Below are 57078 nucleotides of genomic sequence, written 5' to 3' on the forward strand. Positions count from 1 at the left end.
ACTTGGTTCGACCGCACCAAGCTTTAGGTCAGAAGCCGCCTTCCTCTCGCTACGCAGCCAGCGCAAGACCGTATCCCGAACAACTGCCCGCTATTGAATACGACACAGGTGACGAAGTCAGAAAGGTTCTTGGCAGCGGATGCATCAGCTTTTCGGGACGGCAGTTGTTCGTTGGCGAAGGTCTGGTGGGGGAACCCGTCGCTGTCCGGCCGAGCGACACCGATGGGATCTTCCACGTCATCTTCTGTAACCGGAAAATTAGCGAAATCGATCTACGAATCGAGCTGTAAAATGACTAGACATGTGTCACCTATGTCTCTAGACATGTGTCACCCATGTCTCTGTGCCATACAGGGCCGCCCACCCTACGGCCTACCCGTCCGTCTCCGGCTTGCGCGCCATGTAGATGAAGTGCGAGCGCAGCGGCGGCAGCATGGTCGCCAGCGCCTCCGGGATCAGCCAGGGCAGGGCGGCCAGCGTCCGGCCCAGCGGCGGGACGAGCACCAGCGTGCGGTAGTGGCGGCTGGCGGCGGGCCAGAAGCGCAGCAATTCGACGTCCGTCACCTTGCGCACGTGGGCGTTGCGCGGGCTGCCGTAGCGGAAGTCGAAGATCATCGTCCAGCCGCCGGGGCGCAGCACGCGCCACATCTCGGCGGCGAGACCGCGCCGCAGGTCGTCGTCGAGGATCGAGGAAAACACGGTGTGCGCGCTCACGAGGTCCATGCTGGCGTCGGCAAACGCGTCGAGCGGCCCCAAGTGCCAGCGCACGCCGGGCGCCGTGCGGGCCCGGGCGTGGTCCAGGCGGTCCTGCTGGAGCTCCGTGCCGGCCAGGTGGCCGGGGGTGGCGCCCCAGTCGATCAGCTGGCGCAGGAAGCCGCCGCCGCCGCAGCCGATGTCGAGCGCGCGCACGGCCGACAGGTCGCGCCCCACCGTGAGCGGCAGCAGCTCGGCCAGCACGCGCGACCGCGCCGCCGTCTGGCGGATGATGTCGGGCCGGTGCCAGGCATACTTCGCGAGCGCGGCACCGCCATGCCATTGGCGATAGACCTGGTTGATGCGTTCCTGTTCGGCTCGGTCGCTCATCGTGTCCTCCTGGGACGCATCTTCCCAAGCGGGTCGGAGGCGCGTTTGAGGGTTCGCAAATGCGGCTTGAATAGATGACTTTTTGCCAACGGGAAGCTGCCCCGGTAACTCGACCGGCGGCCGCGGCCGCCTTTCCGCGAACATCCGCGTTTCCGGCTAAAATCGTGCCATTGCCTTCATTGGGACCATCATGAAAATCGCTTTTCTCGCCGATCCGCTGTCCGGATTCAAAATCTACAAGGACTCGACCTTCGCGATGATGCGCGAAGCCGTGCGGCGCGGTCACCGGATTCATGTCTTCGAACAGCGCCATCTCGTGCTGGACGAGGGCGTCGTGACGGCCGAGGCCACCGAGATCCGGCTGACGGGCGACGCGGACGATTGGTACGAGGAGGGCGATACCGATATCGTGCCGCTGTCCGCATTCGACGCCGTCCTCCAGCGCAAGGATCCGCCGTTCGACATGGAATACGTGTACGGCACCTATCTGCTGGAACTGGCCGAACGCCAGGGCGCGCGCGTGATCAACAAGCCGTCGGCCATCCGCGACCACAACGAAAAACTGACCATCGCCGAGTTCAGCCAGTTCACGTCGCCGACGCTCGTGTCGTCCTCGGGCACGCGGCTGCGCGCCTTCCACGCCGAGCACGGCGACGTGATCTTCAAGCCGCTGGACGGCATGGGCGGCGCCGGGATCTTCCGCGTCAAGGATGATGGGCTCAATCTCGGTTCCATCATCGAGACGCTGACGGAAAACGGCGCGCGCACGATCATGGCCCAGAAATACATTCCCGCCATCGTCAAGGGCGACAAGCGCGTGCTCGTCATCGACGGCAAGCCCGTCCCGTTTTCGCTGGCGCGCATTCCGCAGGCCGGCGAGGTGCGCGGCAACCTGGCGGCCGGCGGCACGGGCGTCGCGCAGCCGCTGTCCGAGCGCGACCGCGAGATCGCGGAAAGTCTCGGCCCCGCGCTGGCGGCGCGTGGCCTGTTGCTGGTAGGATTGGATGTGATCGGCGATTTCCTGACCGAGGTGAATGTCACCAGCCCCACCTGTTTCCAGGAGATCACCGACCAGACCGGTTTCGACGTCGCGGCGATGTTCATCGACGCCGTCGAGAAACGGGTAACGGGAAACTGAAAAATGGTAGGTATTCTGCTGATGACCCATGCTCCGCTGGGTCAGGCATTCATCGCGGCGGTCGCGCACGTGTTCCGCGGCCCCACCGAGCGCTTCGAGGCGATCGACGTCACGGCGGACCAGGACACGAACGAAATCCATGCATTGGCCAAGAGTGCGATCGCGCGCCTGGACGAGGGCGACGGCGTGCTGGTCATCACCGACATCAAGGGCGGCACGCCGTCGAATTGCTGCAATTCGCTGGCCGAGGCCGGCCGCGTGGAAGTCATCGCGGGGATCAGCCTGCCGATGCTGCTGCGTGCGATCACGTACCGGCGCGACACGCTGGACGTCGTGGTCGAGATGGCTCTGGCCGGCGCCCAGAACGGCGCCGTCCGGGTCGACAACAGGATCCGGGTCGGCACCTGACCGGGTCGATGAACGAGAGAAACGACAACTAGAATATGATTCAACAAGAACTCGAGATCATCAACAAGCTGGGCCTGCATGCCCGCGCTTCCGCCAAATTCACCCAATTGGCCGCCAAGTTCCAGAGCGACGTCTGGCTCACCCGCAACGGTCGCCGCATCAACGCCAAGTCGATCATGGGCGTCATGATGCTGGCCGCCGGCAAGGGCGCCAAGGTGACCTTGGAGGCGGAGGGGCCCGACGAACAGGACTGCATCGCCGCGCTGACCGGCCTCATCAACGATAAATTCGGCGAAGGCGAGTAATGCCGGATAGCCGATCTGGCCGTCACCCGGGACCCTCCATGGCATCATTCACACTGCACGGCATTCCGGTCTCGCGCGGGATCTCGATCGGGCGCGCGCACCTGCTCACGCCGGCCGCGCTCGACGTCAAGCACTACCTCGTGCCGGAAGAGCAGGTCGAGGCGGAAGTGAAACGCCTGCAGGATGCGATCGCCGAAGTGCACCGCAACCTGCAGGAACTGTGGACCGAGCTGCCCCGGGAAGCCCCGACGGAACTGGGCGCGTTCATCGACGTGCACGTGCTGATCCTGTCCGACCCGATGATCTCGGAGGCGCCGCTCGACATCATCCGCAGCCGCCACTACAACGCGGAATGGGCGCTCGTCACGCAGATCGACGAGCTGTCGGCGCAGTTCGACGAGATCGAGGACGCGTACCTGCGCGAGCGCAAGCAGGACATCCAGCAGGTGGCCGAGCGCGTGCTCAAGGTGCTGATGGGGACCGCGCTGTCGGTGCCGCCCGTGCCCGGCGAGGACCACTTCAAGCCGCAGATGATCGTCGTCGCCCACGACATCTCGCCGGCCGACATGCTCGCCTTCCGCGACCGTTCGTTCGTCGGCTTCGTGACGGACGTCGGCGGCCAGAACTCGCACACGGCGATCGTCGCGCGCAGCCTGGACATCCCGGCCGCCGTCGGCATGAGCCAGGCGTCGCGCCTGATCGAACAGGACGACTGGGTGATCGTCGACGGCGATGCCGGCGTCGTCATCTGCAACCCGAGCGCGCTCGTGATGGAGCAATACCGCGCGCGCCAGGCCGAGCTGCTGAAGGCGCGCAAGCGCCTGCTCAAGCTCAAGAAGACGCCGGCCGTCACCAAGGACGGCACGCCGATCACGCTGCTCGCGAACATCGAGCTGCCGGACGACTGTGGCCCGGCGCTGGAGGCGGGCGCCGTCGGCGTGGGGCTGTTCCGCTCCGAATTCCTGTTCATGGGACGCGGCGTGCAGGGCCTCAAGGTGCCGGACGAGGACGAGCAGTTCGAGCAGTACCGCAAGGCGGTGCTGGCGATGAAGGGCCGTCCGGTCACGATCCGCACGCTCGACGTGGGCGCCGACAAGCCGCTCGACCAGACCGAGCACACGGCGCTGAACCCGGCGCTGGGCCTGCGCGCGATCCGCTACTGCCTGGCGGAGCCGCAGATGTTCCTCACGCAGCTGCGCGCGATCCTGCGCGCCTCGAGCTACGGCAAGGTGCGCATCCTGATTCCGATGCTGGCGCATGCGTTCGAGATCGACCAGACCCTCGCCATGATCGAGCAGGCCAAGGCCCAGCTGCGCGAGCAGAACGTCAAGTTCGACGAGGCGGTGGAAGTCGGCGCCATGATCGAGATCCCGGCCGCCGCGCTGGCGCTGCCGATGTTCGTCAAGCGCCTGGACTTCCTGTCGATCGGCACCAATGACCTGATCCAGTACACGCTGGCGATCGACCGCGTCGACTACGAGGTGGCGCACCTGTACAATCCGCTGCACCCGGCGGTATTGAACCTGATCGCGATGACGATCGAGGCCGGGCGCAAGGCCGGCATCGACGTGGCCGTGTGCGGCGAGATGGCGGGCGACGTCAAGCTCACCCGGCTGTTGCTGGGCATGGGCCTGCGCGAGTTCTCGATGCATCCGGCCCAGCTGCTGGCCGTCAAGCAGGAAATCCTGTCCAGCGATCTTGCGCGGCTCGTGCCGCGCACGAAGCGCATCCTGCGCGCGATGGAGCCGGCGGCCATCGCCGACGCCGTGGAGCAGCTGCAGTCCGTCTAGTCAGTCAATTTAACGAGTCTTCATGGGATCGATCGGAATAGTTTCCCCCCAGGCGATGCAGTTCGCCGAACCGTTGCACCTGCAAAGCGGCGCCGCGCTCGGCGATTACACGCTGATGTATGAAACGTACGGCACGCTGAACGCCGACAAATCGAACGCGGTGCTGATCTGCCACGCGCTGAACGCGTCGCACCACGTCGCGGGCCATTACGCCGACAAGCCGAAGAGCGCCGGCTGGTGGGACAACATGGTGGGCCCGGGCAAGCCGGTCGACACCGACCGCTTCTTCGTCATCGGCGTCAACAACCTCGGTTCGTGCTTCGGTTCCACGGGCCCGATGCACACGAATCCGGCCACGGGCAAGCCGTACGGCGCCGCCTTCCCCGTCGTGACGGTGGAAGACTGGGTCGCCGCGCAGGCGCGCCTGGCCGACCGCCTCGGCATCGAGCGGTTCGCGGCCGTGATGGGCGGCTCGCTGGGCGGCATGCAGGCCCTCGCGTGGAGCATCATGTTCCCCGAGCGCCTGCGCCACTGCATCGTGATCGCGTCCACGCCCAAGCTGTCGGCGCAGAACATCGCGTTCAACGACGTCGCGCGCCAGGCCATCCTCACCGATCCGGACTACCGCGGCGGCGACTTCTACGAACACGGCGTCGTGCCCAGGAACGGCCTGAAGGTGGCGCGCATGATCGGCCACATCACGTACCTGTCGAACGACGACATGGCGGAGAAATTCGGCCGCAAGCTGCGCAACGCGGCCGAGCGTAACGACTACAAATTCGACTTCGGCATCGATTTCGAGATCGAATCGTACCTGCGCTACCAGGGCGACAAATTCTCGGAATACTTCGACGCCAACACCTACCTCCTGATCACCAAGGCGCTCGATTACTTCGACCCCGCGCGCGAGCACGGCGGCAACCTGGCCAAGGCGCTGGAGAACACGCGCGCCCAATACCTGGTCGCGTCGTTCAGCACCGACTGGCGCTTCGCGCCGGACCGCAGCCGCGAGATCGTGGAAGCGCTGCTGGTCAACCGCCGCAAGGTGACGTACGCCGAGATCGACGCGCCGCACGGCCACGATGCGTTCCTGCTGGACGATGCGCGCTACATGAACATCGTGCGCGCCTACTACGAACGCATCTGGGCGGAGGAGGCCGCATGAAATTCGAAGACCTGAGCACCCTGCGCCCCGACCTGGCGTTCATCGCGCACTGGGTGAACGAGCGCGCGCACGTGCTGGACGTCGGCTGCGGCGACGGCGCCATGCTGCGCTACCTGGAACAGACCAAGCGCTGCACCGGCTACGGCGTCGAGATCGCCGACGACAAGGTCCTGGAAAGCACGCAGCGCGGCATCAGCGTGATCCAGCACGACATGGAGCAGGGCCTGGACCTGTTCGCGGACGACGCCTTCGACATGGTCCTGTGCCTGTCGTCGCTGCAGATGATGCAGCACGTGGAGGCGCGCCTGCGCGACATCGTCCGCGTGGGCAAGGAGGCGATCGTGTCGTTCCCGAACTTCGCCTACTGGCCGCACCGGGCCGCGCTGCTCAAGGGCCGCATGCCCGTGTCGCGCACGCTGCCTTACCAGTGGTTCGACACGCCGAACCTGCGCTACGCGACGATCTACGACTTCAAGGAACTCGCCGAGAAATGCGGCCTGGAGGTGCTGGAATACGTCGCGCTGGCCGAGGGCAAGCCGGTGTCGTTCCTGCCGAACCTGCGGGGCAGCCTGGCGGTGTTCCGCCTGCGCAAGCGCGATCTCGCGGGCCAGGCTTGAGCGTATCGTGTGGTATGTACGCGCGTGTCGCGGGCATCATGTCGTCACAACCCGGCAGGAGGAAACCATGAACCCAATCTTCAAGCGCAGGACGGCCGTGCTGCTGGCCTTGTGCGCCGCCGTGGCCGGCCCGGTGCGGGCCGCGCCGGGCCAGGACGACCGTCCGCGCCAGGACCAGGTCGTGCAGGACGGCATCGCCGTCAAGCCGCTCGACCGTAACCGCATCGGCAGCGTCTGGCGCGACATCGCCGCGCCCGAGGAGGCGATCAACGAACAGTCGGCCCAGCAATACCTGGCGCTGATCGGCAAGGCGAAGCAGGAAGGCGCGCTCGTGCCGGCGTCCGATCCGCAGGTCCAGCGCCTGCGCGCCATCGCCAGGCGCATCATCCCCAACACCATCCGCTGGAACCCGGCTGCGCAACAGTGGAAGTGGCAGGTCAACCTGCTGAAGTCCGGCGAGGTGAACGCGTTCTGCATGCCGGGCGGGCGCATCGCCTTCTATACCGGCATCATCGACAAGCTGCGCCTCACGGACGACGAGATCGCGGCCGTGATGGGCCACGAGATCGCGCACGCGCTGCGCGAGCACGGGCGCGACCGCCAGAGCAAGGCGACGGCGACGGGTCTCGTCAGCCAGCTGGGCGGCGCCGCGCTGTCGTCCTGGCTCGGCGTCGACGTGCGCGGCGTGGCCAATACGGTGGGCCAGCTGGCCGTGCTGAAGTTCTCGCGCGACGAGGAACGCGAGGCCGACCTCGTGGGCCTGGACATCGCAGCGCGCTCCGGCTACGACCCGCGCGCCGGCATCGCGCTGTGGAACAAGATGGCCGCCCTGAACGAAAGCGGCGCGCCGATCGAACTGCTGTCCACGCACCCGGGCGGCAGCGAGCGCATCGAGCAGATCGAGAGCCACATGAACCTGCTGCTGCCGCTGTACGCGCGCAGCAAGGGCACGACCGTCGACCGCCTGCCGCCCTACCGCGGCAACGTCGCCCAGCGCTGAGCAAGGCGCTATGGCACGTTTCGTCAGGAAGGGCCACCAGGCCGCCGCCAATGCCGTCGTCCCGCTGCCCGTGAAGGACGGCGTGGCGCCCAGCTACCTGTGGATCACGGAAACGCTGGCCGGCGGCATGCTGGCCTTCCTGGAAGCGCGCTTTCCCGACGTCGCCGGCCCGTCCTGGGCCGAGCGCCTCGCGCGCGGCGACGTCGTCGACGCCAGGGGCGAACGCCTCGGCCCCGACAGCCACGTGCGCCAGGGCATGCGCATCTGGTACTACCGCGAGCTGGAACGGGAAACGCCGATCCCGTTCGAGGAGAGCATCATCTTCCGCGACGAGCACCTGCTCGTCGTCGACAAGCCGCACTTTTTGCCGATGATCCCGACCGGGCGCTTCCTGCGCGAGACCCTGCTCGTGCGGCTGAAACAAACGTTCGACCTGCCGCACCTGACGCCGATCCACCGCCTCGACCGCGAGACGGCCGGCGTCGTCATCTTTTCGCACAACCTCGCCACGCGCGGGACGTACCAGTCGATGTTCCAGAAGCGCAGCGTGCGCAAGGTGTACGAGGCGCTGGCGCCCGTGCTGGCGGGGCGGGAATTTCCGTTCACGTACCGCAGCCGCATGGTCGACGGCGACAAGTTCTTCGTCATGCGCGAAGAGGCGGGCGAGCCGAATTCCGAGACCCTCGTCGAGCTGCTGGAGACGCGCGGCGAGGTGGCGCGCTACCGCCTGCATCCGCACACGGGGCGCAAGCACCAGCTGCGCCTGCACATGGCGTCGCTGGGCGTGCCGATCCTCAACGACGCCTTCTATCCCGTCGCGCTCCCGTGCAAGGGCGACGATTTCTCCAGGCCCCTGCAGCTGCTGGCGCGCGCCATCGCCTTCGACGATCCGCGCACGGGCGCGGCGCGCAGCTTTTCCAGCACGCGCGCGCTGGACTGGCCCGCACCGTAGTTCCCGTCAAGCCAGGCCGATCGAAAAGTCCGACGTGCCGATGACGGCGACGTTGCCCGCCACGTCCTGGATCGCGTTGCTGTTCTCCACCAGGTGGAACAATCCGGTGAGCGTGCCCAGGTTGAGTTCGAGCGTGTTCTGCACGCCCTGCGCGTCCGCCGCGATGTCCCAGTTGTACACGACGTCCCACTCGTGGTGCGATTTGCCGACGCCCAGGCTGTCGAGCACGTCGATCGAACCGTTGGTCGCGAACACGACCTGTTCGCTGAACGTCAGGCTGTGCCAGTTCGCCGAGGACTTCGCGTACGACTGGCTCACCGCGATCGTCGGCGCCGTCGTGTCGACCGTGATCGCCAGCGGCGCGGAGGCGGCGCCGCGGTTGCCGGCCGCGTCCACCTGGCGCACGGTGAGCGTGTGCACGCCGTCCGCGAACGCCTTGTCGGCGCCGAGCGTGAACGTCCAGGCGCCGTCGTTGCCGACGTCCGTGCTGCCCAGCAGCGCGTCGCCTTCGTAGACTTCGATCTGGCCGCCTGCTTCCGTCGCGGTGCCGGTGAGGGTCGGCGTCGTGACCATCGTGATGCCGTCGGAGGACGAGACGCCCGTGTCGCTGGCGGCGTCCAGCAGCGGTGCGCCGGGCGCGCCCGGCGCGTTGGCGTCGATCGTGAACGTGTAGGGCGCCGACAGCTCGCGCGGCGTCACGTTGCCGCCGGCGTCGGTCAACTCCAGCGTGATCGTATGCTGGCCGCTCGCGAGGTCCCAGCCCGGCGCGAAATGCCAGACGCCGTCGCTGCCCGCGGTGGTGGTGCCGAGCGCGGTGCTGCCGTCCCACACGGTCACCTTGGTGCCGGCGCCCACGGTGCCCGTGAATCCGGGCTTCGTGAGGTTCGTGACGTTGTCGGTGGCGGACAGGCCGTTGTCGACGCCCGCGTCCAGCCGCGTCACCGCGGCGCTCGCGCCGGAGATGGCGATCGTCAGCGGCTGCGACAGCGCGCCGGCGTTGTTCGCGTTGTCGAGCTGGACGGCCTTCACCGTGTACTGGCCGTCGAGGCCCAGCAGCACGGAATCGATGGTCCAGTTGCCGCTGCCGTCGGCCTGGCCGGAGGCGGCCAGCTTGTCGCCGACGTACAGGTCGATCTTGGCCCACGCATCGGCGCCGCTGCCCGTGATGGTGGGGGCCACGATGCTCGTGACGTCGTCGCCGACGGTGCCGGTGTCGGACACGGACGCCAGTTGCGGCGCCGGCAGCGCGTTCGGCGCGTGCGCGTCGACCTGGATCGTGTGCGAGTAGCCGCCGGCGTCCGCCAGGTAGCCGAACGCGATGTGCGTCTGGTCGAGCAGGTGGCCGGCGCCGTCGGCGAAGTGGCCGGCCAGGTCGCTCCTGTTGGCGATGTCGAGACCGGCGACGTCCTGGTCGCCGGCCGCCACCGTGTATTCGAACACGGCGCTGCGGTGATCGTCGCTCATGTTCAGGAAGACCGCCTGGCTGCCGTTGTTGAGGAGCAGGACGGGCATGCCGTCGCCGGCCACGTTGACCGGCTCGCTGAACGACACGCGGATATCGATGGTCGAACCGATGCCGTAATAGCCGCCGGTACCCGCGGTCAGGCTCGTCGCGCTGGGCGGCGTCACGTCGACGTAGGTGCCGGCCGTGTGGAAGCCGATGCCGCTGTTCGCCACGCGGTTGCCGGCGAGGTCGGTCAGGGTGTAGGGCAGGTAGAGCGTGTAGTCGTTGCCCGTGCCGAGGTGCAGTTCGTCGGGCGTGAGCGTGATGGTCTTGCGGTCGCTCGAGAAGTTGGCGTCCGTCAGGTTGACGTAGGTGCTGCCGCCGTCGTGGTCGTAGAACTGCAGGCCGCTGTAGTTGCCCTCGCCGACCGTCCAGTAGACGGCCTTGTCGAACGTGAGGACGAGGTTGCCCGCGACGTCGAACGCCGTGCTGCCGTCCGGCGACCCGGTCAGGTTCGGGGCCGTCAGGTCGAGCGTGAACTGCTTCGACTGCGTGGCGCTGGCGTGGCCGGCGTCGTCGACGATGGTCGCGGTGTACGTGTGGGCGCCCTCGGCCAGGTAGCCTTCGTTCGCGTAATACCAGTACGTCATGCCGTTGCTCGGCGTTTCCACGTACAGGCCGTACGGATCCACGGCCTGGCCGTCGAGCGTAACCTCCAGGTGCTGGTTGTCGGCCAGCGTGCCGACGAAATAACCCGCCACGAACGCCGGACCGGCGTTCGTGATGCCGTCGGTCGCGGACGGACCTTCGTCGCTGATGGCGATGCTGGACACATACGCCGCCACCGTCGTGTCGAACGTGTAGTTGCCCGAAACGGCCGTGCCGCTGCCCGCGTTGCCGAACATGTCGTGCACCCTGCTCAGGTCCACGGTGACGGCGTTGGTGTCGGCGACGATGCCGGCATCGGCCGCGGACAAGGTCGCGTACCACGTCAGGTTGTCGTCCGAATGGTGCAGGTCGGCGATCTTGGCGTGCGGCGCGGCGAGGGCGGTGGCGTCCAGTGCCGACACGGCGGCCGAAAAGTGGATCGCGACGCCGACCGTGCCGCCCGTGACCAGCGCGGTGGCGCGGTCCAGGCTGACGGTGGCCATCAGCGGATCCGTGTCCACGTCGTAGTGCGACAGCGACGAGGCCGTGCCCACGCCCGCGTTGCCGGCCGCGTCGTGCACCTGTGTCAGGTCCACGCCCAGCAGGTTGCCCGTGCTGCTCGCGGCGCCGTCCGCGGCCGTCAGGGTGCCGGTCCAGGTCTTGCCGCCGTCCAGCGTCGAAAGGACGCTCACGCTCGCGTGCGGGGCCTGCAGCGCGGCCGCCGTCAGGCCGCTCACGCTTTCCGAGAACGTGATCGTGAAGCCGACGCCGTACGCCGGACCGATCGTCGTGCCGTCGAACAGGATGTCGAGCACGGTGGGCGGCGTGGTGTCCCCCGGCGCCACGGCGCCGGCCGTGACGGTGCCGCTGCCCTGGTTGCCCAAGGCATCGTGCACCTGCGTGAGATCGAGGGTGACGGCATTGCTGCCGCCGACGACGAGCGGTGTCGACGTCGCGGTCCACGTCAGGTAGTCGGCCGAGTGCTGCAGGTTCGTGAGCGTCGCGTCCGGCGCCAGCAGGGCGGCCGCCGTCAGGTCCGTCACGGCTTCGGAAAACTGGATCGTCAGGCTGGTGCCGTCCAGCGCCGCCGTGGCGCCCGGGCCCACCGTGTCGACCGCGTACGTGCCGCTCGCGCCGAAGCCGCTGCCGGTGTTGCCGGCCAGGTCCTGCACTTTGCTGAGATCGAGGCCGACGGTGTTGCCGTCCCACGTGCCGCTGCCGTCCGCCGTCAACGTCGCCGTCCAGGTCTTGCCGCCGTCGCTCGTCGCGATACCGGAGACTTGCGCGTGCGGCGCGACGATCGCGGCCAGCGGCAGGTCCTGGAGGCTCTCCGCGAACGTGAACGTCGCGTGGATGCCGTGGGCGCTGCCCAGCGCGGCGCCGTCGAGGGCGATCGCGACCGCGTTCGGGCCTTGCGTGTCGACGCCGTAGTTGGCGGAGAACGTGCTGCCGCTGCCGGCATTGCCCGCCGCGTCGTGCACCTGCGCGAGGTCGAGGCCGACGACGTTGCTCGTGGCGGTCACGCCGTCCAGCGGGGTGAGCGTCGCCGTCCACGTGAGGTAATCGGCCGAGTGCTGCAGGTTGGTGAGCAGCGCGTTCGGGGCGCGCAGCGCGGCCGGCGTCAGGTCCGTCACGGCTTCGCTGAAATGCAGCGTGAGCCCCAGGCTGCCGCCGGTGTGCATGGCGGTGCCGTTCAGTTCCAGCGTGGCGGCCGGCCCTTGCGTGTCGACCGTGTACGGGCCGCTTTGGACCATGCCGCTGCCGGGATTGCCGGCCAGGTCCACCAGCTTGGTGAGATCGACGCCGACGGTGTTGCCGATCCACGTGCCGCTGTCGTTGGCCGTCAGCGTCGCCGTCCAGGTCTTGCCGCCGTCGCTGGTGGCGATGTCGGACACCGTCGCATGCGGCGCGGTGATCGCGGAGAACGGCAGGTCGTGCACGCTTTCCGCGAACGTGAACGTGGCGTGGACGGCCTTGCCCTTCGCGAGCGTCGCGCCGTCGAGGGCGATCGCCACCGCGGCGGGGCCCTGCGTGTCGACCGTGTACGCGGCCGACACGGCGCTGCCGCTGCCCGCGTTGCCGGCCAGGTCGTGGACCTGGGCCAGGTCGACGGCGAGCACGTTGCCGTCCGCCGTCGTGGCGGCGGTGCCGCCGAGGGTCGCGAGCCAGGTGATGCCGCCGTCCGTCGTGTGCAGGTTCGACACCGTCGCGTGGCCGGCGCTCAGCGCCGCCTCGGTCAGGCCCGTGACGGCTTCGGAAAACTGGATGGTCGCGACCGCGTCGCGGCCGGCCGCCACGGTCGTGGTGTCCAGCGTGACGGTGGCCGTGGGCGCCTGCGTGTCGACCGCGTAGCTGGCCAGGTTGCTCGTGCCGCTGCCGTGGTTGCCGGCCAGGTCGGCAATCCTGGTCATGTCGAGGGTCAGGATGTTGCCGGTGGCCGTCGTGGCGTCCGCCGGCGCCGTGAGGGTCGCGTGCCAGGTGATGCCGCCGTCGGCCGTCGTCAGGCCGGCGACGCCCGCGTGCGGCGCGGCCAGGGCATCCGCCGGCAGGTTCGCCACGGCCTCCGAGAACGTGATGGTGACGGCGATGCTGCCGCCCGCCTTGAGGACCCCGCCGTCCGTGGCGACTTCGACGAGCGTCGGACCTTGCGTGTCCGGCGCGGCCGGCGTCGTGAACGTCAGCAGCGACGTGGAGCGCACGCCGCCGAACGCCACGTGGCTGGTCGACTGCAGCACGTCCGCGCCCATCACCACGCTGTACGTGTGGCCTGCCAGCAGACCGGTGACGTTCAGCTTGACCTCGTTGCTATTGATGACGAGGCTCGACGCGGACATCGTATGGGTGTCGGTCGCCCCGACCACGCGCAGGGTGGGCTGACCCGTCGCGCGGTCGATCACCGTCTGCACGGCGCCGTCCGTGACGATGACCGTGCCGCTGCCGGCCGCCATCGTCGTATTGAAGTCCAGGGCGATGCTCATGCTGCCCGCCGTGCCGGACGGCAAGGCGGGCGATATGAGCTTCGGAGGCGTGGGGTCGGTCGTGGCGGGGGCGGTGGTCTGAGTGGACATGATTGGTCGCGGGCGTTTTTTTGATGCCGTGAGGAAAAGATTCCACACGGAAAGCATTAGCGAACGATCATATCAACAAACCACCTCCTTGTTGTCTCGAAAGTGCGTAAGTTGATGTTTTTACGACATTCTCATCGATAAATCCCCCACCGGGGAGGGGCGATTTATCAGGTTTTGTAATCGATGATCAACGGCGCATGATCCGAGAACCGCTCGTCCTTGTAGATCGAGACGGCGTGCGCCCTGGCGGCGATGCCCGGGGTGGCGACGTGGTAATCGATGCGCCACCCGACGTTCTTCGCCCACGCCTGCCCGCGGTTGCTCCACCACGTGTATTGCTCGGGGCGCTGGTCGATGCCGCGGTGGACGTCCACGAGGCCGAGTTCGTCGAAGATGCGCGTCATCCAGGCGCGCTCCTCCGGCAGGAAGCCCGAATTCTTCAGGTTGCCCTTCCAGTTTTTCAGGTCGATTTCCTTGTGCGCGATGTTCCAGTCGCCGCAGATGACGATCTCGCGGCCCTCGGCCTTCAATGCCTGCAGGTGCGGCAGGAACACGTCCATGAAGCGGAACTTGGCTTCCTGGCGTTCCGGCGAGGACGAACCGGACGGGCAGTACACGGAAATGACGGTCAGGTTGCCCACGTCGGCGCGGGTGTAGCGGCCTTCGTTGTCGAATTCGGGGCAGCCGAAGCCTGTCCTGACGGCGTCCGGCTTGGTGCGGCTGTAGACGCCGGTGCCCGAGTACCCCTTTTTCTCGGCATAGTGGAAATGGCCGTGGTAGCCGTGCGGCGCGAGGAATTCCTCGGTCATGTCGACCTGCTGGGCCTTCAGCTCCTGGACGCAGATGAAATCGGCGTTCTGGCCGGCCATCCAGTTGAAGAAGCCTTTCTTGTGGGCGGAACGGATGCCGTTCAAATTGGCGGAGATGATTCTTGGCATAATGAAAGCGGTAGGGTGGAGCGAGGCGACAGTGTAGCGCGTTTTGATTCATATCAACACCATTACGACCTGGCCGGATGTCGCCGTTTTGATGGCTAGAATGGCACTTTTGAAATATTTCTGTGCGCGACGTCAACATTATTCCGGTCGATATGACGGCGCCGCTTCCGCTCACCCACCAGGGGCCTACGTGCTGATCAAGACCGACGACCTGTTGTCCGGCAAACATGGCAAGACCGGACATTTCGTCCGTTTTTACGACGACAGCGACACGCTGCTCGACGAGGTCGCGTCCTTCCTCGAACGGGCATTGCGGGCGCGCGGCCGCGGCATCGTGATCGCCACCGGGGCGCATACGGACGCGCTGCGCCGGCGCCTGGACGAGCTGGCGCGCGCGGAAGGGCGTGCGCCGCCGCCGTCCTCGGACATCGCGTGGCTCGACGCCGAAACGACGCTGACCCGCCTGATGGCCGGCGGCTGGCCGGACCGGGCGCGTTTCGAATACGAGATCGGACGCGTTGTGGCCGAGGCGTGCGCCGGTGGCACACCCGTGCATGCGTTCGGCGAACTGGTCGCGCTGCTGTGCGCGCGCGGCCGCTACGACGCGGCCCTGCACCTGGAGCGGCTGTGGAACGAGCTGGCGCGCAAGCTCGATTTTTCGCTGTTCTGCGCCTATCCATGGACCCTGTTCCCGGCGGCCGACGCGGCGCACGCGTTCCGCCAGGTGTGCGCGGAGCACGACCACGCCTGCGCGGACGCCGCCGCGCCGCTGCCGCCCGGGCAGCCGGTCGACATCAACCTGGTCCGGCTGGAGCAGAAAGTGCATGCGCTGCAGGCGGAAGCGGCGCGGCGCCGGCAGGCGGAACGGGACTTGCACCAGCGCGAGCGCGAGTTTGCCGATTTCGTGGAGAGCGCGGCCGAGGGCCTGCACCAGGTCGGCCCCGACGGCACCATCCTGTGGGCCAACAAGGCCGAGCTGCAGATGCTCGGCTACCGCTGGGAGGAATACGTCGGGCACCACGTCGCCCGCTTTCACGCCGACGCGGCCGTCGCCGACGTCATCATGGGCAGGCTGGTGGCCGGGGAAACCGTGGTCGACCAGCCGGCGCGCCTGCGCTGCAAGGACGGCTCGATCCGCCATGTCGTCATCCGTTCCAACGCCTGTTTCGAGGACGGTCGCCTGCGCTACACCCGCTGTTTCACGCGCGACGCCACCGAGTACGTATTCCTCGCCATGCTCGGCCGGGCGCTCGATGCCGCGCTGGCGGCCGTGGGAACGCCGCGCGCCGAACGCCGGCTGCGGCGCGTGGCGCGGCTGGTGGACGGCCGGCTGCGCGGGCGCGCACGGGGCGGATTACAATACCGGTTTTTACCGTTCGAGGGTCGTGTCGTGGACAATCTGCGCCAACAGTTCATTGCGTTTTCAGTCGAAGCCGAAGTCTTGAAGTTCGGCCAATTCACCACCAAGGCGGGCCGCCAGTCGCCGTATTTCTTCAACGCCGGCCTGTTCCACGACGGCGCCACACTCGGCAAGCTGGCCGAGTTCTACGCCCAGACGCTGCTCGATTCCGGCCTCGAATTCGATATGCTGTTCGGCCCCGCCTACAAGGGCATCACGCTCGCCTCCGCGACCGCCGTGGCGCTGGCCGCCAAGGGCCGCAACACGTCGTTCGCCTACAACCGCAAGGAAGCCAAGGACCATGGCGAAGGCGGCACCATCGTCGGCGCCAGGCTGGCCGGCCGCGTCGTCATCATCGACGACGTGATCTCGGCGGGAACGTCGGTGCGCGAATCCGTCGCGATGATCCGCGCCGCCGGCGCCGAGCCGGCCGCCGTGCTGATCGCGCTCGACCGCATGGAACGCGGCGGCAAGGACGGCGTGCTGTCGCCGCTGTCGGCCGTGCAGGAAGTCAGCCAGACCTACGGCATCCCCGTGATCTCGATCGCCAGCCTGGCCGACCTGTTCGGCTACCTGGAAGCCGATCCGAAGCTGGCCCAGTACAAGGACGCCGTGGCGGCGTATCGCCGGCAATACGGCGTGGCCTGACACCGCGCGGCGGTCGTCATGCTGAACAAATTCGCACGGGGCCTTCTCACCGTCATCCTGAGCGTGATGCTGGTGGGCTTCGGCGTCTGCGGCGCCTATGGGACCTTCGGCGGCCTGGCCGGCGTGTTCGGTCCGCGGGGAGAGGGCAGTGATTTCGCTCCGATGCTGATCGGGTTCGGCCTCGTCGGACTCGGCATCGCCTGGATCTGCTGGCTGGCGGTCGCCGACCTGTGGCGCAAGCGCCCGCCGGGCGATCGATGAACGGCCCCGTGCTTCCCGCCGCGGCAGCGCAGTCGGTTCACCTCGCGTTCGAATGGCTGGCCCTGGCCGGCGGCGTGCAGCTGTATCGTTGGCAGCGCCGGCGCGCCGGCCAGCCCGCGCTGCTGCAGCCCGGCTCCTTCGCCGTCGTCGTCGGCTGCATCCTCGGCGCCGGCATCGGCAACAAGCTCGTGTTCTGGATCGAGATGCCGCACCTGTGGCGAGGCGTGGTCCCGGATTGGCGCCTGATCGCATCGGGCCAGTCCATCGTCGGCGGTCTTCTGGGCGGCCTGCTCGGCGTGGAGATCGCCAAGAAGTTCGCCGGCATCCGCGGCTCGACGGGCGACCAGTTCATCCTGCCCCTCGTCGCCGGCACGGTCGTCGGCCGCGTCGGCTGCTTCCTCGCGGGCCTGCAAGACGGCACCTACGGCGTGCCGACCGCGCTGCCGTGGGGCGTCGATTTCGGCGACGGCATCCCGCGCCATCCCACGCAGATTTACGACATGGTGTTCGTGCTGGCCGCGGGTGCCCTGTTGTGGCGCGCCCGCGCGCCGCTCGCGCGCAGTCCCGGCCTCGCATTCAAGCTGTACCTTGCGGCGTATCTCGCCTGGCGGCTCGCCGTCGACGGCATCAAGCCGGTCCCGTATGCGTATGCGCTCGGGTTGTCCGGCATCCAGTGGGTGTGCGTGGCGGCATTTGCGTGCTATCTGCCTTTCGTGTTCATTCAATGCCGAGAGGTTGTCCGCGTGCGCAAGGAGCAGCCATGACCCGCAAATCCCGCCCCTACCTGTTCTACGACACGACGACGTCCGTCTGTTCGACCTGCCTGCACCCGGTCGAAGCGAAGATCGTGTTCAAGGACGACAAGGTCTACATGGACAAGTGGTGCGGCGCGCACGGCCTTGAACGCGTGCTCGTCAGCGACGACGTCGCGTACTACCGCCTGTGCCGCGAAGTCTTCATCAAGCATCCGGAGATGCCGCGGCAATTCAACACCAAGATGGAATACGGCTGCCCCTACGACTGCGGCCTGTGTCCAGACCACATGCAGCATTCCTGCTTGTCGATCGTCGAGATCACGGACAACTGCAACCTGAACTGCCCCGTGTGTTACGCCGAGAGCGGCACGCACCGCGACCGCCATCGTCCGCTGGAAGAGGTGATCCGCATGCTCGACGCCATCGTCGCCAACGAGGGCGAGGCCGACGTGATGCAGCTGTCCGGCGGCGAACCCACGCTGCACCCGCAGTTCTGGGACATCCTCGACGCCGCCAAGGCGCGCCCGATCCGGCATGTGATGGTGAACACGAACGGCATCGTGCTCGCGCAGGACAAGGATTTCGTCGCGCGCCTGGCCGGCTATGCGCCCGGTGTCGAGGTCTACCTGCAGTTCGATTCGCTGCGCGCCGAGGTCCACCGCGAGCTGCGCGGCGCCGACCTCGCGCGCATCCGCCGCCAGGCCCTCGACCACCTGAACGAGGCCGGCCTGTCGACGACGCTCGTCGTCACGCTCAAGAAGGGCCTGAACGACGGCGAGATCGGCGCGATCATCGACTTCGCCCTGCAGCAGCCCTGCGTGCGCGGCGTGACCCTGCAGCCCATCCAGGACGCCGGCCGCGTGGAAGACTACGATCCGCGCCTGCACCGGCTGACGGTGTCCGAGATCCGCCGCCGCATTGCCGAACAGAGCCGCCTGTTCACGCTGGAAGACGTGGTGCCGGTGCCCTGCAATCCCGACACCTTGGCGATGGCCTACGCGATCAAGACGGACGAGGGCACCGTACCGCTCACGCGCTGGCTCGATCCGCAAACGCTCGTCGAGGGCAGCGGCAACACCATCGTGTTCGAGCGCGACCCGAGCCTGCACGGCGTCGTGAAGGACCGGATCTTCCAGCTGTTCTCCACCAACCACTCGCCCGAATCGCAGGCCAACTGCCTGTCGGAGCTGATGTGCTGCCTGCCCTTGATCAGCGCGCCGTCGGCGCTGCGCTACGACAATGTGTTCCGCGTGCTGATCGTGCAGTTCATGGATGCGTATTCGCTCGACGTGCGCGCGCTGAAGAAATCGTGCATCCACTTCGCGCTGCCGGACGGGCGCCTCGTGCCGTTCGAAAGCCACAACCTGCTGTACCGCGACGGCCGCCGGCTGGACGGCATCCGCGCCGCCATCGCGGCCGATTTCGCCCGCCGGAGAGAACGGCCTACGATACCGCTGGTGCCGGCGCCGGCGCCGCCATCTGCTGCTTGACGGCCATCGCCAGGAACGCGTCCAGCGCCGTGCCGCGGCCGTCGCTTGATCCCACCTGGATCGACGGCACGAGCGCCACCTGGCCCCGTTCGATCGCTTCGGCGAAGCGCAGCAGCACGGTCTGCTGGAACTGCAGTTCCGGGCCGCCGTACGCGGCCACGTTCAGCTCCGTCGCCTTGGCCTGGGCCTGGCCGACGGCTTCCAGCTGGAACGCTTCCGCCTCGGCCAGCCGGCGCTTGGCGTCGGCCGCGCCGGCCGCGTTCTGGCGCGCTTCCTCGGCCGCCTTGATGGCCTTCTGCACGGCCGCGCTGCCCTGGTTCTCGGCGATGCGCACCGCGAGTTCCGATTCCGTGATCGACGTCTGCTGCTTGGCGCGCGCCTCCGCTTCGCGCAGCACGCGTTCCTGCTGCGCCGCCGCTTCCTTGGTGCGATAGGTCTCCAGCTGCTCGCGCGACACCTGGCGTTCGCGCAGCTGGCGCAGGATCGTCTCGATCTGCGTGTCGCCTTGCTTGGCGCGCGGCGTGCCGATCAGGACTTCGTTCAGCGTCAGGTTATAGCCTTCGAAATTGCGGCGCATTTCCGCCATCGCGCGTTCCTGGATATCCGAGCGCTCCTGCAGCAGCTCGATCAGGGTCTTGCGCTGGCCGACGTTCTTGAAGTACGCGGCCACCATCGGATCGAGCGTCTGCTCGACCAGCTTGCGGATGTCGCCGAAGCGCTGGATCACGAGCGGCGCCATCTTGTAGTCGATGTTGACGACGACGGACAGCGGCAGGTCCGGCTCGAACGCGTCCTTCGTGATCAGCGACACTTCGGACAGATGCTTGTCCAGCTCGTGCGAGCCGACGGCGCCGGCCTGCCATTTCAGGATGAAGTTCGTCGTCGGCACCTCGATCACGCGTTTCGCGTACGGGTTCAGCGCGTATTTCCCCGGCAGCAGCGGCGTCGCCTGCACGCCCTTTTCGTCGGCGCCGACCAGTTCACCGTGGCGGTAATCCTCGCCCGTGAGGTCCGTGCCGGCCTTGCCCGTGTACGACACGACGACACCGACGAAGCCGACGGGCACCTCGGTCTTGGGCACGATTTCCCAGGACGCGAAGCGTGCGTTCAGGTAGTACGTGCCTTCGACGAGTACTTGCAGCTGGCGTCCCTTGTAGCCGCCGGCGTCGATGAACGTTTCCGGGTTCTGGAAATCGTGGTGGTAGCGCGCCGCGTCGGCCGGATCGGCGCCGACGACGGGCGCCACGATCGTCCCTTCCGGCAGCGACTGGCCCTCGTGCGTCGTGACGACGGCCAGCTTGTCTTCGCGGATCACGAGCGGGCGGAAGCCGCCGCGCGCGACGAGGTCGTCGTGGACCGCCGCCAGGATGCCGCCGATGCCGCCCTTGGCGTCGACGTCGGCGTCGCCCGGCAGCGGCAGCGCGTACACGCGGTCCTCGGCCAGCACGACGAATTGCGCGAGGTTGATGGCGTACGTGCCCTCGCGCAGGATCTTGCGCTGCAGGCCTTTCTGGCCGCCTTGCGCGAGGAACGCGGCGACGTCGGTGAAATCGTTGGCGGCCTTGTTGCAGCCGAGGTTCTGGCTCGGCGCCATCGGCAGGCCGTCGCGTGCGAACACGTAGGCGAGGGTGCCCTGCTGGATGGTCACCAGGTTTTCGCGGTGCACGCGGAACTGGAACGGCGCGAAGAAGTGAAAGCCGCCGCGCAGCACGTCCGGCTGGAATCCGGCTTCGCCCTGCAGCGCGATGAAGCCGGCGTGCACCGATCCGCGCCCGGACCATTTCTTTTCCACGATCCCGATCTTGTCGTTGGGGATGTAGACCACGCAGCTGCGTACGAAGACCAGGATGGCGGCGGCGCACAGCACCGCGGCCGCGACGGCGAGTATCTCGAACATATGACGTCCTTTCGACGATTGATGACGAGATCAGCGTAGCCGGGAAGCGCGTAAACGCGGTGTATAAAGATCGGGGCCGTGCGCAACGGCCCCGTAAAAACTCAGGCCGCCGTGGCTTCCTGCGCGTACTGCGCCACCTGGGCCGCCAGCGCCTTGCGGAAGGCGGGGCGGGACGTGCAGCGCTCGCGCCAGGCCGCGAGGCGTGCGAAGCGCTCGACGTAGCCCATGCCGTCGAGCAGGCGCACGACGGTCGTCATGAGGATGTCCGCCACGCTGAAATCCCCGGCCAGGTAATCGCGGCCTTCCAGCCAGGCATCCACTTGTCCCAGGCGTTTCAGCGCGATCTCTTCCAGCACGGGGCGCTGCGCGGCGGCCCAGGGCTGGTCCATGGAAAACGCGACGAGGTTGGCGAGGTTCCCCAGGTAGGGCTCGACCGAGTTCAAGGCGGCGAACACCCACATCGTGGCGTGCGCGCGCGCTGAAGGCCCGCGCGGCAGCAGGACGGGAAAGCGTTCGCCCAGGTGCAGCAGGATCGCGCCGGTCTCGAACAGCGTCAGGTCGCCGTCCCGCAGTACCGGCACCTGGGCGAACGGCTGCTCGCTGCGGTAGGCGGGCGACTCCTTCTCCTCGAAGCCGATCAGGCGCACGTCGTACGGTTGGCCGGCTTCTTCGAGGGCCCAGCGCACGCGCAGGTCGCGCACGTGGCCGACGGCGAACGGCGGAACGGAACGGAAGGTGGTCAGGGTGTACATGGTGTCGTCTCCTTGTCGTGAATGGAGACCAGAATACGCGGACACAAAATATGTTCAAGAACATAATGTGGATGCGCGCATAATGCCGTTCTCGAAAGGAGACCGAGATGCCCTACAGTAGCGAACACAAGGCCAGGACCCGCGAACGCATCGTGCACGCGGCGCGCCGGCTGTTCAACCGCCACGGCTTCGAACAGGTGTCGATCGACCGCGTGATGTCCGAGGCCGGCCTCACGCGCGGCGGCTTCTATCATCATTTCGACAGCAAGGACGAGCTGTACGCGGCGGCCGTCGCCAGCTTCAGCACGTGCAATCCGTTCCGGTCCGATTTACGCGACACGCCGCCGCCCGCGCCGCGCGAGCTGGCGCGCATGCTGGTCGATATCTACCTGAGCGACGAGGTGTTCGACGACATCGACGCGCATTGTCCGTTGTACGCGCTGCCGGGCGACGTGGCGCGCGCGGGGCTGTCGCCGCAGAAGGCGTACACGCAGCTGATCCGCAATCTCGTGCACGTGTACGCGGGCGCGCTCGCGCACGCGCCCGACGGCGACCAGCGGGCGCAGGCCATCGTGGCGCTGTGCGTGGGCGGGATGGTCCTGGCGCGCACGACGGACGACGCGGCGTTGCGCGCATCGTTGCGGGCGGCGGCGCGCGAGCAGGCGCTGGCGCTGCTCGAGCCGATGTAAACGCCGTGTATAAAGTTGGGCGTGGCGCGCAATGGCGGCGTAAACGGCGCGCGCGTCCACAGAGTGAAGACGAGGTTGGCGCGGCCGCATCCGTAGTTTGGAATGACAATTGGTGAGTTTTCAGCAGCGCAAATCCCCTAGACTACGTGGCAACTGAGCAGCAGGTGCTGCCCAGAGACAACAACTAGGGAGTCTTAACCATGGCCACGCAGGCATTTTTCGACATCGGCAACGTCATCCTCGCGCCGTCGCCCACTTTCGCACGGCTGAAGGACAAGCCGCGCCCATGGGTGCCGCTGCTGGTGACGGTGCTGCTGACGCTGGCCGTCAGCTACTGGTACGTCTCGACGATCGATTTCGCCTGGCTCCGCGAGCACATGCTGTCCACGCAAGGCGCCGTCAAGCCGGAAGTGCGGGCCGCGATGGAACACTTCCTGACCCCGAAGAGGATGATGTGGAACTCGGGCATCGGCGCCGTGCTGGGCACGCCGCTCCTGTGCGCCCTGAACGCGGTGTACTACCTGTTGGCGGGCAAGGTAATGGGTTCCGGCATCGGCTACGGCAAGTGGTTCGGCTTTGCGGTCTGGACCGGCATCCCGCGCCTGCTGACGGTGCCGCTGTCGGCCCTGCAGATCATGACGTCGGGCGGCCGTCTCGCGCCGGACGACATGAACATGGTGTCGCTCAACTATCTGGTGCTGCACCTGTCCGCGTCCAGCCCGTGGGCGACGTTCGTCAATAGTCTCGACCTCACGTCGCTGTGGAGCATCGCGCTGACCGCGATCGGCTTCAAGGTCTGGACCGGCCGTTCGACGGGCGCCTGCGTGACGGTCGCCGTCCTGCCGTACGCGATCATCTACGGCATCTGGGCCGCCAAGATCGTCTTCATCGGGTAAGCGCATGAACAAGAAAGCGATAGGCGCGGCCGTCGTCGCGGCGTTCTTTGTCGTGCCGGTGGCGATCAAGTTCGCGCACAAGCAGGCCGGCCGCGAGGCCGAGCTGGCGACCGTGCAGAAGCTGGCGATCCATCCGGCCATCCTCGCCACGGGCAACCTCGTGTTCCGCCAGGAGGTGCAGTTGTCGGCCGAGGTGATCGGCAAGGTGGCCGGCGTGCTGGTCCAGGAGGGCGACCAGGTGAAGCGCGGGCAGATCCTGTTGCGGCTCGATCCGACCGTGTACCAGGCCGAGGTCGCGCAGCAGGAAGCCAACCGGCGCAACGCCGCGATCGCGATCGAGCGCGCCCAGATCAACCTCGCCAACCAGCAGCGCAACCTGGACCGCACGGGCCAGCTGTACAAGGCGAAGTACATCGACATCTCGAAATACGACGACGCCGTGCACCAGGTGGACCTGGCCAAGGTGGAACTGCGCGCCAGCCGCGAGACGCTTGAGCAGGCCAGCGCTCTGCTGTCGCAGTCGCGCGAGCATCTGGCCAAGACCGAGGTGCGCGCGCCCATCGACGGCACCGTGACCGCGGTGCCGATCAAGATCGGCGAGACCGCCGTCGCCAGCGCGACCGGCATCGCCGGATCGTCGCTGATGACGATCGCCGACGTCGGTTCCATCATGGCCGAAGTGAACGTGGACGAAGCGGACATCGCGCGCGTGGCCGTCGGCCAGCAGGCCAAGGTCTATCCGGCCGCGTTCCCCGACCAGCCGGTGACGGGCCGCGTCGAGAGCGTGGCGATGGCGCCCAAGGTCACGTTTGGCGCAGCGGTGCAGGGCCGCAGCTACGTCGTCAAGCTGCGCCTGGACGACACCAGGCTGGCGCTGCGTTCCGGGATGACGTGCCGCGTCGAGATCGTCGTCGGCAACGGTGCGTCCCGTGCCGCGGTGCCGATCCAGGCCGTGTTGAGCGAGGAAGTCCCCGGCGCCAAGGACAAGGTCAAAAACACGAGCTACGTGTTCGTCGTGCAGGACGGGACAGTGAAAAAGACGACGGTGGAACTGGGGCTGTCCGACGACGCCAACCAGGAAGTGACGAAGGGTCTCGCGGCCGGCCAGACGATCGCCGTGGGCCCGGCGCGCCTGCTGCGCGAACTGCACGACGGCGACGCGGTGACGGCGAAGAAGACGGAGGTCAAGGTGGCCGATGGAGCGCGCCCGTGATCCGGCTGGAAGGCGTGACGCGGCAGTACACGATGGGCGACCAGACCGTGCATGCGCTGCAGGGGATCGACCTGCACATCCGGGCCAATGAATTCGTGGCGTTCATCGGCGCCTCCGGCTCCGGCAAGTCGACCCTGATGAACATCGTCGGCTGCCTGGACCGGCCCAGCAGCGGCGCGTACTGGCTCAACGGCCGCGAGGTCGCGACCATGTCCGGCGACGAGCTGGCGCAGGTGCGCAACGAGGAGATCGGCTTCATCTTCCAGAGTTTTCATTTGCTGCCCCGCGCGAGCGCGCTCGACAACGTGGCGCAGCCGCTGATCTACCGCGGGATCCCGCTGCGCGAGCGCCTGGCGCTGGCGGAACAGGCGTTGCAGCGCGTGGGCCTGGGCGAGCGGCTGCACCACCGGCCGAACGAGCTGTCCGGCGGCCAGCGCCAGCGCGTGGCGATCGCGCGCGCGCTCGTGGGCAAGCCGGCCATTCTGCTGGCCGACGAGCCGACGGGGAACCTCGATTCCGCCACCAGCGAGGAGATCCTGGCACTGATCCGCGAACTGCACGCGGGCGGGCAGACGGTCGTGATGGTGACCCACGAGCCCGAGATCGCAGAGCAGTGCCAGCGCGTCGTGCGATTGCGCGACGGGCGGATCGTGTCCGACACGGCAAACGTAGCGGGGAGCCCGGCATGAACCTGTTCCTCGAAAGCCTGCGCTCGGCGCTGGCGTCCATCCGCGCGCACCGGCTGCGCAGCTTTCTTACGTCGCTCGGCATCGTCATCGGCGTGGCGTCCGTGATCACCGTGATCTCGCTGATCCAGGGCCTGTCCAAGAGCGTCAGCGACCAGTTCGAGGGCCTGGGTGGCAACAGCCTGACGGTGAAGGCGCACAACGAGTACAAAGACTTCATGCGCGGCAAGCTGAACTACCTGCGCTTCGAGGACGTGGAGCAGCTGCGCCTGCGCGTGGACGGCATCAGCAACCTCAGTCCCGTCTTCATGCCCGGCTTTTCCGAAGTGCGCTTCACGGGCATGTCCGCCACGGCCCAGGTGCTCGCCACGTCGGCCAGCTACCAGGAAGTGAACGGACGCTATGCGCGCCTGGGACGGTTCCTGAGCGATTCCGACGACGTCGGCGCGCGCCGCGTGGCCGTGATCGGCGAGAAGCTGATCGAGGACCTGCACCTGCCGCCGAACCCGGTCGGCCAATTCGTCCTGTACGCGAACGAGTGGTTCAAGATCGTCGGCGTGATGGAGAAGCAGGGTGAGATCTTCGGCATGTCCCGGGATAACTACATGATCATCCCGTTCAAGACCGGCCAAAGCATCATCGGCAACAACACGCGTCCGCAGCTGACGATCACGGTCGCCGTGCGCGACCTGGGCCAGCTGGACGCCACACGCAGCCACATCCGCATGGTCATGCGCCTGGCCCATCGTCTCAAGGCGGACGATGCGGACGATTTCGAGATCGAGTCGGCCGACCAGATCGCGAAGTCCTTCGACAATTTGAGCAGCAGGGTGACCCTGGTGATGGGCGGCGTGGTCGGCATCGCGCTGCTGGTGGGCGGGATCGGCATCATGAACATCATGCTGGTGTCGGTGAAGGAGCGCACGCGCGAGATCGGCATCTGCAAGGCGATCGGCGCGCGCAGCCGCGACATCCTGCTGCAATTCCTGATCGAGGCCGTCACCTTGTCGTTGCTGGGCGGCTTGCTGGGCCTCGTGATCGGCTACGGGCTGGGCGTGGCGATCGCCGCCATGATCCCCGACTTCCCGCCGGCGGTCGTGCCGTGGTGGGCGGTGGCGCTGTCCGTGCTGTTTTCGGGCTCGGTGGGCGTCGTGTTCGGCGTCGTGCCGGCCAGCCAGGCCGCGCGCCTGGACCCGATCGAGGCGCTCCGCTACGAATAAAAATTCGGGTCAGAAAATTCGGGGTCAGAGCACATTCCAGGCGAAATTCGGGGTCAGAGCACTTTTTCGGGCATGTTCTTTGGGGCACGCTTTTATGGCAGGCGCCGCTCGCCCGTCCGCCCGCATCGCGATGGATTCGTCGCCGCCATGTATCGGCGTTCGTGGCCTGATCGTTACGTGCGGACATTGATCCGAAATGTGCTCTGACCCCGAAGTTGTGCTCTGACCCCGAATTTGGGCGGGCGAAAAAAAACCGGAGCGGGCTCCGGTTTTTGGGGTGAGGCCGGGATCAGGCCGCGAGTTTTTTCTTCAGCAGCTCCGTGACCTGCGCCGGGTTCGCCTTGCCCTTCGACGCCTTCATGCACTGGCCGATCAGCGCGTTGATCGCCGCTTCCTTGCCGGCCTTGTACTGCTCGACCGATTTCGCGTTGCCCGCCAGGACTTCGTCGACGATCGCTTCCAGCGCGCCCGTGTCCGAGATCTGCTTCAGGCCTTCGCGCTCGATGATCGCGTCGGCCAGGTGCTCGTCTTCCGATTGCGCTTCCCACATCAGGCTGAACACCTTCTTGCCGGCGTTGTTCGAGATCGTGCCGTCGGCGATGCGTTTCAGCAGCAGGGCAAGTTGCGACGCTTCCACCGGCGACGCCTCGATGCCGACGTCGGCACGGTTCAGCGCGGACGACACGTCGCCCATCAGCCAGTTCGCGGCCGCCTTGGCGTTGTCCTTGCCGGCCTTGGCGACGACGGCTTCGTAATACGTCGCCATCGCCTGCGACGACGTCAGGATCAGCGCGTCGTACTCGGGCAGGCCGTAGTCGCGGATGAAGCGCTCGCGCATCGCGGCCGGCAGTTCCGGCATGTCGGCCTTCACGCGATCGATCCAGTCCTGCGCGATGACGAGCGGCGGCAGGTCGGGGTCGGGGAAGTAGCGGTAGTCCTGCGCGTCTTCCTTGCTGCGCATCTGGCGCGTTTCCTTCTTGTCCGGATCCCACAGGCGCGTGGCCTGCACGACCTGGCCGCCGTCCTCGATCAGCTCGATCTGGCGCCGCACTTCGTAGTGGATCGCTTCTTCCATGAAGCGGAACGAGTTCAGGTTCTTGATCTCGCAGCGGGTGCCGAATTCCTTCTGGCCGACGGGGCGCACGGACACGTTGACGTCGCAGCGGAACGAGCCTTCCTGCATATTACCGTCGCAGACGCCGAGCCACATCACGAGGCCGTGCAGCGCCTTGGCATACGCGACGGCTTCGGCCGCGCTGCGGATCTCCGGCTCGGAGACGATTTCCAGCAGCGGCGTGCCGGCGCGGTTCAGGTCGATGCCGCTCATGCCGTGGTAGTCCTCGTGCAGCGACTTGCCGGCGTCTTCCTCGAGGTGGGCGCGGGTCAGGTTGACGGTCTTCGTCTCCAGCTTGCCGTCCTTCTCGTACGCGAACGTGAGGCTGCCGCCCTGCACGACGGGATCTTCGAACTGGCTGATCTGGTAGCCCTTCGGCAGGTCCGGATAAAAGTAGTTCTTGCGGGCGAAGACGGATTGCGGCGCGATCTTCGCGCCGACCGCGAGGCCGAAGCGGATGGCGCGTTCGACGGCGCCCTTGTTCATCACGGGCAGCACGCCCGGCAGCGCCAGGTCCACGGGACTGGCCTGCGTGTTCGGCGCGGCGCCGAACTTGATCGAGCTGCCGCTGAAGATTTTGGAGTTGGTCGTGAGCTGGACGTGGTTCTCAAGACCGATGACGACTTCCCATTGCATAGTGTTCTCTCTTGTATGTCTCTGTGCCGGCATTTGGTGGGCTCGGGGAGCCCACCCTACGATATGTCGGTGCCGTAGGGTGGGCACCCCGTGCCCACCATGCGTATCAGATACCTTCCGGTGCGCGATTGTGCCAATCGGTCGCCTGCTGGTACTGGTGCGCGATGTTCAGCAGCTTCGCCTCGGCAAAGTAATTGCCGATGATTTGCAGGCCCACCGGCCGCTTGGCGTTTTTCTCTCCCGCACCGAATCCGACCGGGATCGACATGCCGGGCAGGCCGGCCAGGCTGGTCGACAGGGTGAAGATGTCGGCCAGGTAGTTCGCCACCGGGTCGTTCGCCTTCGAGCCCAGGTCCCACGCGACGCTCGGGGCCACCGGGCCCATGATCACGTCGCACTGGTCGCGGAACGCGGCCTGGAAGTCGTCGGCGATCAGGCGGCGGATCTTCTGCGCCTGCACGTAGTATGCATCGTAGTAGCCGTGGCACAGCACATACGTGCCGACCATGATGCGGCGCTGAACTTCCTTGCCGAAGCCTTGCGCGCGCGTTTTCTTGTACATGTCCTGCAGGTCCGCGTATTCCGGGGCTCGGTAGCCGTAGCGCACGCCGTCGAAGCGCGACAGGTTCGACGACGCTTCCGCCGGCGCGATGATGTAGTACACGGGGATCGACAGCGACGTCTTCGGCAGCGAGATGTCGACGAGGGTCGCGCCCAGCTTCACGAATTCGTCCAGCGCGGCGCGCACGGCCTGCTCGACGTCCGTGGCCAGGCCTTCACCAAAATATTCCTTCGGCACGCCGATGCGCAGGCCGGTCAGCGGGGCGCTACCGGACGATTGATACAAGTCGCGCGTAAAGTCTTCGCGCGCATTGCCTTGCTCGGCGGTCAGGCTCGTCGAGTCGCGCTCGTCGAAGCCGACCATCTCGTTCAGCAGTAGGGCGCAGTCCTCGGCCGTGCGGGCCATCGGGCCGCCCTGGTCGAGCGACGAGGCGAACGCGATCATGCCGAAGCGCGACACGCGGCCGTACGTCGGCTTGATGCCCGTGATGCCGCAGAACGCGGCCGGCTGGCGGATCGAGCCGCCCGTGTCGGTGCCGGTCGCGGCGGGCGCCAGCCGTGCGGCGACGGCCGCGGCAGAGCCGCCCGACGAGCCGCCCGGCACGGCGAGGGCGTCCCAGGGATTCTTGACGGCACCGAACGCGGAGTTCTCGTTCGACGAGCCCATCGCGAATTCGTCGCAGTTCAGCTTGCCCAGGGTGACCATGCCGGCGTCCGCGAATTTCGTGACGACGGTGGCGTCGAACGGGCTCACGTAGTTGCCCAGCATCTTCGAGGCGGCCGTCGAGCGCCAGCCCTGCGTGACGAAGATGTCCTTGTGGGCGATGGGGATGCCGGTCAGCGGGCCGGCATTGCCTTCGCGAATGCGGGCGTCGGCGGCCTTGGCTTGCGCCAGCGACAATTCCGGATTCACGTCCAGGAACGCGTTATGCTGGCTGGCGGCGATGCGGTCGAGGTAGTGCTGCGCCAGCTCCGTCGCCGAGACTTGTTTCGAGTGCAGGAGCGTGGACAGCTCCTTGATGGTTTTTTGATGCATCATGATGGTCGACGTTCGCTGCGGGTTATTCGATGACTTTCGGCACCAGGTACAGGCCGTCCTGGGTTGCCGGGGCCGGGGCCTGGTAGTCGGCGCGGTGGTCTTCTTCCGTCACCACGTCCTCGCGCAAGCGCAGCGGCAGGGGGAGCCTTGCCGCGAGCGGGTGAGACAACGGCGCAACACCCGTTGTATCGACGGCTTGCATCTGCTCGGCCAGGGCGAAAATCCCGTTCAGCTCGCCCAAGGCGATTTCGGCATGGGCGTCAGTCATGTCGAGCTGGGCCAGGTTGGCGATCCGTTTTACGTCTGAAAGTGTCAGGGACATGGCAAAAGGCGCGGTTCGATACCGCGTTCACAAGATGAGTGTGTAGACAATGAAATTTGGACAACGGCGCGCTAAAGCTGATAAAAGCTTTCTAATACCGTCGATCTCGCAGGCTGATATGGGCATGAAACCACCCGTTTTTCAGCGTTTAATCGGCAAATTATAAGGTAGAATGGCGGGCTAATGCGTTCTCCGGGCGAAACCGGCCCGCTACCACGCATGAAAAGCCCGCGATGCGGATTCGGCAGTCGCGGCGAGGATTCCCCGATTAATGTTAGGCGCACATCGATGCGCATATCAGGACACACATGTTTGGTTTTTTACGTAGCTATTTCTCGAACGACCTGGCCATCGACCTGGGTACCGCCAACACGCTGATCTACGTACGCGGCCTGGGCATCGTGCTGGACGAGCCTTCGGTCGTCGCGATCCGCCAGGAAGGCGGTCCGAACGGCAAGAAGACGATCCAGGCGGTCGGCAAGGAAGCCAAGCAAATGCTTGGCAAGGTCCCCGGCAACATCGAAGCCATCCGTCCGATGAAGGATGGCGTGATCGCCGACTTCACCGTCACCGAGCAGATGCTCAAGCAGTTCATCCGCATGGTGCACGATTCGAAGTTCTTCCGTCCGTCGCCGCGCATCATCATTTGCGTGCCGTGCGGTTCGACCCAGGTCGAGCGCCGCGCGATCCGCGAATCGGCGCTGGGCGCGGGCGCGTCGCAGGTCTACCTGATCGAGGAGCCGATGGCGGCCGCGATCGGCGCCGGCCTGCCGGTGTCGGAGGCGACCGGTTCGATGGTCGTCGACATCGGCGGCGGCACCACCGAGGTCGGCATCATCTCGCTGGGCGGCATGGTCTATAAAGGTTCCGTGCGCGTGGGCGGCGACAAGTTCGACGAGGCCATCGTCAACTACATCCGCCGCAACTACGGCATGCTGATCGGCGAGCAGACCGCCGAGTCGATCAAGAAGGCCATCGGTTCCGCCTTCCCGGGCTCCGAAGTCAAGGAGATGGAAGTCAAGGGCCGCAACCTGTCGGAAGGCATCCCGCGTTCCTTCACCATCTCGTCCAACGAGATCCTGGAAGCGCTGACCGACCCGCTCAACAACATCGTCTCGGCCGTCAAGAACGCCCTCGAGCAGACCCCGCCGGAACTGGGCGCGGACATCGCCGAGAAGGGCATGATGCTGACGGGCGGCGGCGCGCTGCTGCGCGACCTCGACCGCCTGCTGATGGAAGAGACGGGCCTGCCGGTGCTGGTGGCCGAGGATCCGCTCACCTGCGTGGTGCGCGGCTCCGGCATGGCGCTCGAGCGCATGGACAAGCTGGGCTCGATCTTCTCGTACGAGTAACCCGGCAGTGGCGGCGCGGACCAGGCCTGTGACGGTCCCGGCGATGCCGGGACGGCGGGCGCCGTTCGCGCTGTGCGCATCCGGCGCCGGGCGTCGACATCGACGCGGGCGACGTTAGCCCCGCATTATTGGAAGTCATGGAATACAGTCCTCCGCCGCTTTTCAAGCAAGGCGCCCCCGCAAGGGTCAAGGTGACCGTGTTCGCTCTGCTCTCGATCGCGCTGCTCGTGGTCGACGCCCGCCTGCACGCGCTCACCGCCGTGCGCCAGGTGGCGGCAACGGTCCTGTACCCGTTCCAGATGGCCGCCCTGGCGCCGCGCGACGCGCTGGCCAATATGGGCACGTATTTTTCGTCGATCTCCGCGCTGCAGAAGGAAGTGCGCGACCTGAAAAGCCAGCAGGTCGCCATGGCCCAGGTCATGCAGCAAGCGCAGCTCCAGATGGCCGAGAACGCCCAGCTGCGGCGCCTGATGGACGCGCGCGCGCACCTGCCCGTGCACTCGATGATGAGCGAGATCCTGTATGACGCGCGCGACCCGTCCACGCGCCGCGTCGTGCTCGACCGCGGTACCCGCAACGGCGTCAAGCTCGGCCTGCCCGTGATCGACAACGCCGGCGTCGTCGGCCAGGTCACGCGCGTGTTCCCGTTCACGTCCGAAGTCACGCTCCTCACCGACAAGGAGCAGGCGATCCCCGTGCAGGTGCTGCGCAACGGCTTGCGCAGCGTGGCCTATGGCCGCGGCCAGTCCGGCCTTTTGGACCTGCGTTTCGTCGCGCCCAACGCCGACATCCAGGTCGGCGACGTGCTCGTCACGTCCGGCCTGGACGGCGTCTATCCCGCCGGTCTCGCGGTGGCGAAGGTGGTCCAGGTCGAGAACGTGGCACAGGGCGTGTTCGGCCGCGTCGTGTGCCAGCCGCTGGCCGGCATCGACCGCCACCGCCAGCTGCTGATCGTGCTGTCCGACCAGCCGCTGCCGCCGCGCCCGCCCGAGGAAGCGTCCAAGCCCACCGGCAACAACACGCCGAAGAAGAACCTGCCGCGCATGGCACCCGTACCGCCGCCGCCGTTGCCGCCGCACCCGCTGGCGCCGGCCGTCGCCCCCGCCGCGGGCACCGCGAACGGCGCGCGGCCGGCCACGCAGGCGCCCGCCGCGCACCCGCCGGCCGCCGGAGCGCCGGCCGTACGCGCCCCGGCACCCGCCGCGGCCAACCCGGCACCCCGGCCCAAGGAGGGCATCTGATGCCGACGTCGAACCGTCCGCACTACATCCTGCTGCCGGTCAGCCCGCTGTTCATCGCCTTCAGCCTGGTCTGCGCCTTCATGCTCAACCTGCTGCCCTGGGGGCGCTGGGTGGGCGCGCCGGACTTCGTCGCGCTGGTGCTCGTGTTCTGGGGCATCCACCAGCCGCGCAAGGTCGGCATCGGCATCGCGTTCTGCATGGGCCTCCTGATGGACGTGCACGACGCGACGCTGCTGGGCGAGAACGCGCTGGCCTACACGCTGCTGTCCTACCTGGCGATCATGATCCACCGCCGCGTGCTGTGGTTCCCGCTCGTCACGCAGGCGATGCACGTGTTCCCGCTGCTGCTGCTGACGCAGGCGATCCAGGTGATGGTGCGTTTCATCGTCACGGGCCGCTTCCCCGGCGCGCTCGTGTTCATCGAGAGCGTGATCGCCGTCGCGCTGTGGCCCGTGATCACGTGGCTGCTGCTGGCGCCGCAGCGCCGCGCCGTCGACAAGGACCATACGCGTCCGATCTGAAGAATTTTGATCGCCTCCCCGAATGACCGAGATTAAAGACAGCGATCGCGAGATCCACCTGTTCCGCATGCGCCTGACGGCGATGGTGCTGTTCGTCTTCATCTGCTTCGGCCTGCTCGTCGCGCGCTTCGTCTGGCTGCAGGTCGTCAAGCACGACCAGTACATGGCGCAGGCGGAGGACAACCGCATCGCGCTCGTCCCCATCGTGCCGAACCGCGGCCTGATCGTGGACCGCAACGGCGTCGTCCTGGCCAGTAACTACTCCGCCTACACGCTCGAGATCACGCCGTCCAAGCTGGAAGCGAACCTGGATTCCGTGATCGACGAGCTGGCCAAGCTCGTCACGATCGAGCCGAAAGACCGCAAGCGTTTCAAGCGCCTGCTGGAAGAATCGCGGAATTTTTCCAGCGTCCCGATCCGCACGCGCCTGACGGACGACGAGGTCGCGCGCTTCACCGCCCAGCGTTTCCGCTTCCCCGGCGTGGAGGTGCAGGCGCGCCTGTTCCGCCAGTACCCGCTGGGCGAGGTGGCGTCGCACGTGCTGGGCTACATCGGGCGCATCAACCAGAACGAGGCCAAGGCCATCGAGGCCTCTGACGATGCCGCCAACTACAACGGCACGGACCACATCGGCAAGGAAGGCCTGGAAAAAAGCTATGAACACCAGCTGCACGGCCAGACGGGCTACGAGGAAGTCGAGCGTTCGGCCGGCGGCCGCGCCATCCGGACCTTGTCGCGCACGCCGCCGGTCCCGGGCAGCAAGCTGATCCTGTCGATCGACATCGAGTTGCAGAAGATCGTCGAGCAGGCGTTCGGCGATTACCGCGGCGCGCTGGTCGCCATCGAACCGTCGACGGGCGACGTACTCGCCTACGTGTCGAAACCCGGCTACGACCCCAACCTCTTCGTGGACGGCATCGACACCCAGAGCTGGACGGAGCTGAACACGTCGCCCGACAAGCCGCTGATGAATCGCCCGCTGTCCGGCACGTATCCGCCCGGTTCGACGTTCAAGCCGTACATGGCGCTGGCCGCGCTCGAATACGGGCTGCGCAAGCCCGACTACGGCATCAACGACCCGGGCTTCTTCATGCTGGGCGGCCACCGCTTCAACGACGACAAGAAGGGCGGCCATGGCTACATCGACATGTACCGCTCGATCGCGATGTCCTGCGACGTCTATTATTACCAGCTCGGCAACGACATGGGCATCGACCGCATCCACGACTTCATGCAGCCGTTCGGCTTCGGCGAAAAGACGGGCATCGACCTCGAACACGAAAAGACGGGCGTGCTGCCGTCGCAGCAGTGGAAGCGCGAGCGCTTCAGGCGCAATCCCAGGGCCGGCAAATGGGTCGGCGGCGACACGATCTCGATCTCCATCGGTAACGGCTTCAACAGCTACACGCCGCTGCAGATGGCGCACGCGGTGGCCACCTTGGCCAACGACGGCGTCATCATGAAGCCGCACCTCGTCAAGATGCTCGAGGACGGCGGCAGCCACGTGCGCACGCTGACGGTGCCCAAGGAATCCGGCCGCATCCCGCTCAAGCAGGAAAACATCGACGTCATCAAGCGCGCCATGGTCGGCGTGACGTCCGACCCGAAAGCGCCCGGCACTGCCGTTCTGCAGTTCCGCGGCGTGCCGTACACCGTGGCCGGCAAGACGGGTACGGCGCAGGTGGTCGGCCTCAAGGGCCAGAAATACAATGCGGCGGCGACGCCGGAACGCCTGCGCGACAATGCGCTGTTCATCGCCTTCGCGCCGGCCGACCATCCGCGCATCGCGCTCGCGCTGGTCGTGGAAAACGCCGGCTGGGGCGCGTCCGTGGCGGCGCCGATCGCGCGCAAGGCGCTCGATTACTACCTGCTCGGCAAGCGTCCGGGCGAGGCCGACAAGCCGGCGCCGAAGCCCGCCGACCCGGTCCCGGCCGACGAAGACCAGGTGGCGCCCACGGCCGGCGCCGACTTCAAGCCGGGCGGCGAGACCCCCGGCAACAAGGACTGAACCATGGCGCATTTTCCCGAACGCCGCTCGCTCAGCCGGCGCCTCAAACCGTATTTCACGGTCTTCGATCCGGCGCTGACGCTGATCCTGTTCCTGCTGCTGTGCGTGGGCCTCGTCACGCTGTCCTCGGCCGGCCACGACTTCCCCGGCCGCCTGGAAGGCCAGATCCGCAACATCATCGCGGCCTTCGTGTTCATGTGGGTCGCGGCCATCGTGCCGCCGCAAACCCTGCTGCGCATGGCCGTGCCCGTGTACACGTTCGGCGTCGCGCTGCTCCTGGCCGTGGCGGCCGTCGGCACCATCAAGAAGGGCGCGCGGCGCTGGCTGCACGTGGGCGTGGACATCCAGCCGTCCGAGATCATGAAGATCGCCACGCCGCTGATGCTGGCCTGGTATTTCCAGACCCGCGCGGGCATCCTCAAATGGCAATCGTTCCTCGTGGCGGCGCTGCTGCTCGGGATCCCGTTCGGCCTGATCGCCAAGCAGCCCGACCTCGGTACGGCGCTGCTGGTGGGCGCGTCCGGGTTCTACGTGATCTTCCTGGCCGGACTGTCGTGGAAGGCGCTGGGAGGGCTGGTCGCGGCCGGCTGCGCCGCGCTGCCCGTGGCCTGGTCGATGATGCACGACTACCAGCGCGAGCGGATCATGACGCTGATCGACCCCACGTCCGATCCGCTCGGCAAGGGTTTCCACATCATCCAGTCGACCATCGCGATCGGCTCCGGCGGCCTGTCGGGCAAGGGATACATGAAGGGCACGCAGGCCTATCTCGAATTCATCCCCGAGCGCACCACCGATTTCATTTTTTCGGTATATTCCGAAGAGTTCGGTTTGGTCGGGAACTTGATCCTGCTGTTCCTGTACCTGTTGCTGATCGGGCGCGCGATGATGATCGCGGCCAATGCGCCGAACCTGTTCACGCGCCTCCTCGCGGGCGCGGTGGCGATGATGTTTTTTACTTATGCTTTCGTCAATATGGGAATGGTCAGCGGCATCCTGCCCGTGGTCGGAGTTCCGCTTCCTTTCATGAGCTACGGCGGGACCGCGCTGATTACTTTGGGCCTCTGCAGTGGTATATTGATGAGCATTCAACGACACCGCAAACTGGTGCAGACCTGATATGCAAGCGAACGCAATGGCCGTTCCGAGGTTACTCCCAGCGGTCATTGCAATGCTGGCAATGATGGCGGGGTGCAGTACCACGGACCAGAACGGCGAGCACAAAAGCCTGATCCCCCTGCCGTGGAAGCACAAGATCACCCGCGTCGACCCGACGCTTCCGAACCTGCCCCCGGCCGGTTCCGGCCGCGGCGGCTACTACCAGGACGACGGTCCCGGCGCGAATCCGCCGCCCGGCCTGATGGATACCCCCGACGCCGTCGTCAAGTACGAACCCTACGCCAAGTCCGCCAACAAGCCGTATTCCGTGTTCGGCCAGACGTACGTCCCGCTCGTCAACGACGAACCGTTCTCCCAGCGGGGCATTGCCAGCTGGTATGGCGTGAAGTTCCACGGCCAGCGCACGTCGTCGGGCGAACCGTACGACATGTACAAGATGACGGCCGCGCATCCGACCTTGCCCATCCCGTCGTATGCGCGCATCACGAACCTGCAAAATGGCAAGTCCGTCGTCGTGCGCATCAACGACCGCGGACCGTTCCATTCCGACCGCATCGTCGACGTCTCCTACACGGCGGCCCTCAAGCTGGGCCTGCTGGGCAAGGGCAGCAACGAAGTCCAGATCGACCGCCTGTTCCCCGGCGACGAGATGCAGCTCGCGTCCGACCGCCGCGCCGCCGCATCCGCGGCGCAGGCCGCGCCGGCGCCGCCCGCCATTGCGGCCCTCATGCTGGAAGACCGCGCTGATACGGACGGCGCCGCCGTCGCGCGCGCGCCAGAGCCGCCCCCGGCGTCCGACAAGGCGGCGCTCAAGTCCGGCTTCTACCTGCAGCTGGGGGCCTACGGCCGCGCCGGCCGGGCAGAGGAGATCAGCGAAAGGCTCAAGCAATCCGGCGTCGACCTGGCCGTCGAAGTCGTGCGCGCCGGCCGCGTCGACCGCCTCTATGGCGGGCCTTTCGAAACCCGCGCCCTGGCACAGGAAGCGGCGCGCGAACTGCCGGCCGGACTCGGCCTGAAACCCATCGTCGTTCGCCGTTGAGCGGGCAGGGGCAGCGTTCACCCGGCGGACAACGTGCCGACGATGAGCATAAAACTTTTTGCCAGCATCGCCACCGTTGAGGCGTACATCAGACAGACCGTAAGCAAGGCCAGTTCGATATAAGCGAACGGCGCAAACGACGTGGCCTTGTACGGCCTCCGGATGAAAAGGTTCTTGAGCCCTTGCCGCGGCAAATGGTAAATCAGTTGTTCGATGCTGAGTTGGCGGATCACCCGGATGACGGCGATCGGCGTTGCGATCGCGAACATGGGCACGAGGACATATGGGACCAAGGCATGCTGGTCTCGGCGAAGCGCCGGTTCCACCTCATCCACGAATACTTTCGCGCTCGCGATGAAGGCCGCTTGTGAAAAATAAGCGATGCCGATGAACGCGATCCCCCAGCTGCCCAGAAAGATGAGAAGGCGGATGTTGGCCTTGCGCCAGCGAGGGCTGTATTTGCTGTATGAGCGCTGGGTTTCGATCGCGATCATCAGGAAGATCGCCGTCAGCGCGGACAGGCTCCAGTCGAAGTAGGCATTCCCGGTCTTTGCGACAAGAAGAGCGAGGAGCAGCCCGATGCCGCGGCTGGTGTATTTCCAGATGAGTCGGCGGTCTTCAGGCAAATCAGCCCAGTACGGCTCCGTGATTCCGTGGCACCTTTTCATCAGGTTCTCCGCCTATCGCATTATTTCCGTATAGAAACTTCTCGCCAGTATAGCTGTTGTCGGATTCCGATGTGTCATCCTCAACGTTTTCCGGTGATCGAACCACCGTGCAGTCAGCCTTTGGTGAAACGGGCTTGGCGCCGAACGGCGCGACGTTTGACATTTCCTTTAGTTCGCATAGACATCAGATGTCTGATCTAATTGAGGTTAGATTTCCTCTGTTTGTCGACTATCCTCTATGTCACATGCTATTTCTCAAGGAAAACTTGTCTTGGAGCGTGGGTTGCGATGTTCTTCGTCATCAGATGTCAGACATCCGCAACAGTTTTTTTGCTTGCTATACGCTACCATTTTTTGCATGAGCGAATACAATTAAAACTAAACATTAAATGGAAGGTTTTACGTAAACGCCATATAAACGGGAAGGTTACTACGATGTTTGCGCATAACATTCTTGTTTGCGCGATTGACACCATTAACATTGTGCTCCTACACTGATTTTGCCAACGATCGAGCCCGCCTACCGGGACGTCCTTGGCACAGAAAAACACAGGAGACAGTAATGATCGAGAAGTCCGTACAGCGGCGCCGCCAGCGCCGGCAAGTCGTGCTTGGCCTGAGCGTACTCGCCGGCCTCATCCAGCAAGCCTATGCGCAGGAAACCGCAGCGCCAGCCCAGGACGCATCCGCCCAGGTCGCACCAACCGTCCAGGCCGATACTGCCGTCGTCAAGGTGACCGGCTACCGCGCCAGTCTGTTGTCGTCGGCCAAGGACAAGAAGGAAGCCGTCGGCTTCCAGGACACCATCAGCGCCGAAGACATCGGTAAATTCCCCGACAAGAACATCGCCGAATCGCTGAGCCGCGTGCCGGGCGTGCAGATCGCCCGCGACGTGACGGGCGAGGGCATGAACATCCAGATCCGCGGCCTGGGGTCGAGCTTCACCAAGATCCTGCTGAACAATGCGCAGATGGCCGTGGCGTCGTCCGGTCCGATCGACGGCGCGAACACGAACCGCGAGATCGACCTCGACCTGCTGCCGACCGATCTGTTCACCAAGCTGACCGTCAGCAAGAGCCCGACGGCCGACATGATCGAAGGCGGCGCGGCCGGCGTCGTCAATATGCGCAGCGCCCGTCCGTTCGACAATCCGGGCACGCACGTGTCGTACAGCGGCACGATGCAGAAGCAGCAGATCGCCGACGGCGTCGGCGGCCGCGGTTCCATCGTTGCGAGCAAGACGTGGGGCGACAAGTTCGGCATCCTGGCCGGCATCGCCGTCAACCGCCAGAAGTCGCGCACGCGGGGCTACGAAACGGTGGGCCTGACGAATCCGAACCTGTCGGCCGCGCAGAGCTCGTCGCCTACGCGCAACCACACGGGTGGCGGCAACTGGACCATTCCGGCCACCGTGCCGGCCGGCGCCGGCGCGGGCCTCGTGGCCGGCACGCCTGTCAACGAGGCGTTCCTGCTGGCGAACAACCCGGGCATGACGATCGACCAGATCGACAACGCCCTGCTGCCGCGCCTGGGCCGCTTCATGGATTACTTCGGCACGCGCGACAAGGGCTCGGCCATCCTCAGCGCGGAATGGCGTCCGTTGGACAACCTGCATTTCTACGTCGATACGCTGTACAGCAAGAAGGACGACGACATGCAGCGCATCGCCTATACGTGGGCGGTCCGCAACAGCGCCGAGATTCCGTTGAACATGCAGGTCGACAAGGGCGACTGCAGCGACGGTTGCACGGTCACGTCGGGCACGTTCGCCAACTCGAGCTATTTCATCGAATTCGGCCCGCGCCGCGACCGCACCGACCTCAAGGGCATCAATCCGGGCATGGAGTGGAAGATCACCCCGACCCTGAAGCTGGATGCCCAGGCAAACGCCACCAAGTCGTCGTTCCGGCACGAGGCGCCGACCGTCATGCCGATCACGGCGGCGGGCAGCGGCCTCGTCACCACCTTCCAGAACAACGGCGGCGTGCCGAGCATCACATTCAACCAGGACGTCAACGACCCGGCCAACTTCGTCTGGGCCGGCGGCCGCGTCAACATCCAGAACGAGCTGCGCGAGACGAGCACGAAGGGCTTTCATACGGACCTGACCTGGGGCGACGCCAAGTTCAGCGTGAAGGCCGGTCTCGCCTACGACGACATCGACCGCCGCATCCGCGGCCAGGACAACTCGGCCGCATGGCAGGCCGCCGTCTGCGGCAACAATCCGAGCGTCTTCCTGCAGGGGCCGAACGGCGCGCCGCCGTGCAACGGCGCCAGCACGCCGGGCGCCAGCGCCAGCGCGCTGTATCCGGGCTACGGCACCGGCTACACGGCGGGCCAGACCGCGCCGCTGACGTACCAGGGTTCGCTGATCCCGCTGAACAAGCTGTCGAGCTACCTGGTGCAGGGTCCGTACGGCCGCCTCGTCGTCGACTGGGACCGCTTCCGCAAGGATTCGAACTACGACGCCTACAACGCGAGCGCACCGGATTCCACGAGCTCCTCGACGGGCGCCAGCTCGGGCTATGTGCGCGAAAAATCGACCGGCTTCTACACCGAACTCAGCGGCGAGACCAAGCTGGGGAGCTTCCCGGTCCGCTACAACGCCGGCGTACGCTATGTCCGCACGAAGCAGGACGTGGGCTCCCTGAACTCGTTCAGCGATCCGCGCAACGCCGGCTTGACGCAGAACGGTTCCAAGTACCCGAACCAGACCGAGTGGGTCTACCAGGACACCACCTACAACAACACGCTGCCGTCGGCCACCGCGGCCATCACGCTGCGCAAGGACGTCGTGGCCCGCGTCGCCCTGTCGAAGACGATGACCCGCGCGAATCCGAACTCGCTGCGTCCGGGCATCAACTTCAGCGGCACGTCGGCCGACGTCGGCACCATCGGCAGCCCGGGACTCAAGCCCTACCTGTCGAACAATATCGACCTGGGTATCGACTGGTACACGGGACGGGAAGGCTACGTCAGCCTGACCGTGTTCCAGAAGAAGGTGAAGGGCTTCACGGTCGTCGACAACCTGACGATGCCGTTCAACGCGCTGGCCGCCTACGGCATCACCTACAACAACCTGGTGCCGATCCAGCAGGTGGCGATCAATGCGCGCGGCGGCCCGGACGTGGCGACCGTGGTGATGAGCCAGGAGCGCAACGCCGGCGGCATCCTGACCGTGCGCGGCCTGGAGATCGGCTGGGTCCAGCCGCTCGACAAGCTGCTGCCGATCCGCGGCTTCGGCTTCAGCGAGACGGCCACCCTGATCAACCAGAGCGCCAGCGGCGAGGGCACGAACGGCTTCGTCGCCCTGAACGTGCCCAAGAAGAGCAATAACTTCGGCTTCTACTACGAGAACCACGGCTACATGGCGCGCATCTCGCACCAGTACCAGCAGGGCAGCCAGGCGTCCTCGGCGAACCAGTTCGGCGTGATCCCGGCGGCGCTGTACGGCCGGACCTACAAGCAGGCCGACTTCTCGTCCAGCGTGGACCTGGAAGAAGTGCTGGGCCGCGACAACTGGCCGACGATCACGTTCGACATCGTCAACCTGAACAAGGCCAAGCGCGAGTCCTACTTCCAGTTCCCGAACGCGGCGTTCAGCTCGTACGACCCGGGCCGTACCTTCCAGCTGGGCATCCGCGGCAAGTTCTGATCGCATCGATCGCTCCTTTACGTCCCCTGTCCCCGCTTTCGACCGGCATGCTGCGCGCCGGTTGCGAGCGGGGCTTTTTCTTTTGCGCTAGCTCACACCGCTTCGATTTCCCCTCCGAGATCCGGAACCGCCGATCCGGCAGCCGGTCGAACCGCACATCAACGTAACGACCCGAGGGGAGCGAGGGCATGGGGACACGACTCATGGAGCTGGTCGAACGCTTCGGCGGCCGGCTGGAAGGCGATCCGGACATCGAAGTCACGCGTATCGCCCCGCTGGACCGCGCGGGTGCCGCGGACATCAGCTTTCTCAGCAACAGCCGGCTGCGGGCCGCGGCCGCGCACAGCCGGGCGGCGGCGCTGATCCTGTCGCCGCTCGACGAGCCGGACGTCGCCGCCGGCTACGCCGGCGCGCGCATCGTCACGAGCAACCCGTACGCCTATTTCGCCCGCACGGCGCAATACCTGTGCGGACCGGCCGCCGGGCCCGCGCCGGGCATCCACCCGTCGGCCGTCGTGCACGCGGGCGCGCGCGTGGACCCGACCGCCAGCATCGGTCCGCACGTCACGGTGGAGGCGGGCGCGGTCGTCGGGCCCCGCGTGGTCATCGACGCCGGTTGCTACGTCGGGCGAGAGGCCGCGGTGGGCGAGGGCACGCACTTCTTCGCCAACGTGACCTTCCACGCGCGCTGCGTCATCGGCGCGCGCGGCATCGTCCATTCCGGCGCCGTGATCGGCGGCGACGGCTTCGGGTTCGCCGTGGACGGCGGCGTCTACATCAAGATCCCGCAGACGGGGCGCGTGGTGATCGGCGACGACGTCGACATCGGCACGAACACGGCGATCGACCGCGGCGCGCTGGACGACACCGTGATCGAGGACGGGGTAAAGCTCGACAACCTGATCCAGATCGGCCACAACTGCCGCATCGGCGCGCACACGGCGATGGCCGGCTGCGTGGGCGTGGCCGGCAGCGCCAACATCGGCCGCCACTGCACGTTCGGCGGCGCCGCGATGATCAACGGCCACATCGACATCGTCGACAACGTCCACGTCACGGCGGGCACGCTGGTCCCGAACTCGATCATGGAGCCGGGCCGCTACACGGGCTTTTATCCGATGGCGCCCAACGCGGAGTGGGAGCGCAACGCGGCGCTGCTGCGCAATCTGTCGGCGATGCGGGACAAGATCAAGGCCCTCGAGCGGGCGGTGAAGGCGTTGAGCGGGGAGGCGGAGCGGACAGGGTAGCCGCACGCGCGGCTGACCCGGGCGCGCCGCATCGTCAGCGTGCCATGACCTGTCGATAGTGCCGCGGCGAGATGCCCATCGCCGCGCGGAAGCGATGCCCGAGATGCGACAGGTCGGCATAGCCGCAGAGGTCGGCAATCTGCTGCAAAGGCAAGGTCGTCGTCTTCAGCAGCGTGCGGGCCAGTTCGATGCGGCGCTGGGCGATCCAGGCCGACGGGGGCATGCCGAACGACACGCGGAACATGCGCGCCAGGTGGAACTCCGACAGACAGGCCAGCTGCGCCAGCATGCCCAGCGTAATCGGCTGTGCCAGATTCGCTTCGATGTAGTCGGCGAGCCGGCGGCGCATCAGGGGCGCCAGGCCGCCCTTGAGCCGCGGCGCGCGCCGCGGGACGCCTTGCGAGCGCAGCAGTTCGCTCAATGTGTCGTGCGTGATCTCGTTGGCGCGCACCAGATTGTCAGGGTCGTCCCAGGGCGTACCGACCAACGCCTGGCACAGCCGCAGCAAGCCGTCGTTTTCGAAGTAGGTGCGGTCGGCAAGGGTGATCTCGCGCGGCTCGCGGTCCAGTTCCACGACCGCCCGGCGCGTGAAATGCTCCGGCATGAAGTAGACGTGCAGCAGCCGCAAATGGTCGCGCACCACCCATTCCGATTCGTGATCGTCCGGCAGCGTGCACAGGCGCAGCGGCGCGCCATACTGCCTGGGCGCGCCGCTGCGCTCGGTGCGGTAGCCGCCTCCCAGGTAGCAGGAGAGCGTATGGTGGCCGGGCCGGGCATACACCGTCAGCGCTTCGTCGGTGTCGCGCTGCCAGATGGCCGCCGCCATGCCGTCGCCCAGCCACACGAAACGCTCGAGGGTGGCGTCGGTGCCGCACATGGTGTCGAACACGGCGTGCGAAATGGGAGCGGGACGGGCGTGCATGGGAAAAGTCTAGCATGGGTCCTCGACCCGTACCGACAGGGCATCGAAAGTGCGCAAGACCAGACAAGTTGGCGCCGGCGGCCGCGCCGATCATGTCGGCATGAATACTTTTCTTTATCTGCTCACCGTCGTCATCTGGGGCACGACCTGGATCGCGATCAAATTCCAGCTCGGCGTCGTCGCGGCGCCGGTGTCGATTGCCTATCGGTTCTGGATCGCTGCCGCCGTCCTGTTCCTGTTCCTGCTCGGCACGCGCCGGCCCGTGTGGCCGCCGCGCGAGGCATGGCGCTATCTGCTTGCCCAAGGCATTTCTCTGTTCTGCTGCAATTTCCTGTGCTTCTATTACGCCAGCCAATGGGTCCCCAGCGGCCTGGTGGCCGTCGTCTTTTCGACGGCGCCCATCTGGAACGCGGTCAACCAGCGCCTCTTCATGCACCGTCCGATACGGCGCGAGGTGCTGATCGGTTCCCTGCTCGGCCTGGCGGGCATCGGGCTGCTGTTCCTGCCGCAGATGCGGGGCCACTGGAGCGACCATGGCATGCTGCTGGGGTTGGCGCTGGCACTGTTGGGCACGGTGTGTTTTTCGACGGGCAATCTGCTGTCGAGCCGGATGCAGGCACTCGGCCTGACCCCGTTGCTGACCAATACCTGGGCCATGCTGATCGGCTCGACCATCGTGGGCGGCGGCGCCCTGTTGCTGGGCATGCCGTTCACGATCGACGCCAGTCCCCGATACCTGGGCGCGCTGGTCTACCTTGCCGTCCCCGGCTCCGTCATTGCCTTTACGGCTTATCTGGTGCTGGTCGGCCGCATCGGGCCCGACCGCGCGGCGTACTCGACCGTGCTGTTCCCCCTCGTGGCATTGACCGTGTCGACCCTGCTCGAGGGTTACCACTGGACGTTGCCGGCCCTGGGCGGGGTTGCGCTGGTCCTCGGCGGCAACCTGCTCGCGTTCATGAAACCCGCCGCGGTCCGCGTGGCGCCGCCGGACGTGCCGACGTGCCGCAGTTCTCGGCCATGACGGACAAGATTGACCTGCTTAGATGACGATCGTGCCTTGATGGTAAATTGCCTGCCACTGCCCGCCGCTGCGCCGCCACACGGTCAACCTGCGCGTGACGCGGTCCGGTTGGTGTAGCGTGTAGGTGAGCAGATAGTGATCGGCGCCGGCCGGCGCGACGTGGAAGTCTTCGGCGTGCCAATCGTCGGGCTGCGGATCGGCGGCGCGCTCGCGCAGCACGTCGAGCACGTATTGCCTGCCGTAGCGCCGGCCGGATGCGCCGACTTCCCAGAATGTCGGTGCCGCGATGCGTTCGGCGGCGTGACCGGTGTGGAACAGCGGTTCGAGCCGGCGCAGTTCGTCGAGTATGCCCGTCAATTCGGGCGGCGTGACCAGTGCGGGTTCCATGCGCCCTCCTGTTCAGTTGCAGGTCTTGACGTCGGCCCCGTCGTAGCGCTCCGCATAGCCTTCGATGCGCTTGCGCGTGGCGGCGTCGAGGCTGCGCACGCGATAGACATAGTGCGTGGTCTGCGGTCCGCGCGGGGCGACGCGGGCCGAGTGGACGCCCTGCTTGTTCAACTGGGCGAGCAGGGCCTGGGCGCCGGCCTCGGTCTTGAAGACGCCGAGCGAGATCGCGTACTTGAGGGGCGAATCGCCCTGCATGACATAGAAATTGGTCACCCCCAGGTCGCGCAGTTCCGCAGCTTTCTTGTCGGCCGCTTCCTTGCTGCCCTGCGGCGGGATGTGCACGAGCCAGCTGGTCACGTCTTGCGCCTGGACCGTCTGGCGCGACTGGCGGTCGCCGAGGTCGAGCTTGGCCAGGCGCGCTTCGAAGCGGCGTGCGTCGCCCGCATCGAACGGGCCGATTTCCGTGCACGCGAAGACGGGGGCGGGCGCCGCTCCACCCGTGGCGGCGGGGGCGGTGGCGGATGCCGGCGCGCTGGCCGCCGCGCTGGCCGCCGCACTGGCTGAACCCGCGCCGGCCGCCGCGTCGCCACCCGCCGGCGGCGCCGCCGCCTTCGCGGCCGCCTCGGCCTGCTCGCGCGTCAGCAAGGTCATCTTGGCCGCGTTGAACTGGCGCCTGAGGCGCGCCGGTTCGTGTTCATTGCTCTTGCTTGTGCCGAGCACGCCCTGGGCATAGGCGAACAGGGCGGCGTTCAGGAACAGCAGGGACCAGAAGGCGAGTCTTAGCACGAGCGAGTCCTCAAGCGGAAGCGGAGTCGGAAGAAAGCAGCGGCGCGGCCGCGTGCAGGCCCACCAGCACGATATTATCCAGCATCCAGTGGGGAACGGACAGCAGCGGCGCCACGCTGGCCGCCGCGCCGCCCGAGACGATGCACAGGTCGGCCGGCAGGGCGGCGCAGGCGCGTTCGATCGCGCCCGCCTGCGCGGCCAGGCAGCCGGACAGGATGGCGTCGCTCGTGTGGTCGGCGAAGGTCGGCGGCGCGGCATACGCGTCGGCACCCGGCGCCACCTGCGGCAGCTGGGCCGTGCCGCGCGCCAGCGCGCCCAGCATCAGGCCCAGGCCCGGCAGGATCATCCCGCCGAGGAAGTCGCCGGCGGCCGTCACCGCGTCGACCGTCGTTGCGGTGCCGCACGTGGCCACGACGAGGGCCTTGCCGGGGGCGACGCAGCGGGCGCCGAGGGCGGCGGCGAATCGGTCGCTGCCCAGTTGCGCGGGGTTGCGGTAGCGGTTGCGCAAGCCGTTCAATTCGGCGCGCGACGTGAACCAGTGCGGCGCTGCCGGCAGCAGCGGGGCGAGCAGCGCCGTCAACTGCGCCTGCATCGCGTGGCCCGCCACGTTCGAGACGATCGCGCGCGCGAGCCCGTGGCCGGCCCACGCGGCCTGCAGGCGGTCCAGTTCCGCGTGCGGCACGGCGCCGTGCGCGGTCCAGTCGCCGGGCGCCGCGTCGGGCGCGGCGATGGCCCATTTGATTCTCGTGTTGCCTGCGTCGACCAAGAGCAGCATGGGGTTCTCCTTGACTGTCAATCCCGCGTGCGCAGCGACACGTCGCCGGCGACGATCGCGACGCGCCCGGCCGCCGTGTCGAGCAGCAGGCGGCCCGTGTCGTCCACGCCGGCGGCCAGGCCTTCGTGCTGGATCTCGCCCCGGTCGATCAGGACGACGGTCCGGCCCTGCCACGCGTGCAGCTTGTTCCAGCGCGCGGCGAACGGGGCGAAGCCCTGCTGCGCGAACTGGGCCAGCGCGGCGGCCAGGCCGTCGAGCAGCGCGGCCATCAGCTCGTCGCGGTCCATGCGCGCAAGCCACGGCATCGCGGCGGCGCCGCGGCCAATCTTTTCTTCGAGTGCATCCGGCATCACGAGGTTCACGCCGATGCCGACGATGGCCCAGGCCGCGCCGCCGGGCAGCACGTGCGTTTCGACGAGGATGCCGGCCAGTTTGTCGCCATCCTTGAGCACGTCGTTGGGCCATTTCAGCAGCACGCCCTGGCCGAGGCGGCCCAGCGTTTCCGCCAGCGCGACGCCGACCGCGAGCGGCAGGCCGGCCAGGCCGCGCAGGCCGGCGTCGAAGCGCCAGGCCAGCGAGAACGTCAGCGAGTGCCCCGGCTCGGACAGCCAGCTGCGGCCCGCGCGTCCGCGCCCCGCCGTCTGGTGTTCCGCGACCAGCAGCACGGGGTCGTTCAGGTGCGGCGCGCGCGCCAGCAGGTCGGCGTTCGTCGAGCCGGTCTCCGGCACCACCTCGACGGCGACGCCGGACCGGGACAGATGCGCGATGCGGCCGGCATTCATGGCGCCGCCTTTTCCGCCTTTGCCGCCTTTTGCGGCGCGCGCGCGAACAGGGCGTCGAACACGGCGTTGGGCAGCAGGCGCAGGAGTTTCGCCACGATCCCCATCGGCCAGGGGATCACGCGGTAGCTGCTGCCGGCGTCGATGGCGCGCGCGGCCGCGGCCGCGAAGCGCTCGACGGGCATCAGGAAGGGCATCGGAAAACGGTTTTGACGGGTCATCGGGGTGTCGATGTAGCCGGGGGCGATGGTCACGACCCGGATACCGTGGGGTTGCAGTTCGAGGCGGAGCGATTCCGCATACGTGTGCACGGCCGACTTCGACGCGCAATAGGCGCCGGCGCCTTTCATGCCGCGGATGCCGGCCACGCTGCCGATGGCGACGAGGCGGCGCGGGCCACTGCCGCGCTTCATCGCCTCGATGAACGGCGCGAACGTGGCCACGGTGGCCGTCACGTTGACGGCGAAGATGTGCGCAAACTCGGCGAGGTCGCCGGGCCGTTCCGTCAAGGTGCCGGCCGAGACCCCGGCGCTGGCGATGACGATGTCGGCGCCGCCTGCGCGCGCGATGAAGTCGGCGGCCGCGCGCGCGAGTGCGGCGTGGTCCGTCACGTCGACGGCGTAGAGGTGGTGGCCGCCGGGCGCGGGCAAGGTGGCGGCGAGGTCGCGCAGGGCGTCGCCGCGGCGGCCGAGCAGGCCGAGGACGGCGCCGCGCGCCGCGTATTCCCGGGCGAGGGCGGCGCCGATGCCGCTGGATGCGCCGGTGACGAACACGCGCAGCCGGCGGCCCTGCGCCGCGGTCATCGCTTGTCCGCTTTCGCTTTCGCGACGAGGAAGTCCATCACTTGCAAGGCCGTCTGCTGTTGCTGGGTTTCCGTCGTGCCTTCGGGCGCGCCCGCGCCCACGTGCGACGGCGAGGTGATGTAGCGGCCGTCGATGACGACGAGGGGCCAGCGGTCGACGCCGTAGTCGTCCATCATCGCGGCCGCGCGGCGCAGCTTCGCCTGGATGCCGAACGAGCGGTAGGTGTCGATGAAGCGGGCGCGGTCGATGCCGTTTTGCGCCGCCCAGTCGAACACCTGCTCGTCGCTGGACAGGCGCAGGTGCTGCTGGTGCATGGCGTCGAACACCTTCTGGTGGTATTGCGGCAGGAGACCCATCGCGTCCAGCGTGTAGAACAGGCGCTGCTGCGGCAGCACGCCGGCGCCGCCCGCGATGTGCACGCGCTTGAACGCGATGTCGTCGCCCTCTTTCTTGACCCACGCTTCCAGCGCCGGTTCGAAGGCGTAGCAGTGCGGGCAGTAGTAGGCGAAGAACTCGATGACTTCGACTTTTTTGCCGGTGTCGGTCGGCTGCGGCGACGGCAGCACGAGGTATTGCGCACCCGCTTGCGGGTCGGCGGCCAGCGCTGCCGCGGACATCGTGCCGGCCGCGAGGCCGAGGAGGGCGGTGCAGAACAGGCGGCGCGGCAGGCGCATGTCGGCTCCTTAACGTTGGTTGCGCACGATGGCGACGTCGACGCCGCTGTCGAGCAGCTTGGCGCGTGCCTTGTTCATGGTTTCGACCTGGTTGTACGGGCCGAGGCGCACGCGGTGCAGCACGCCGCTGTCGCTCGTGCGGTCGCTGATCGCCGCTTCGAAGCCGAGCAGCGCGAGCTTGGCGCGCGCGGCTTCGGCGTCGGACAGGTCGCGGAACGCGCCCGCCTGCAGATAGTAAATGTACTCGCCCGTGGCGGCGCCTGCCGCTGCCGGCGCCGGTGCGGCCGCGGGCGCGGCGGAGGCGACACGCGTGTCCGCCCTGGATTCCGGCTTGGCCGGCGCCGGCTCTTTCATCGCGGCGATCGCCTGGCCCAGCGGATCGGCCTCGGCCGGCTTGGCGTCGCCGGCCGCCGGCGTGCCGCCGTTGCGCGCGGCCGCCTTTTCCGTGAGCTCCTTGTTCGCTTCGCGCACGGCGTCGCGGTTGGCGTACATCGGCTTGTTCGGATCCTGGGCCTGGCCGGGCGCCGGATCGGCCGGGCGGCCGGCCTTGGCCATCTTGTCGGTGAACGGCGAGGCGCCCTTGGTGATCGTCAGCGCCACCGCGACCGCGATGGCCAGGCCGACGATCAGGCCGATGATGAGGCCAGTGAGCGTGCTGCCGCGCTGGCGCGAGATGGAACGAAGCTGACGGTGGCGGGAAACGGCGGTCATGTAGAGCAGGGTGTGGGTTGGAACGCTTACATCTTTTCCGGCGCCGAGACGCCGATCAGGGCCAGGCCGTTGCGCAGCACCTGGCGGATGGCGGCCGCCAGCGCGAGGCGCGCGAGCTTGGTCGGCTCGTCGTCGTCGAGCAGCCACTTGTGCGCGAAGTAGTAGCTGTGCAGGTCGGCGGCCAGCTCGCGCAGGTAGAACGCGACCTGGTGCGGGCCCAGCTCGACGAGCGCGCGCTGCAGCATCTCCGGGTACGCGGCCAGCTTGGCCAGCAGGCCTGATTCGTGCGAATTGGTCAGCGGGGACAGGTCCACGCCCGCCAGCTGCGCCACGTCGCCGCCCCAGTTCGCGAGGGCCGAGCAGATGCGCGCGTGGGCGTACTGGACGTAGTAGACGGGGTTCTCGTCGTTGGTCGCGAGGGCGACGTCGACGTCGAACACGAATTCCGTATCGGCCTTGCGCGAGATGAGGAAGAAGCGCACCGCGTCGCGGCCGCGGGTCACGTCGCCGTTGCCCGACCATTCGATCAGGTCGCGCACCGTCACGTACGAACCGGCGCGCTTGGAGATCTTGACCTCCTCGCCGTTCTTCATGACGGTGACCATCTTGTGCAGCACGTAGTCGGGATAGCCCTGCGGGATGCCGATGTCCACGGCCTGCAGGCCGGCGCGCACGCGGGCGATGGTGCCGTGGTGGTCGCTGCCCTGGATGTTGATGGCCTGGTCGAAGCCGCGCTTGAACTTCTGGATGTGGTACGCCACGTCCGGCACGAAATACGTGTAGGTGCCGTCGGACTTGCGCATCACGCGGTCCTTGTCGTCGCCGTATTCCGTCGTCTTGAGCCACAGCGCGCCGTCCTGCTCGTAGGTCTTGCCGGCGTCGACCAGGGCCTGCACGGCCGCCTCGACCTTGCCGTCCGTGTACAGCGACGACTCGAGATAGTAATTGTCGAACCTGACCCCGAACGCTTGTAAATCCTGGTCCTGCTCGTTGCGCAGGTAGGTGACGGCGAAGCGGCGGATCGATTCGATGTCGTTGGTGTCGCCGCTGGCGGTGGCCGGCTGGCCGTCGCTGGCCGCCACGGTCTTCTTGGCGAGGAAGTCGTCGGCGATGTCCTGGATGTAGTCGCCGTTGTAGGCCGACTCCGGCCATTCGATGTCGCCCGGACGGAAGCCGCGCGCGCGCGCCTGGACCGAGTTGGCCAGCGTGAGGATCTGCACGCCGGCGTCGTTGTAATAGAACTCGCGGGTGACCTGGTGGCCCTGCGATTCGAACAGCGACGACAGCGCGTCGCCCAGCGCCGCCTGGCGGCCGTGGCCCACGTGCAGGGGGCCGGTCGGGTTGGCGGACACGAATTCGATGATCACGTGGTGGCCGTTGCCGGACTCGCCGCGGCCGAACGCGCCGCCCTGCTGCAGGACGGTCCGCACGACGGATTGCTTGGCGCCGGCCGCTACGCGCAGGTTGATGAAGCCCGGGCCGGCGACGTCGGCCGATTCGACGAGACCCTGCGCCTTCGGATCGGCCAGCAGCGCCGCGACGAGGCGGGTGGCCAGTTCGCGCGGGTTGGTTTTCAGCGGCTTGGCCAGCTGCATGGCGATGTTGCAGGCGATGTCGCCGTGGCTGGGATCGCGCGGGCGTTCAAGAACAACTTTCGGATTAACGTCAGCGGGCGAGAGGTCGCTGCCCGCTACGATGGGGGCCAGCGCGGCCTGGAACAGGGCAACGATCTCTTGTTTTTGTTGGGCGAGCATGAACTGTGGTCGAAAATATAATGGGCGGTGCGGCGCGGTGGCGGGGCCACGGCAGGCTAAGCGATCATTATACTGGTTTGACGCAACGCGCAAACCATCCGGTGGCGCCTGTACAAGCCTCGCTTAAGCCTGCGCAACGCGTAACCGTTACAATGTGCGTCTTTATGCATTGATCGATTGCCATGACCGAAAAGCGCCCGACGCTCACCCTCAAACCCAAGGCCGGGGGCCGCAACGGCGGCAAAAAGGCCGCCCCGGCCCGGCCAGGTGGCGCGCCGGGCAAGGCACAGTCCGCACCGCGCGGCCCCGGCGGCACGCCGCCGCGCGGCACGCAGAAAATCGAAACGGCCCCGCGCGACGCCGGCTACGCGCCGTCCCGTCCGAAAGAGGAGGGCCCACGCCTGCGCCAAAGCTATGAAGTGAAGGCCCCCGTCCAGCTCGATTACAGCCCCGACCTGCGTACCGATTCCCTCGCGTTCGCCCTGCTGGGGGCGGCGAGTGCCCTCGCTCGCGTGCGCGCCGGCGTGGCGCTGCCCCAGGCGCTGGCCGAGGTGTTCCAGGCGTACGACGCGCCGCCGCAGGCGCGCGGCGCCATCCAGGACATCGCCTACCGCGCCATGCGCCAGCTGGGACGCAGCGACGTTCTGCTCGGTCTGATGACGAGCAAGGCGCCCGAGCCCGCCATGCTGGCCGGCCTGCTGGAGTGCGCGCTGGCGCTGCTCGACCCGCCCGAGGGCAGCGAGCCGCCCTATGACGCCTTCACGGTCGTCGACCAGGCCGTCTTTGCTGCCGGCGCCCATCCGGATTTCGCCCATGCGAAGGCAATGGTGAACGCCGTGCTGCGCCGCTTCCTGCGCGAGCGCGAGCAACTGGTCGGCGCCGCGCTGCGCGAACCGGTCGCGCAGTGGAATTACCCGCAATGGTGGATCGACTCGGTGCGCAGCGCGTATCCGGGCAACTGGCAGGACGTCCTCGTGGCCGGCAACCGCCAGCCGCCGCTGACCCTGCGCGTGAACCGGCGCAAGACGGACGTCGACACCTATCTGCAGACCCTGCTTGCCGCCGGCATGCGCGCCGAGCAGGTGGGCCCCAGCGCCGTGCGCCTGGCGCAGGCCGTGGGCGTGACGCAGATCCCCGGCTTTGCCGAGGGCCTCGTCTCCGTGCAGGACGCGGGCGCCCAACTGGCCGCGCCGCTGCTGGACGTGAAGGGCGGCATGCGCGTGCTGGACGCCTGCGCGGCCCCGGGCGGCAAGAGCGGCCACATCCTGGAGACGGCCGACGTCGACCTGACCGCGCTGGATGCCGATGCGCGCCGCCTGGTCCGCGTCGACCAGAACCTGCAGCGCCTGGGCCTGTCCGCGACCGTCAAGGCGGGGGCGGCCGAGGCCACGGATTGGTGGGACGGCCGTCAATACGATCGTATCCTCGCCGACGTGCCGTGCACGGCGTCCGGCATCGTGCGGCGCCACCCGGACATCCGCTGGCTGCGCCGCAAGAGCGACACCCACCAACTTGCAACACTTTCCAGCAAAATACTCGACAATCTTTGGCAGATGCTCCGGCCCGATGGTAAATTGCTGTTCGTGACATGTTCGCTCTGGCCGCAGGAATCGGAAGCGCAGGCCGCCGCCTTCGCGGCGCGTCACGGTGCGGTCCGTCTCGATGCGCCGGGCCAACTGCTTCCTCGAAGTGGCGCCGGGCACGATCATGACGGTCTGTTCTACGCCCTGTTCCACAAGGCCTGAGCGTGAGCAATCCCGACAACGCTTTGTAAGGCTCTGGCCCTAGTGACTGTACGATTTTTCCTCCTCCTCGCCTGCCAGCTGATGCTGGCATTGACATGCGCCACGGCGCAGGCGGCCGAAGGGATCGAAATCACCCGTGCCAGCATCGAGTCCTCCGACGACGGCTACCGGCTGTCGGCCGCCTATTCGTTCGACCTGACGCCGGGCCTGGAGCAGGCCATCCAGCACGGCGTGCCGCTGTCGTTCACCACCGAGATCGAGCTGACCCGGCCGCGCTGGTGGTGGACCGACGACCGCGCCGTCGCCGCGCGCCACACGGTCAAGCTGAACTATGACGTGCTGTTCCGGGTCTACCACGTGTCCACCCCCGGCAGCATCCAGCAGAACTTCGACACGCTCGACGAGGCCCTGCTCGCGATCCGCCGCCCGGCCCGCTGGCTGATCGCCTCCAAGGGCGCGCTCAAGCCCGGCGAGACCTACAACGTCACCATGCGCATGTACATGGACCGCGAATACCTGTTGAAGCCGCTGCAGGTCGATGCCTTCAACAATGCCGACTGGCGCCTGGCCTCGCACAAGAAGACCTTCACCTACCGTGCGGAGTAAGCCGTGATCAAGGCCTTGCGCTACGCCCTCGTGATCGGCAGCGCGATCGCCTCCATCCTGCTGTTCCTGCTCGCGTCCGCGTCCAGCAATACCGGCTTCTTCGCCCACGACTTCACCTGGCTGCTGGGCCTGATCCTCGGCGTGGCCGGCGCGCTGTTCATCCTCGTGCTGGTCGCGTTCTGGCGCCTGTATTCGCGCTACAAGGCGGGCAAGTTCGGCTCGCGCCTGATGGTCCGGCTGATGATGCTGTTCGGCGGCATCGGCATCCTGCCCGGGCTCGTCGTCTTCATGGTCTCCGTGCAGTTCGTGTCGCACTCGATCGAGTCCTGGTTCGACGTCAAGATCGAGGCCGCGCTCGACTCCGGCCTGAACCTGTCGCGCGCCGCCCTCGACGAAGCGCTGGCCGACCTGAACGCCAACGCCGGCACCGTCGCCGCCACCTTGGCGGGGCAGGGCGAACGGGAGGCCCAGGCCATCCTCGCGCGCGCGCTCGACGACGACGACATGGAGAGCGCGCTGCTGCTCGACGCCGGCGGCAAGCCCGTCGCCAGCGCCACCGAGAACCGCCGTCCCGTGCAGGCCGCCGACCTGCCCACGCCGCAGATGCTCAAGCAGGCCGCGATGCCGGGCGGTTATGCGCGGCCGGAAGGCGGCATCGACGACGACTTCCGCGATGCGCACGACGAGGAGACCACGGCCCTCGACGCCGCCACCGGCCTGCGCCTGCGCGTGGTGGTGGCCGTGCCGGAACCGCCCGGCATGGCGCCGCGCTACCTGCAGCTGACGCAGGCCGTGCCCGTCAACCTGGCGTCGAACGCCACCGTGGTCCGTACCGCCTACCGCGAATACCAGGAGCGCTTCGCCGCCCGCACGGGCCTGCGCAAGATGTACATCGGCACGCTGATCCTGACCCTGCTGCTGGCGATCTTTTCCGCCATCGGCGCCTCGTTCTTCATCGCCGGCAACCTGGCCCAGCCGCTGCTGATGCTGGCCGAGGGCACGCGCGCGGTGGCCGAGGGCGACCTGTCGCCGCGGCCCATCGTCGAGACCAACGACGAACTGGGCACGCTCACCCAATCGTTCAATGCGATGACGGGCCAGCTGTTCGAGGCGCGCTCCGCCGTCGAACGCAACCGCGCCGCGCTGGAAAGCGCCAAGGCCCACCTGGAGTCCGTGCTCGCCAATATGTCGGCCGGCGTGATCGTGATGGACGCCGACGGCGTCGTCGTCAACTCCAACGACGCCGTGCACCGCATCCTGCAGGTCGACGTGGCGTCGCTGGCCGGCCGTCCGCTCGACACGATCGAGGGCCTGGAAGTCTTTGCCGGCGCCGTCACGCGGGCCTTTTCGGCGCAGAGTGCGCAGTCGGCCGCGGGCCGCCGGCGCGCGCACTGGCAGCAGCAGATCGAGATCCCGCGCCGCCCCGGCAGCGGCGAGGACCACGACATCACGCTGCTCGCGCGCGGCTCGCGCCTGCCGGTGGGGGCGGGCAGCGGCTTCATCGTCGTGTTCGACGACATCTCCGACGTGATCTCGGCCCAGCGCTCCGTGGCCTGGGGCGAAGTCGCGCGCCGCCTCGCGCACGAGATCAAGAACCCGCTCACGCCGATCCAGCTGTCGGCCGAGCGCCTGCAGATGAAGCTGATCGACCGCGTCGACCCCGACGCCGCGGTCCTGTTGAACAAGGCCACCGACACCATCGTCAGCCAGGTCTCGGCGATGAAGCGCATGGTCGACGATTTCCGCGACTATGCGAAGACGCCGCCGGCCGTGCTGTCGCCGCTCGATCTGAACGACCTGATCGAAGAAATCCTGAACCTGTATTTATCCGAGGACGACTCGGACGTGATCCATCCGTCGCTGCAGCCGGGCCTGCCGCGCGTGATGGGCGACCCGACCCAGCTGCGCCAGGTGATCCACAACCTGCTGCAGAACGCGCAGGACGCGCTGGCCGACCGCACGAACCAGGACGACCCGCCGCGCATCGACGTCGTGACCGAGACCATCCACTACGTCGGCGCGGACGGGGGCTCGGGCACCGCGGTGCGCCTGGCGATCGTCGACAACGGTCCCGGATTCGCGCCGAAGATCCTGTCGCGCGCGTTCGAACCGTACGTCACGTCGAAGGCGCGGGGCACGGGACTGGGCCTGCCGATGGTCAAAAAGATCATCGACGAACATGGCGGCCGGATCGACGTCGCCAACCGCGTCGACGGAACTGGCGCTTCGGTATCGATTTTGCTGTTAAAGTTAGCGCCAGAGGCGAACTTGGCCGAAGCGTGAATCGCGCATAGAATCTTGGCTGTGGGAGGCGCGCGGCGGTGGTACTTCGCGGCGTCTCATGGAGAGAGATCAAAAAAGGCATAACAAGATGGCGAACATACTCGTAGTTGACGATGAAATGGGCATCCGTGAGCTGCTCTCGGAAATCCTTGGCGACGAGGGACACGCGGTCCAGCTGGCGGAAAACGCGCAGCAGGCCCGCAACGCGCGCCAGCAGGGCGCTCCCGACCTGGTGCTGCTCGACATCTGGATGCCCGATACCGACGGCGTCACGCTGCTCAAGGAGTGGCAGCGCGACGGCCTGTTGACCATGCCGGTCATCATGATGTCCGGCCACGCCACCATCGACACCGCCGTGGAAGCGACCCGCATCGGCGCCCTGAACTTCCTGGAAAAGCCGATCGCCCTGCAAAAACTGCTGAAAGCCGTGCAGCAGGGCCTGCAGCGCGGCCAGGAAGTGGCGCGCGCGCCGGCCATCGCGCCGCGTCCGATGGTCGCCGCGGCATCCGTCTCGGCCCCCGTGCCGGAGCCCAGCGCCGCCGCGCAACCCATGTACGCGCCGCAGCCGCAGGGCGGGCCGATGGGCGCGTCGATGGGCATGGCCCGCCCCGTCAGCAACGGCGAGGCGCACGCGCACGGCTACACGCTGTCCTTCGACCTGCCGCTGCGCGAGGCGCGCGACGCCTTCGAGCGCATGTACTTCGAGCACCACCTGGGTCGCGAAGGCGGTTCCATGACGCGCGTGGCCGAAAAGACGGGCCTGGAACGTACCCACCTGTACCGCAAGCTCAAGCAGCTCGGCGTCGAACCGGGCAAGCTCGGCAAGAAGAGTGCACAGTGATCCCGGC

49 protein-coding genes and 2 pseudogenes (1 of these 51 only partly in view) are annotated in these 57078 nt (G+C 67.1%); 33 read left to right on the forward strand and 18 right to left on the reverse strand.

Annotated features, from left to right (window positions below; translation table 11 throughout):
• Positions 1-290: pseudogene (locus ISF28_RS30355) on the forward strand (IS481 family transposase); the annotation flags it as partial.
• Between the two features lie 82 nt (positions 291-372).
• Here the strand turns inward: ISF28_RS30355 and ISF28_RS05660 are convergent.
• Positions 373-1083 (reverse strand): class I SAM-dependent methyltransferase, encoded by a 711-nt coding sequence (locus tag ISF28_RS05660; protein ID WP_198116192.1) that lies wholly within the window; start codon positions 1081-1083, stop codon positions 373-375.
• 190 nt (positions 1084-1273) lie between these two features.
• Here ISF28_RS05660 and gshB point away from each other — a divergent pair, with 190 nt between their 5' ends.
• From gshB to ISF28_RS05700, 8 genes are all read left to right on the forward strand, one after another.
• Positions 1274-2221, forward strand: coding sequence for a glutathione synthase (gene gshB / locus ISF28_RS05665; RefSeq protein ID WP_198116193.1), 948 nt, complete (start codon positions 1274-1276; stop codon positions 2219-2221).
• Between the two features lie 3 nt (positions 2222-2224).
• Positions 2225-2629: a PTS sugar transporter subunit IIA gene (locus tag ISF28_RS05670; protein ID WP_198116194.1), complete on the forward strand. Its 405-nt coding sequence runs from the start codon at positions 2225-2227 to the stop codon at positions 2627-2629.
• Positions 2630-2664: 35 nt separating this feature from the next.
• Positions 2665-2934, forward strand: a complete 270-nt coding sequence (locus tag ISF28_RS05675; RefSeq protein ID WP_198116195.1) for an HPr family phosphocarrier protein — start codon at positions 2665-2667, stop codon at positions 2932-2934.
• Positions 2935-2972: 38 nt separating this feature from the next.
• Positions 2973-4724 carry a phosphoenolpyruvate--protein phosphotransferase gene (gene ptsP / locus ISF28_RS05680; protein WP_198116196.1) on the forward strand — a complete coding sequence of 584 codons (1752 nt, stop codon included), beginning with the start codon at positions 2973-2975 and terminating at the stop codon, positions 4722-4724.
• Between the two features lie 55 nt (positions 4725-4779).
• A complete protein-coding gene (gene metX, locus ISF28_RS05685; protein ID WP_229518927.1) occupies positions 4780-5889 on the forward strand; it encodes a homoserine O-succinyltransferase MetX in 1110 nt (369 codons plus the stop codon).
• Positions 5886-6506 carry a methionine biosynthesis protein MetW gene (gene metW, locus ISF28_RS05690; protein WP_198116198.1) on the forward strand — a complete coding sequence of 207 codons (621 nt, stop codon included), beginning with the start codon at positions 5886-5888 and terminating at the stop codon, positions 6504-6506. Before metX ends, metW begins: the two co-directional genes overlap by 4 nt.
• A gap of 67 nt (positions 6507-6573) precedes the next feature.
• Positions 6574-7506, forward strand: a complete 933-nt coding sequence (locus ISF28_RS05695) for a M48 family metallopeptidase (protein ID WP_198116199.1) — start codon at positions 6574-6576, stop codon at positions 7504-7506.
• A gap of 10 nt (positions 7507-7516) precedes the next feature.
• Complete coding sequence (locus ISF28_RS05700) at positions 7517-8458, forward strand: pseudouridine synthase (protein ID WP_198116200.1); 942 nt, start codon at positions 7517-7519, stop codon at positions 8456-8458.
• Positions 8459-8464: 6 nt separating this feature from the next.
• On the opposite strand, the gene ISF28_RS05705 is transcribed toward ISF28_RS05700, so the two are convergent.
• Together ISF28_RS05705 and ISF28_RS05710 are read right to left on the reverse strand one after the other, a co-directional pair.
• The gene (locus ISF28_RS05705; protein ID WP_198116201.1) at positions 8465-13618 is read right to left on the reverse strand and encodes a beta strand repeat-containing protein; all 5154 of its coding nucleotides are present in this window, start codon (positions 13616-13618) and stop codon (positions 8465-8467) included.
• A 167-nt stretch (positions 13619-13785) separates the two neighbouring features.
• Entirely contained in the window at positions 13786-14556 is a 771-nt protein-coding gene (locus tag ISF28_RS05710; RefSeq protein WP_198116202.1) for an exodeoxyribonuclease III, read from the reverse strand.
• Positions 14557-14656: 100 nt separating this feature from the next.
• Here ISF28_RS05710 and ISF28_RS30360 point away from each other — a divergent pair.
• From ISF28_RS30360 to ISF28_RS05730, 5 genes and pseudogenes are all read left to right on the forward strand, one after another.
• Positions 14657-15763, forward strand: a pseudogene (locus ISF28_RS30360) (MEDS domain-containing protein); the annotation flags it as partial.
• A gap of 183 nt (positions 15764-15946) precedes the next feature.
• Positions 15947-16603: an orotate phosphoribosyltransferase gene (pyrE, locus tag ISF28_RS30365; protein ID WP_370663402.1), complete on the forward strand. Its 657-nt coding sequence runs from the start codon at positions 15947-15949 to the stop codon at positions 16601-16603.
• A gap of 18 nt (positions 16604-16621) precedes the next feature.
• Positions 16622-16864 (forward strand): hypothetical protein, encoded by a 243-nt coding sequence (locus tag ISF28_RS05720; RefSeq protein ID WP_198116204.1) that lies wholly within the window; start codon positions 16622-16624, stop codon positions 16862-16864.
• Complete coding sequence (locus ISF28_RS05725) at positions 16861-17628, forward strand: prolipoprotein diacylglyceryl transferase (protein WP_198116205.1); 768 nt, start codon at positions 16861-16863, stop codon at positions 17626-17628. The genes ISF28_RS05720 and ISF28_RS05725 overlap by 4 nt, the downstream gene beginning before the upstream one ends.
• Positions 17625-19109: a radical SAM protein gene (locus ISF28_RS05730; protein ID WP_198116206.1), complete on the forward strand. Its 1485-nt coding sequence runs from the start codon at positions 17625-17627 to the stop codon at positions 19107-19109. Before ISF28_RS05725 ends, ISF28_RS05730 begins: the two co-directional genes overlap by 4 nt.
• On the opposite strand, the gene ISF28_RS05735 is transcribed toward ISF28_RS05730, so the two are convergent.
• The gene (locus tag ISF28_RS05735) at positions 19063-21006 is read right to left on the reverse strand and encodes an SPFH domain-containing protein (protein ID WP_198116207.1); all 1944 of its coding nucleotides are present in this window, start codon (positions 21004-21006) and stop codon (positions 19063-19065) included. The genes ISF28_RS05730 and ISF28_RS05735 overlap by 47 nt on opposite strands.
• A 101-nt stretch (positions 21007-21107) precedes the next feature.
• Positions 21108-21758 (reverse strand): glutathione S-transferase family protein, encoded by a 651-nt coding sequence (locus tag ISF28_RS05740; RefSeq protein WP_198116208.1) that lies wholly within the window; start codon positions 21756-21758, stop codon positions 21108-21110.
• 107 nt (positions 21759-21865) lie between these two features.
• On the opposite strand from ISF28_RS05740, the gene ISF28_RS05745 reads away from it, so the two are divergent.
• The 5 genes from ISF28_RS05745 (at position 21866) to ISF28_RS05765 (ending at position 26462) form a co-directional block, all read left to right on the forward strand.
• Entirely contained in the window at positions 21866-22447 is a 582-nt protein-coding gene (locus ISF28_RS05745; RefSeq protein ID WP_198116209.1) for a TetR/AcrR family transcriptional regulator, read from the forward strand.
• Positions 22448-22647: 200 nt separating this feature from the next.
• Entirely contained in the window at positions 22648-23343 is a 696-nt protein-coding gene (locus tag ISF28_RS05750) for a YIP1 family protein (protein ID WP_198116210.1), read from the forward strand.
• Positions 23344-23347: 4 nt separating this feature from the next.
• Positions 23348-24556 (forward strand): efflux RND transporter periplasmic adaptor subunit, encoded by a 1209-nt coding sequence (locus ISF28_RS05755; RefSeq protein WP_198116211.1) that lies wholly within the window; start codon positions 23348-23350, stop codon positions 24554-24556.
• On the forward strand, positions 24553-25245 hold the full coding sequence (locus ISF28_RS05760; protein WP_198116212.1) for an ABC transporter ATP-binding protein: 693 nt from the start codon (positions 24553-24555) through the stop codon (positions 25243-25245). Before ISF28_RS05755 ends, ISF28_RS05760 begins: the two co-directional genes overlap by 4 nt.
• The gene (locus ISF28_RS05765) at positions 25242-26462 is read left to right on the forward strand and encodes an ABC transporter permease (protein WP_198116213.1); all 1221 of its coding nucleotides are present in this window, start codon (positions 25242-25244) and stop codon (positions 26460-26462) included. Before ISF28_RS05760 ends, ISF28_RS05765 begins: the two co-directional genes overlap by 4 nt.
• A 289-nt stretch (positions 26463-26751) precedes the next feature.
• On the opposite strand, the gene gatB is transcribed toward ISF28_RS05765, so the two are convergent.
• The 3 genes from gatB to gatC all read right to left on the reverse strand — a co-directional run bounded on the left by gatB (position 26752) and on the right by gatC (position 30134).
• The gene (gene gatB / locus ISF28_RS05770; protein WP_267876945.1) at positions 26752-28245 is read right to left on the reverse strand and encodes an Asp-tRNA(Asn)/Glu-tRNA(Gln) amidotransferase subunit GatB; all 1494 of its coding nucleotides are present in this window, start codon (positions 28243-28245) and stop codon (positions 26752-26754) included.
• Between the two features lie 73 nt (positions 28246-28318).
• The gene (gene gatA, locus ISF28_RS05775; RefSeq protein ID WP_198116575.1) at positions 28319-29809 is read right to left on the reverse strand and encodes an Asp-tRNA(Asn)/Glu-tRNA(Gln) amidotransferase subunit GatA; all 1491 of its coding nucleotides are present in this window, start codon (positions 29807-29809) and stop codon (positions 28319-28321) included.
• 25 nt (positions 29810-29834) lie between these two features.
• Positions 29835-30134, reverse strand: coding sequence for an Asp-tRNA(Asn)/Glu-tRNA(Gln) amidotransferase subunit GatC (gatC, locus tag ISF28_RS05780; protein ID WP_198116215.1), 300 nt, complete (start codon positions 30132-30134; stop codon positions 29835-29837).
• 308 nt (positions 30135-30442) lie between these two features.
• Here gatC and ISF28_RS05785 point away from each other — a divergent pair, with 308 nt between their 5' ends.
• The 6 genes from ISF28_RS05785 to ISF28_RS05810 all read left to right on the forward strand — a co-directional run bounded on the left by ISF28_RS05785 (position 30443) and on the right by ISF28_RS05810 (position 37414).
• Positions 30443-31486 carry a rod shape-determining protein gene (locus ISF28_RS05785; protein WP_025511657.1) on the forward strand — a complete coding sequence of 348 codons (1044 nt, stop codon included), beginning with the start codon at positions 30443-30445 and terminating at the stop codon, positions 31484-31486.
• A 137-nt stretch (positions 31487-31623) separates the two neighbouring features.
• Positions 31624-32727 carry a rod shape-determining protein MreC gene (gene mreC / locus ISF28_RS05790; RefSeq protein ID WP_198116216.1) on the forward strand — a complete coding sequence of 368 codons (1104 nt, stop codon included), beginning with the start codon at positions 31624-31626 and terminating at the stop codon, positions 32725-32727.
• Positions 32727-33248, forward strand: a complete 522-nt coding sequence (gene mreD / locus ISF28_RS05795) for a rod shape-determining protein MreD (RefSeq protein WP_198116217.1) — start codon at positions 32727-32729, stop codon at positions 33246-33248. Before mreC ends, mreD begins: the two co-directional genes overlap by 1 nt.
• A 22-nt stretch (positions 33249-33270) precedes the next feature.
• Positions 33271-35256, forward strand: a complete 1986-nt coding sequence (gene mrdA, locus ISF28_RS05800; protein ID WP_198116218.1) for a penicillin-binding protein 2 — start codon at positions 33271-33273, stop codon at positions 35254-35256.
• A gap of 3 nt (positions 35257-35259) precedes the next feature.
• Positions 35260-36375, forward strand: a complete 1116-nt coding sequence (rodA, locus tag ISF28_RS05805) for a rod shape-determining protein RodA (protein ID WP_198116219.1) — start codon at positions 35260-35262, stop codon at positions 36373-36375.
• Between the two features lie 52 nt (positions 36376-36427).
• Positions 36428-37414 (forward strand): septal ring lytic transglycosylase RlpA family protein, encoded by a 987-nt coding sequence (locus ISF28_RS05810; RefSeq protein WP_229518907.1) that lies wholly within the window; start codon positions 36428-36430, stop codon positions 37412-37414.
• A gap of 17 nt (positions 37415-37431) precedes the next feature.
• Here the strand turns inward: ISF28_RS05810 and ISF28_RS05815 are convergent, their stop codons facing one another.
• Positions 37432-38082 carry a hypothetical protein gene (locus tag ISF28_RS05815; RefSeq protein WP_198116221.1) on the reverse strand — a complete coding sequence of 217 codons (651 nt, stop codon included), beginning with the start codon at positions 38080-38082 and terminating at the stop codon, positions 37432-37434.
• Positions 38083-38644: 562 nt separating this feature from the next.
• Here ISF28_RS05815 and ISF28_RS05820 point away from each other — a divergent pair.
• Together ISF28_RS05820 and lpxD are read left to right on the forward strand one after the other, a co-directional pair.
• The gene (locus ISF28_RS05820; protein ID WP_198116222.1) at positions 38645-41737 is read left to right on the forward strand and encodes a TonB-dependent receptor; all 3093 of its coding nucleotides are present in this window, start codon (positions 38645-38647) and stop codon (positions 41735-41737) included.
• 188 nt (positions 41738-41925) lie between these two features.
• Positions 41926-42984: a UDP-3-O-(3-hydroxymyristoyl)glucosamine N-acyltransferase gene (gene lpxD / locus ISF28_RS05825; protein ID WP_198116223.1), complete on the forward strand. Its 1059-nt coding sequence runs from the start codon at positions 41926-41928 to the stop codon at positions 42982-42984.
• Positions 42985-43018: 34 nt separating this feature from the next.
• On the opposite strand, the gene ISF28_RS05830 is transcribed toward lpxD, so the two are convergent.
• The gene (locus tag ISF28_RS05830; RefSeq protein WP_198116224.1) at positions 43019-43906 is read right to left on the reverse strand and encodes a helix-turn-helix domain-containing protein; all 888 of its coding nucleotides are present in this window, start codon (positions 43904-43906) and stop codon (positions 43019-43021) included.
• Between the two features lie 100 nt (positions 43907-44006).
• Between ISF28_RS05830 and ISF28_RS05835 the strand changes: the two genes are divergently transcribed.
• Positions 44007-44927, forward strand: coding sequence for a DMT family transporter (locus tag ISF28_RS05835; RefSeq protein WP_198116225.1), 921 nt, complete (start codon positions 44007-44009; stop codon positions 44925-44927).
• An 18-nt stretch (positions 44928-44945) separates the two neighbouring features.
• Here ISF28_RS05835 and ISF28_RS05840 read toward each other — a convergent pair whose 3' ends face one another.
• The 8 genes from ISF28_RS05840 to argS are packed head-to-tail and all read right to left on the reverse strand — an operon-like array spanning position 44946 to position 51596.
• The gene (locus ISF28_RS05840; protein ID WP_198116226.1) at positions 44946-45314 is read right to left on the reverse strand and encodes a nuclear transport factor 2 family protein; all 369 of its coding nucleotides are present in this window, start codon (positions 45312-45314) and stop codon (positions 44946-44948) included.
• 12 nt (positions 45315-45326) lie between these two features.
• The gene (locus ISF28_RS05845) at positions 45327-46100 is read right to left on the reverse strand and encodes an SPOR domain-containing protein (protein ID WP_198116227.1); all 774 of its coding nucleotides are present in this window, start codon (positions 46098-46100) and stop codon (positions 45327-45329) included.
• Positions 46101-46110: 10 nt separating this feature from the next.
• The gene (locus ISF28_RS05850) at positions 46111-46875 is read right to left on the reverse strand and encodes a type III pantothenate kinase (RefSeq protein WP_198116228.1); all 765 of its coding nucleotides are present in this window, start codon (positions 46873-46875) and stop codon (positions 46111-46113) included.
• A gap of 17 nt (positions 46876-46892) precedes the next feature.
• Positions 46893-47657, reverse strand: coding sequence for a biotin--[acetyl-CoA-carboxylase] ligase (locus ISF28_RS05855; RefSeq protein WP_198116229.1), 765 nt, complete (start codon positions 47655-47657; stop codon positions 46893-46895).
• Positions 47654-48457, reverse strand: coding sequence for an SDR family oxidoreductase (locus ISF28_RS05860; protein WP_198116230.1), 804 nt, complete (start codon positions 48455-48457; stop codon positions 47654-47656). Before ISF28_RS05860 ends, ISF28_RS05855 begins: the two co-directional genes overlap by 4 nt.
• The gene (locus ISF28_RS05865; RefSeq protein WP_198116231.1) at positions 48454-49131 is read right to left on the reverse strand and encodes a thiol:disulfide interchange protein DsbA/DsbL; all 678 of its coding nucleotides are present in this window, start codon (positions 49129-49131) and stop codon (positions 48454-48456) included. Before ISF28_RS05865 ends, ISF28_RS05860 begins: the two co-directional genes overlap by 4 nt.
• A gap of 9 nt (positions 49132-49140) precedes the next feature.
• A complete protein-coding gene (locus ISF28_RS05870) occupies positions 49141-49842 on the reverse strand; it encodes an SPOR domain-containing protein (protein ID WP_198116232.1) in 702 nt (233 codons plus the stop codon).
• Between the two features lie 26 nt (positions 49843-49868).
• Positions 49869-51596, reverse strand: coding sequence for an arginine--tRNA ligase (gene argS, locus ISF28_RS05875; RefSeq protein WP_198116233.1), 1728 nt, complete (start codon positions 51594-51596; stop codon positions 49869-49871).
• Positions 51597-51778: 182 nt separating this feature from the next.
• Between argS and rsmB the strand changes: the two genes are divergently transcribed.
• The 5 genes from rsmB to ISF28_RS05900 form a co-directional block, all read left to right on the forward strand.
• Positions 51779-53341, forward strand: a complete 1563-nt coding sequence (gene rsmB, locus ISF28_RS05880) for a 16S rRNA (cytosine(967)-C(5))-methyltransferase RsmB (RefSeq protein WP_198116234.1) — start codon at positions 51779-51781, stop codon at positions 53339-53341.
• Positions 53342-53383: 42 nt separating this feature from the next.
• A complete protein-coding gene (locus tag ISF28_RS05885) occupies positions 53384-53947 on the forward strand; it encodes a DUF4390 domain-containing protein (protein WP_370663393.1) in 564 nt (187 codons plus the stop codon).
• Between the two features lie 3 nt (positions 53948-53950).
• Positions 53951-56230 (forward strand): sensor histidine kinase, encoded by a 2280-nt coding sequence (locus ISF28_RS05890; RefSeq protein ID WP_198116235.1) that lies wholly within the window; start codon positions 53951-53953, stop codon positions 56228-56230.
• 88 nt (positions 56231-56318) lie between these two features.
• Entirely contained in the window at positions 56319-57071 is a 753-nt protein-coding gene (locus ISF28_RS05895; RefSeq protein WP_198116236.1) for a response regulator, read from the forward strand.
• Positions 57061-57078: the 5' portion of a GTPase gene (locus tag ISF28_RS05900; protein WP_370663394.1), read on the forward strand. 387 nt of this gene lie beyond the right edge of the window; the window shows 18 of its 405 coding nt (coding positions 1-18); it begins with the start codon at positions 57061-57063; the stop codon falls past the right edge of the window. Before ISF28_RS05895 ends, ISF28_RS05900 begins: the two co-directional genes overlap by 11 nt.

The organism is Massilia rhizosphaerae (genome assembly GCF_016093545.1).
Classification (GTDB): domain Bacteria; phylum Pseudomonadota; class Gammaproteobacteria; order Burkholderiales; family Burkholderiaceae_D; genus Telluria; species Telluria rhizosphaerae.

What these genes read in the sequence shown, in the direction of transcription:
- ISF28_RS05735 (WP_198116207.1), bottom strand. Translation starts at nt 21,006, where the DNA reads ATGTTCGAGATACTCGCCGTCGCGGCCGCGGTGCTGTGCGCCGCCGCC.
- ISF28_RS05730 (WP_198116206.1), top strand. Translation starts at nt 17,625, where the DNA reads ATGACCCGCAAATCCCGCCCCTACCTGTTCTACGACACGACGACGTCC.
- ISF28_RS05765 (WP_198116213.1), top strand. Translation starts at nt 25,242, where the DNA reads ATGAACCTGTTCCTCGAAAGCCTGCGCTCGGCGCTGGCGTCCATCCGC.
- ISF28_RS05830 (WP_198116224.1), bottom strand. Translation starts at nt 43,906, where the DNA reads ATGCACGCCCGTCCCGCTCCCATTTCGCACGCCGTGTTCGACACCATG.
- mreD (WP_198116217.1), top strand. Translation starts at nt 32,727, where the DNA reads ATGCCGACGTCGAACCGTCCGCACTACATCCTGCTGCCGGTCAGCCCG.
- ISF28_RS05710 (WP_198116202.1), bottom strand. Translation starts at nt 14,556, where the DNA reads ATGCCAAGAATCATCTCCGCCAATTTGAACGGCATCCGTTCCGCCCAC.
- lpxD (WP_198116223.1), top strand. Translation starts at nt 41,926, where the DNA reads ATGGGGACACGACTCATGGAGCTGGTCGAACGCTTCGGCGGCCGGCTG.
- ISF28_RS05835 (WP_198116225.1), top strand. Translation starts at nt 44,007, where the DNA reads ATGAATACTTTTCTTTATCTGCTCACCGTCGTCATCTGGGGCACGACC.
- gatB (WP_267876945.1), bottom strand. Translation starts at nt 28,245, where the DNA reads ATGCCGGCACAGAGACATACAAGAGAGAACACTATGCAATGGGAAGTC.
- metW (WP_198116198.1), top strand. Translation starts at nt 5,886, where the DNA reads ATGAAATTCGAAGACCTGAGCACCCTGCGCCCCGACCTGGCGTTCATC.
- ISF28_RS05870 (WP_198116232.1), bottom strand. Translation starts at nt 49,842, where the DNA reads ATGACCGCCGTTTCCCGCCACCGTCAGCTTCGTTCCATCTCGCGCCAG.
- gshB (WP_198116193.1), top strand. Translation starts at nt 1,274, where the DNA reads ATGAAAATCGCTTTTCTCGCCGATCCGCTGTCCGGATTCAAAATCTAC.
- ISF28_RS05840 (WP_198116226.1), bottom strand. Translation starts at nt 45,314, where the DNA reads ATGGAACCCGCACTGGTCACGCCGCCCGAATTGACGGGCATACTCGAC.
- ISF28_RS05810 (WP_229518907.1), top strand. Translation starts at nt 36,428, where the DNA reads ATGCTGGCAATGATGGCGGGGTGCAGTACCACGGACCAGAACGGCGAG.
- ISF28_RS05785 (WP_025511657.1), top strand. Translation starts at nt 30,443, where the DNA reads ATGTTTGGTTTTTTACGTAGCTATTTCTCGAACGACCTGGCCATCGAC.
- ISF28_RS05820 (WP_198116222.1), top strand. Translation starts at nt 38,645, where the DNA reads ATGATCGAGAAGTCCGTACAGCGGCGCCGCCAGCGCCGGCAAGTCGTG.
- ISF28_RS05755 (WP_198116211.1), top strand. Translation starts at nt 23,348, where the DNA reads ATGAACAAGAAAGCGATAGGCGCGGCCGTCGTCGCGGCGTTCTTTGTC.
- rodA (WP_198116219.1), top strand. Translation starts at nt 35,260, where the DNA reads ATGGCGCATTTTCCCGAACGCCGCTCGCTCAGCCGGCGCCTCAAACCG.
- ISF28_RS05705 (WP_198116201.1), bottom strand. Translation starts at nt 13,618, where the DNA reads ATGTCCACTCAGACCACCGCCCCCGCCACGACCGACCCCACGCCTCCG.
- ISF28_RS05860 (WP_198116230.1), bottom strand. Translation starts at nt 48,457, where the DNA reads ATGACCGCGGCGCAGGGCCGCCGGCTGCGCGTGTTCGTCACCGGCGCA.
- gatA (WP_198116575.1), bottom strand. Translation starts at nt 29,809, where the DNA reads ATGCATCAAAAAACCATCAAGGAGCTGTCCACGCTCCTGCACTCGAAA.
- argS (WP_198116233.1), bottom strand. Translation starts at nt 51,596, where the DNA reads ATGCTCGCCCAACAAAAACAAGAGATCGTTGCCCTGTTCCAGGCCGCG.
- ISF28_RS05660 (WP_198116192.1), bottom strand. Translation starts at nt 1,083, where the DNA reads ATGAGCGACCGAGCCGAACAGGAACGCATCAACCAGGTCTATCGCCAA.
- ISF28_RS05895 (WP_198116236.1), top strand. Translation starts at nt 56,319, where the DNA reads ATGGCGAACATACTCGTAGTTGACGATGAAATGGGCATCCGTGAGCTG.
- ISF28_RS05720 (WP_198116204.1), top strand. Translation starts at nt 16,622, where the DNA reads ATGCTGAACAAATTCGCACGGGGCCTTCTCACCGTCATCCTGAGCGTG.
- ISF28_RS05745 (WP_198116209.1), top strand. Translation starts at nt 21,866, where the DNA reads ATGCCCTACAGTAGCGAACACAAGGCCAGGACCCGCGAACGCATCGTG.
- ISF28_RS05865 (WP_198116231.1), bottom strand. Translation starts at nt 49,131, where the DNA reads ATGCGCCTGCCGCGCCGCCTGTTCTGCACCGCCCTCCTCGGCCTCGCG.
- ISF28_RS05815 (WP_198116221.1), bottom strand. Translation starts at nt 38,082, where the DNA reads ATGAAAAGGTGCCACGGAATCACGGAGCCGTACTGGGCTGATTTGCCT.
- rsmB (WP_198116234.1), top strand. Translation starts at nt 51,779, where the DNA reads ATGACCGAAAAGCGCCCGACGCTCACCCTCAAACCCAAGGCCGGGGGC.
- ISF28_RS05670 (WP_198116194.1), top strand. Translation starts at nt 2,225, where the DNA reads ATGGTAGGTATTCTGCTGATGACCCATGCTCCGCTGGGTCAGGCATTC.
- mrdA (WP_198116218.1), top strand. Translation starts at nt 33,271, where the DNA reads ATGACCGAGATTAAAGACAGCGATCGCGAGATCCACCTGTTCCGCATG.
- metX (WP_229518927.1), top strand. Translation starts at nt 4,780, where the DNA reads ATGCAGTTCGCCGAACCGTTGCACCTGCAAAGCGGCGCCGCGCTCGGC.
- ISF28_RS05700 (WP_198116200.1), top strand. Translation starts at nt 7,517, where the DNA reads ATGGCACGTTTCGTCAGGAAGGGCCACCAGGCCGCCGCCAATGCCGTC.
- ISF28_RS05675 (WP_198116195.1), top strand. Translation starts at nt 2,665, where the DNA reads ATGATTCAACAAGAACTCGAGATCATCAACAAGCTGGGCCTGCATGCC.
- mreC (WP_198116216.1), top strand. Translation starts at nt 31,624, where the DNA reads ATGGAATACAGTCCTCCGCCGCTTTTCAAGCAAGGCGCCCCCGCAAGG.
- ISF28_RS05855 (WP_198116229.1), bottom strand. Translation starts at nt 47,657, where the DNA reads ATGAATGCCGGCCGCATCGCGCATCTGTCCCGGTCCGGCGTCGCCGTC.
- ptsP (WP_198116196.1), top strand. Translation starts at nt 2,973, where the DNA reads ATGGCATCATTCACACTGCACGGCATTCCGGTCTCGCGCGGGATCTCG.
- gatC (WP_198116215.1), bottom strand. Translation starts at nt 30,134, where the DNA reads ATGTCCCTGACACTTTCAGACGTAAAACGGATCGCCAACCTGGCCCAG.
- ISF28_RS05750 (WP_198116210.1), top strand. Translation starts at nt 22,648, where the DNA reads ATGGCCACGCAGGCATTTTTCGACATCGGCAACGTCATCCTCGCGCCG.
- ISF28_RS05850 (WP_198116228.1), bottom strand. Translation starts at nt 46,875, where the DNA reads ATGCTGCTCTTGGTCGACGCAGGCAACACGAGAATCAAATGGGCCATC.
- ISF28_RS05740 (WP_198116208.1), bottom strand. Translation starts at nt 21,758, where the DNA reads ATGTACACCCTGACCACCTTCCGTTCCGTTCCGCCGTTCGCCGTCGGC.
- ISF28_RS05695 (WP_198116199.1), top strand. Translation starts at nt 6,574, where the DNA reads ATGAACCCAATCTTCAAGCGCAGGACGGCCGTGCTGCTGGCCTTGTGC.
- ISF28_RS05725 (WP_198116205.1), top strand. Translation starts at nt 16,861, where the DNA reads ATGAACGGCCCCGTGCTTCCCGCCGCGGCAGCGCAGTCGGTTCACCTC.